This window comes from Pseudomonas sp. KH_027 (genome assembly GCF_057838565.1).
The window spans coordinates 4,141,245-4,195,047 of record NZ_CM174470.1 but is presented as its reverse complement, the minus strand read 5'-3'; the positions used below and the strand labels follow the sequence as shown (position 1 = coordinate 4,195,047).

The following is a 53,803-nucleotide window of genomic DNA, read 5'->3' as shown; positions in this document are numbered from 1 at the left end:
CTCGCCGTTTTCCAGGCGCTCGACCAGATTTTGCAGGTCGGCGAGGGATTGTTCGAAATCTAGGGCGGCTTTTTTGCGGGCCATGGGCAACTCGGCGGGGGTATGCGAATGCCCGCGACACTAGCAGAGCCATGGCCGCTCGGGCAAATTACAGGTATAAAAAAGCCGGCTTGTGGTTGGCCTTTTAAGAGAACTAACCATCTGCTTTATAAGTGCTTCCTATTTTATGCATGGCTTGTTCACCATTCCCCCGTATGGGTCGTACGCGATGCTTTCCGAACAATCTGATGAAGAACCGCAAACGGACACAGGGCCCCGGATGATCCTGCAGGTTCTGCCCCACGCCCGGAAGCTTGCGCTGCACGCTGATGCCCTGTGGTTTCAACTCCGCTTCGGCGCCGATGCCGGAAAGCATCAGCAAGTGAATGCGCATTCCACCTCGCCGAGCCCGTCCACCTTGAAGCTCACATGGTCGCCGCGGGCGATATCGAGGAGCGGTGCCAGCGCACCGGTCAGCAGTACATCCCCGGCGCGCAGCGGTTGCCCGAGCTGGGCCATTTTGCGCACCAGCCACAGGGCCGTAGCCAAAATATCGTCCAGTGCGATGGCACTGCCGGCCACTACCGGCAGCGCATTCTTGTGCAGATTGGCGGTCAGACACCGCCCCTCCAGCTGCGCCAGCGGAACCGGCTGGTTGCCCAGCACGTAGAGCCCTGAAGACAGGTTGTCGGCTACCGCGTCGAGCAGGGTGATCTGCCAGCCGGCGATGGCCGAGTCGTTGATCTCCAGCGCCGGCACGACCCCGGCGATGCTGGCTCGCAGTTGATCCAGGCTGATATCGGCTGCTGGCACATCGCACGCCATCACCAATGCGAGTTCGATTTCGACCTTCGGCTGCAGCAGCCGCTCCCAGGCGATGTCCTCTCCCGAGCGGCATGCCGTGTCGGCGAACAACCAGCCATACAGTGGCTCCGCGACCTTGAGCGCCGTCCGCAAGGCCGCCGAGGTAAGCCCGGCCTTGGCACCGGCCAGGCTCCGCCCCCGGCCAAGCGCGAGCTGCAGGCCGGCGGCCTGAACTTGATAGGCCTCGTCCAGGCTGGCGAGCGAAAACGTCTCGCTGACCCGTGGCCCGGCTTGGCGCTGGGCGCGCGCAGTCGCCAGGCTGGCGGCAGCCGCCTGCAGGCGTAGCTCAGTGATCGGTAACGGCTTCAGTGGCATGCTCGGGCTCATCGGCTCGGCACCTCGCCGACAACCGTGGTGCGATACATCTCGCGGCGCATGCCGTGATAGTCGGCCACCGGCAAATGCCAGGTGCTGCGGTTATCCCAGATGGCCAGGGTGCCTTTGCTCCAGCGCATGCGGCAGGTAAATGCCGGCGCAACCGGCAGGCTGAACAGGTAGTCGAGCAACGGCCGTGCCTCCTCCGGGCGCAGGCCCTTGATGCCGGAGGTGTACGCCGGGTTGATGAACAACACCTTCAGTCCGGTTTCCGGATGACGGATCACCAGCGGGTGCGAGCGCACCTCCAGCGCGACATCGCCATAATGAACCGCCATGTTTTCCAGCAAGTCGTTGTGCTTGGCGTTGGCGCCATAGGCCTGCTCGGGGCTGTGCACGGCATCGAGCCCTTCGAGCAGCGACTTCATCTTCGGCGACAACCAGTCGTAGGCCAATGCCAGGTTGGCATAGCAGGTATCGCCGCCGTAGGCCGGGATGTCATGCCCGTAGAGCAAGGTGAATGCCGGCGGGCGCTCCTGGAACGTCCAGTCGGAATGCCAGGCACCGCCGAACACAAAGGGCGTCTTTTCATCGGCCTCCTTGATCACCTGGACCACATGCGGATGATCCGCCATGCCATTCACATAGGGCTCCCGGCCAAACTCACCGAACTGCTGGGTGACCATTTCGAGGTCGCTGATGCTCAGCGACTGGTTGCGGATGAACAGCACCTTGTGGGCGAGCAATGCTTGGCGTAACTCGTTGAAGCCCTCGCCACTCAGGCGGGTCAGGTCGACGTCCTCGACATCCGCGCCCAAGGCGCCACCCGCCGGCGTGATGCGAAAGTTGCGATAGCTGGCGGCTCGGTTGTGGCTTGGCAGCGCGTAGAAAAACTCGATCATGGCTCGCACTCTTATGGCGGTTGGAGTGCTCACAGCATGCCGCGCAGATGCTAGGCTCATCCATGATGATAACTGCCAAAAAATGATAATCACTGCCATGAGATTGTCTGATGGACTGGCGTCAAAGCCGCGAGCTCACCGGAATACATTACCTGCTGGAAACCGCGCAGTCGGTGGGCGTGGATGCTGCGACCTGTCTGATCGGCAGCGCCATTACCGCCGATGCGCTGCACCAGCGCAATGCACAGATCGAGGCCTGGCAAGAGCTGGCCGTGATTCGCAACCTGATCGAGCATGCCGGCCGGCCGGGTCTGGGCTTCGCCACCGGCCAGCGCTACCACCTGACTTCGTTGGGGTTGCTGGGCTTCACCATGCTGGCCAGCCGCACGCTCAACGAGGCGTTTGAAACCTTTAGCCGTTTCCAGCTGTTGGCCCTGACGCTCTGCCCGGCGCGCATCGAGTCGGATCGCCGTGGCCTCTGGTTGCTGTTCGATGCCAGCGTGTTACCCCAGGATGCCCGCGCCTTTGTCATCGAGCGCGGCCTGTCCGCCTGCCTGTGCGTCGCCTCTGAACTGCTGCAACGGCCGATCGCGCCTCTGGCGATCGAGATGGCGGTTAGCGCGCCGGCGGATCTGGATACTCTGCAGCAGGAGTTTCCCTACCCGATTCGCTTTGACGCCGAGCGCAACGGCATTCTGTTTGCCCATGCCGACCTCCAGCTCACGCTGCCGCAGGCGCATATCTCCGCCCGCCACGATGGCGAGCAGCTCTGCGAGCGCTTGTGTGTCGAGCTATCCCATAGTTTGGTCAAAGCCCCCACCGCGCGCCTGGTGCAGCAGGCGCTGATCCGCGACTCGGGCTCGCTGCTTAGCGGCCGCACGGTCGCCCAACGCCTGGGGCTTTCCGAGCGCACCTTGCACCGTCGCCTGGCGGCCGAAGGCCATGCCTTTCTACAGCTCAACGAACAGATCAAACAGCGCTTGGCCGAACGCCTGCTCACCGACTCCCGCCTGGATCTCAACAGCATCGCGCAACGCCTGGGCTACGCCGAGGCGGCCAGCTTTTCCCGGGCATTCAGCCGCTGGACTGGTTGTTCGCCTGGCCACTGGAAACGCCAGCGTTTCGCATGACAGCCTGGAGCCACGCTGCGCTGCAGGCTGTCGAATAGCGGATAGAACGCTCGTGACCCGGATGCAATCCGGAGAAACAGACCGCTCGGGAAAATGCCCCGGCGAGCCGAGATTTGCACCTGTGCAATCCTGAGCCGCTTTCATTCCAGTGCTCAAAATCTGAGTTTTGGGTGCCAACTGAATCGCCCTGGGTTTACTAGACACTCGCGATGCCTGTGACATAGCGGGATTCGGCCAGGCGAAACGGGCGCTCACTGCGTCGGCAATTTTCCTGCTGCAGCGCTCACTGGGGAAAATCCGGGTGGCACCTTGAACCACGGGAAACCCTTCAGCGCCATGTCATAACCGGTGTCGTACAAGCTAGTCGCAAAGACATATGCGGGGCGGGGGTGGGTGCGGGTGATTAATGCACGCAGAGGATCTCAGGGGCGCGCGCAAGGATACATTCGCGCCGGGTCACCGAGATTGCGACTGCTGGCGGGCGCGTGCTCTACAACAGCCTCCGGAGCTCCTTGTTCGGTAAGCAGGAGGCCGTCAACAAGGCGTTCCACGAGGCGGTTCGGGCAAGCCTGGAGAGCAGGGAGTGATTTGTTCTTGCACGGCTACACGGGAATTCCGGGGTTTCCGCCGTGGCAGGTAGCTGCGACACATGTAGCCGGGTGGGGGAGGCTCTACGAACAGCCCCCGCTCCGCACAGCTGATCGTCTTGGTACCTCCGACCACGAAGTGGTCGAGCACCTTGCAATCCACTCGCATGAGCGCCTGCTTCAGGGCCGCCGTGGGCATCTCATCAGCCCGGCTCGGCTCCGTCGGCCCTGAAGGGTGGTTGTGGGCGAAGATGACCGCCGCAGCGTTGTGCTTCAGCGCGGCCTTCATCGTCTCCCTCGGGTAGACACTGGTCTGCGCGAGCGTTCCCCTGCACAACGCCTCCACCGCAATCAGCCGATGCTGCGCATTGAGGAACAATTCGATGAAGACCTCATGCTCCAAGTCGCCGACCCGCAGCCTTAGGCAGTCGCGCACGACCCCGGGGGCTCATCAACACTGGCCCGGCGTTCCGCATCCGGCGCTCCAGCACCCGGAGAACCTTGGCGATCGCAGCGTCGTCGGCTGAATGGTCGATCGACGCTATGGCGTTCACGGCTGCATTTGCGCCGGCATGACCCCGGACGAGCGGGTCGAGGAACTCGACCGCGTCGTCAGGGTGCCGGGGCTTTCCAACGTCTGGGTGCCGCCGATCCGCAACCGCATCGACATCTCGCGACGGGCATCAAGAGCCCGGTGGGCATCAAGGTGGCCGGCTCCGACCCCGTCAGCATCGACAAGTTGATCACGCGCCTCGAATCGGCCGTCAAGGCGGTGCCGGGCGTCTCGTCGGCATTGGGCCGAGCGATTGACCGGTGGGCGCTACATCCGCCCGCACCGTCCTGGCGACGCTGACCCGTTACGGCAGCGTGAGCCATATGAGTGCCGACTCGAAGTTTCCGCTGTAGGCCGTGCTGCCGGCCGGTTCGGACGTCCCGTGTTGCGGAATCGAAACCGTGCCTTCCGGATCCACGAGCACTCCCGCAGGGGTCGCGACGGTGAATTTCGGCGCGGACAGTTTCAGCGACGCCGCCAGCAGCGAATACGGCGGGCCCTGGCTCGTCGTCGCCGCAAGCCGCACCGAGTTGTCGGCCGCCGCCGCGACCCCGCCGCCGGTCTCGAAGCCAGTGCTACCCCAGGTTGCCGCGGCCGTCACCTTCTTGCCCGTCGATTCCAGGCGCGCGACGAATGCATCCTGGAAGCCGACGCCCAACACCGTCGTCGTTCCGGCGAGAAGAACCGAGCCGTCGGGCGCCACCGCGATGCCTTCACCGGTGTCGCCGCCCTTGGTGCAGCATTCCTTGCCGAACAACAAGCTGCCATCGGGCCCGATCTTCAGGACCAGCGCGGCGATGCCGACGATGCCGCCCTTCGCCGCCTGGATGGCGCCAGCCGTGTATATGGACCCATCTGCGGCGGCGGCCATTCCGCCGCGCGCATCCACGACCTCGCCGGCCCCGTACGTCCGTGCCCAGACCAGGTCGCCCGCTGGCGTCAGCTTCAGCACCATCACGTCGAATTGGGAGAGATCGTTTCCCCGCAGTTTCGAACTGGCCGCGTAGATGCTGCCGTCCGGCGAGACGGCCATCGCGTCGAAGCCGGCGGCATTGTCCCAGAGCCGTTGCCAGACAAGATTGCCGTCCGGATCGAACTTCAGGACGAACACCCCGGCGGAACTCGGGCCGAAGCTGGTTGTACGGCCCGCGACGTAGACGGAGCCGTCGCTGTGCGTCGCCACAGCGCCGACGCTATCGGACTCGGTACCGCCCCAGGCCCGCTCCCAGAGCAGGTCGCCGTTCGGAGCGAATTTCAGCAACACGGCGTCTCCGCCACCGTCTGCGGTGATGCCGGCCACGTAAACTGAACCGTCGGCAGCGACCGCCACTGACGTATCCGTCACCCCGACGATGGTCGGGCCGTTCCAGATCCGCTGCCAGACGACCGCTCCATTCAAGAACTTGACGATGGACATCCGTGTCGCGGGCTGGCCGAACTGGTCGAAGGCAAAGCTATCCGTCGAGCCGACAAGGTACGCGCTGCCGTCGGCGGCCGTGGCGACGCCGGTTGCGACTTCGGCTCCAGTACCACCCCATGTCGTCTCGGTGAGTAAGGCCCCGTGAGCCGGTCTTTCTGTAAGTGCCAACAGGACCAAAACCAAGCTTGCAAACAGTGCCTTCCCGACCGCGATTCCGTTCCGTCGTGCTGGCGATGGACTATAGGTATGCGTCATGGCGGTTCTCCTGTTTGGAGCGAACAAGGACCCGGACGGCGCTGATGGGATATAGCCGAACCGCTCGCAGCGTGTCGTCGGCCACCAGCTGCCCGCCGTGACAGCGCAGTGCGAGCAGCACGAAAATTACTAGGCTGTCAACCTTCAATTATAAAACAACGTGCAAAACTTTCCAGATATCCGGGGTAAACAGCGTCCAATAGTGTCCACCCCGGGGTGTGCAACCATCCGGCCTTTTGGCCGGAGAATCTGGGGTGTTATCGATGGACATCATTGCCGAAATCCGGCGGCGGCATCTGGTCAGTGGCGAAACCATTAGCGCCATTGCCTGCAGCCTTAAGCCCTCTCGGCCTACCGTGCGCAAGCATCTGCGCATCTGCGCATCGCTGCTGAGCCGCTGTATTCACGCCAGCAACAGCCCTCGCCCAAGCTGAGGGAGTTTCAAGTCATGCTCCAAGCCTGGCTCAACACCGAGCAGCACTTACCCAAGGCGCAGCGGCGCACGGCGCGCCGGCTTTATGAAGGCTTGCAGGTCGAGGGGTATCGCGGCGCCTACGACAGCGTGCAACGCTTCGTAAAGCAGTGGAGGTCGCTCAAGAGCAGACCCACTGCTACCCAGGCCTTTGTGCCGCTGCTGTTTGCGCCAGGCGATGCCTGCCAGTTCGGCTGGAGCCACGAGCGCGTCGAGATTGATGGCGTGCCGCAGACCATTAAGGTCGCGCATTTTTGCCTGGCCTACAGCCGCCAGATGTTCGTGGCGGCCTACCCGCGAGAAACCCGGGAGATGGTGCTGGATGTGCACAACCGCGCCTTTGCGTTCTTTGGCGGGGTGCCGCAGCGGCTGATCTACGACAACCTCAAGGCCGTGGTTGAAGCGATTCTGGTGGGCAAGGGCGGGTGCTCAATCGGCGTTTTATGGCCATGGCCAATCACTACCTGTTCGAACCGGTGGCGTGCACGCCGGCCTCAGGCTGGGAGAAGGGCCAGGCGGAAAATCAGGTCGGCAATGTGCGCGAGTGGCTGTTCACGCCGATGGCGCGCTTCGCCAGCTTTGCGGCTTTGAATGACTGGCTGGCAAGCCGTTGCCGGGAACTGGCCCAAGCGCCCATATCCGACTGCAACCAGCCAGCGCATAGCCGAGTGTTTCGCCCGTGAGCAGCCGCAGTTACGGGCGATCAGCGCGACCTTCGACGGCTATGTCGAACAGTTGCTGCGCGCCTTGCTAGGCTCACTCGGGGCGAGATAAAGCGTCTTAAGGGGCGCTCTGGGCCCGTCAGGAGACTCGCGGACCGCGCCGTTTGAGGTATGGGTTGTAGATGTCTTGCTTGCCAAAGGCCTGTGGCACTAGGTCGTTGGGCATAAAAAAGCCGGCTTGTGGCCGGCTTCTCGGGGGTGGGTTTGGCTTATTTTTGGTAAGCCGCAACCGCCTTAAGGATTTCGGCGCGGGCTGCGTCTGCATTGCCCCAGCCTTCGACTTTGACCCATTTGCCTTTCTCGAGATCCTTGTAGTTCTCGAAGAAGTGCTTGATCTGTTCCAGCAGCAGGGCCGGCAGGTCGGTGTATTCCTTGACGTCGTTATACAGCTGCGACAGTTTTTCGTGCGGTACGGCGAGCAGCTTGGCGTCGCCGCCGGCTTCGTCGGTCATGTGCAGTACGCCAACCGGGCGCGCGCGGATCACCGAGCCCGGGGCTACCGGATACGGGGTCACGACGAGCACGTCGAGGGCGTCGCCATCATCGGCCAGGGTGTTGGGGATGTAGCCGTAGTTGGCCGGGTAGAACATCGGCGTGGCCATGAAACGGTCGACGAACAGGCAGTCGCTGTCCTTGTCGATTTCATACTTGATCGGCGCGTGGTTGGCCGGAATCTCGATGGCGACGTAGATGTCGTTCGGCAGGTCTTTGCCGGCCGGGATCTTGCTGTAGCTCATGGGTGATGTTCCCTGGGTTGGCCAAACAGGCTTTGACCTTTGTGGCACAGGTCAAAAAGTGGGCGGGATTATAGGCATATTCCCCGGCGGTTACCATGCTTGAGCGCTTAGCCATTGGTCGCGTGGGGGTAGCCGGGGTGGCTGGCCTGCAACAGCCGCAGTCGCGCCAGCGGGTCTTGCCGGTAGAAGGCTTTGAGTTGTGCGTATACCGCCGGGTAGGCATGTTCCAGCAGGTCCGGGGCGCTGAAGAAGTATTCGCTGGTCACGGCGAAGAACTCGGCGGGGTTTTCCGCGGCGTAGGGGTCGATCGGCGTATGCCCGTCCGGCTGCCGGTCGAGACGCGCGTTCAGGTCGTCATAGGCGCTTTGCATGGCGCCGGCCCAGTCCTCGAGGCGCATGTCGCTGTGCAGCGGCGGCAGGCCGTTGGCGTCGCCGTTGAGCATATCCAGCTTGTGCGCCAGTTCGTGGATCACCAGGTTGTAAGCCTCCCAGCGCCCGCTGCCGAGTACGCCGGGCCAGGCCAGTATCACCGGGCCATGCTGCCAGGCTTCGCCGCTGTGTTCGCCCTGCCACTCGTGTTCCACACCGTTGGAATCGCGATGGCGCTGCGGGCTGAGGAAGTCGTCCGGGTAGAGCACCAGTTCGTGAAAGCCCTGGTACCAGTCCAGGTCGGCCAGGTGCAGCAACGGCAGTTGGGCCTGGGCGGCCAGCAGCAGACGGCCCTCGGTATCCAGTTCGACGCCGGGCAGTGCGCTCAAGTGCTTGGCATGCAGGAACAGCACGGCGCGTTGGCGTAGGCGCTGATCTTCGGCGGCGCTCAGGCCATCGAGGATCGGCAGCTTATGGCGCACGCTGGCCCACAGAGCGGGGTCGACCGGGTGTCTGGCAAGGATGCGGCGATGGCGCCAGGAGCGAAGAAACCACATGGGCGCGTCGTCAGTTCGGTTGCTTGGCGGCGCCATCTGGCGTTGGACGCAGGCGATGGTGCAGCCAGCCGATCAGCATCGGCAGCAGCGACAGGCCGATGATGGCGATGATCAGCAGCGAGAGGTTCTGCTTGATAAAGGGCACGTTGCCGAAGAAGTAGCCGAGCGCGACCAGGCCGCCGACCCAGGCCAGGGTGCCGGCCGCGCTGAAGGCGAAGAAACGTGGGTAGGGCATTTTGCCGACGCCGGCGACGAAGGGCGCGAAGGTGCGCACTATGGGCAGGAAGCGCGCCAGGGTGACGGTTTTGCCACCGTGGCGATCGTAGAAGTCGTGGGTGCGCTGCAGGTAGTCGCGGCGGAAGATTTTCGAGTCCGGGTTGCTGAACAGGCGCTCGCCGACGGTGCGGCCGATCACGTAGTTGGTGCTGTCGCCGCTGATCGCCGCGAGCATCAGCAGCCCGGCCAGTAGCACCGGGTCCATGCTGCCGCTGGCGCAGAGGGCGCCGGCGATGAACAGCAAAGAGTCGCCGGGCAGGAAGGGCATCACCACCAGGCCGGTTTCGCAGAAGATCACCAGAAACAGAATGGCGTAGATCCAGACACCGTAATTCGCGACCAGCAGGTCCAGGTAGACGTCGAGGTGCAGGATGAGGTCAAGCGGGTTGAAATCCATATAACGCCGGGTTCGCTGCGTGGGGAAGTCGATGCGCGGGCGTAGTGGGTGCCGGCGCGAAAGTCGGCATTATAAGAGCAAGGCGAGGGGGAGGCGGTTCAGTTTGTTGCAGCGCTTTGCAGCACTTGCGATTAAGGGTGGGCGTGGCGTGTGCAGATAAAGCATGGTTTGCACCTGATTGGTGCGCGTTCGAGGGCTGTCCGGCGACAGCCCAGGCGCCTGGGGGAATGGTCAGTCGCTGTTGATCGGCAGTACGTAGTTCTTGAATTGGGTGTCCTCGCGGAAACCGATCGACTCGTAGACCTTCTGCGCCACTTCGTTGTTGCTGCTGGTGGAAACGCGCATGCGCACGGCCTGGGTCTCTTTGGCCATCTTCTTGGCGGATTGCAGCAGGCGGTCGGCGACCAGTTGGCGACGGGCGTCTTCGGCAACGTAGATGTCGTTGAGAATCCACACGCGCTTGAGCGACAGCGATGAGTAGCTCGGGTAGAGCTGACAGAAGCCGAGCAGTTTGTCTTCATCGTCGGCCAGCGCCAGGTAGATCACCGACTCTTTGCGGCGCAGGCGTTTTTCGAGGAACTTTTTCGACGAATCGGGAAACGGCAGCTCGCCATAGAACTCTCGGTATCTGACGAACAGCGGTGTCAGCAGGTCCAGATGCTCCAGGGTGGCTTGGACGATGCGCATGGTAGGCCTCGGCTGCAATGGAAGGGGCAAGGCTGGCAAGCAGGAGCTATGCCAGCGGTCGAACTGATGCTGCCTAAAGCTTATAGAAAGCGCAATCCAAGCAAGCGTTTGATTTTTTGATTGATCGACAACTGTTCGCTAGGCAGCGCCCGGCTCGCTTGCGGCTGTTACGGCTGGGCGAGCAGGAAGTTGCTGCGCATGCCTTGAGGCTCTGTGGCTTCCAGGGTCTGCATCTCAGCCTCGTCCTTCAGGTTGACCCCGGACAGCTGGCGCCGGCAGGCCTCGCGCATCAGGTACAGCAGGCGGTGCGCGGCCATGCCGTAGCTCAAGCCTTCCAGGCGCACGTTGGAGATGCAGTTACGGTAGGCATCGGTCAGGCCGACCTTTGGCCCATAGGTGAAATACAGGCCAAGGCTGTCCGGCGAACTCAGCCCAGGGCGTTCGCCGATCAGAATCACCACCATCTTTGCGCCCAGCAGTTCGCCGATTTCGTCGGCCACCGCGACCCGGCCCTGTTCCACCAGCACCACCGGTGAAAGCGACCAGCCGTCGATCTGCGCCTGCTCCTCTACGCGTGCGAGAAACGGCAGGCTATGGCGGTGTACCGCGAGAGCCGAGAGGCCATCGGCAACGACGATCGCCAGGTCGACGCCGCCGGGATTGGCCTGGGCATGCTCGCGCAACAGCTGTGCCGAGGCGGCATTCAGGCGGCGCCCCAAGTCGGGCCGCTGCAGGTAGCTGTGGCGATCGCTGGCGGCGCTGTGCAGCAGGAGGCTGGCGCGCCCGCGCTCGGCCAGTTGAGCACTGAGACCGGAGTGATCGAAAGGCAGGTGCACGGCGTCGCGCGCCTGGGCGTGAGCGTATTGGAAGTCCAACTGGGCGCTGGTCGGCAGGCTGGTGCCGGCGCGGCCGAGGGCGATCCGCGCCGGAGTCAGGCGGCGCAGTTCCTGCCAAGGGTTTTCAATCGCCCCGACAGCCGAGGGAGAGAAGCTTTCATCGAGATCGTCAGGTTGCATGCGATGTCTCTTAAGCCAGCTGTGCCAGCGCCTGGCGAAATGCCGGCGGCAGGTTGTCGCCGAAGCGCACGCGGCCATCGGCCTGGGTGAAGATGCCCATGCGTTGCAGCCAGGCTTCGAATTCCGGCGCCGGTTTCAAGCCGAGGGTCTGGCGCGCATAGAGGGCGTCGTGGAACGAAGTGGTCTGGTAGTTGAGCATAATGTCGTCGGAACCGGGGATGCCCATGATGAAGTTGATACCGGCGACCCCCAACAGGGTCAGCAGTGTGTCCATGTCGTCCTGATCGGCTTCGGCGTGGTTGGTGTAGCAGATGTCACAGCCCATCGGCACACCGAGCAATTTGCCGCAGAAGTGATCTTCCAGTCCGGCGCGGATGATCTGCTTGCCGTTGTACAGGTACTCCGGGCCGATGAAACCGACCACGGTATTGACCAGGAATGGCTTGAAGTGCCTGGCCACCGCGTAGGCGCGGGTCTCGCAGGTTTGCTGGTCGACGCCATGGTGGGCGTTGGCCGACAGCGCGCTGCCCTGGCCGGTCTCGAAGTACATCAGGTTGTTGCCGAGGGTGCCGCGCTTGAGGCTCAGCCCGGCTTCGTAGCCTTCCTGCAGCAGGTTCAGGTTGATGCCGAAACTGGCGTTCGCCGCCTCGCTGCCGGCGATCGACTGGAACACCAGGTCCAGCGGCACGCCGCGTTCGATGGCGGCGATCGAGGTGGTGACGTGGGTCAGCACGCAGGCTTGGGTGGGGATTTCATAGCGCTGGATGATTGCATCGAGCATTTCCAGCATGGCGCAGATCGAGGCGATGCTGTCGGTAGCCGGGTTGATGCCGATCATGGCGTCGCCGTTGCCGTACAGCAGGCCGTCGAGGATGCTGGCGGCGATCCCTGCCGGCTCGTCGGTCGGGTGGTTCGGTTGCAGGCGGGTCGACAGACGTCCGCGCAAACCGAGCGTACCGCGAAAACGTGAGACCACGCGGATCTTCTGCGCCACCAGAACCAGATCCTGCACGCGCATGATCTTCGACACCGCAGCGGCCATCTCCGGCGTCAGGCCGGGTGCGAGCGCCCGCAGGCTGGCTTCGTCGGCGTGATCGCTGAGCAGCCAGTCGCGCAGGCCGCCGACGGTCAGGTGGCTGACGGCGGCGAAGGCCCGGGTATCGTGGCTGTCGATGATCAGGCGAGTGACTTCATCTTCTTCGTAGGGAATCAGCGCTTCGTCGAGGAAGTGCGTGAGCGCAATGTTGGCCAGCGCCATCTGCGCGGCCACACGTTCGCCGTCGTTGCTCGCGGCCACGCCGGCGAGAAAGTCACCGGAACGGGCCGGGCTGGCCTTGGCCATGACGTCTTTGAGGCTGTCGAAGCGGTAAGTTTCCACGCCGACGGAATGAGAAAAACGGGCCATGTGCGGGACTCCTGGAACGGCTCGTTATCGCTACAAAAAGGCAAACCGCACAGCGGTTGTCGCGTGGGCGGTTGCCTGCACCTTAATGAAGCCTCTGCCGGGCCTGGGCGCGGCAGAGGTGCAGCTTACAACCTGTTGTTAAGCGCCTGTCAGCATGGCGTCAGCCGGGGCGCTGGAGCGTTGATGAGCGGTCAGTTGGAAGTAAATGAAACCCGCGGCCATGAAACCGAGGAAGATCAGGCCGATCAGCGTGTTGAACCAGGCCATCGCCACCAGGCAGACCACCGCCAGCAGCAGCGCGATGCCCGGCACGATCGGGTAGCCCGGCGCGCGGAAAGTGCGCACCAGGTTCGGCTCGGTTTTGCGCAGTTTGAACAGGCTGAGCATGCTGATGATGTACATGACGATGGCGCCGAACACCGACATGGTGATCATCGCCGCGGTCAGGGTCATGCCTTGCAGATTGATCAAACCGTCGCTGTAGATGGCTGCGATGCCGATTACGCCGCCGGCGATGATGGCCCGGTGTGGGGTCTGGAAGCGGTTCAGCTTGGCCAGGCCGACCGGCAGGTAACCGGCGCGGGCAAGGGCGAAGAACTGCCGCGAGTAGCCAAGGATGATGCCATGGAAGCTTGCCACCAGGCCGAACAGACCAATCCACACCAGCATGTGCATCCAGGTGGAGTTGTCACCGACCACGGCTTTCATCGCTTGTGGCAGCGGGTCGTTGATATTCGACAGTTGGCGCCAGTCGCCTACACCCCCGGCCATCACCATTACGCCGACCGCCAGGAATACCAGGGTCAGAATGCCGCTGACGTAGGCTCGGGGGATGGTGCGCTTCGGGTCTTTGGCTTCTTCGGCGGCCATTGCGGCGCCTTCGATGGCCAGGAAGAACCAGATGGCGAACGGAATCGCCGCGAACATACCGGGAATCGACGCGATGCTGAAAGAGTCGGAGCCGGCCCAGCCGTTCAGTGCGAAGTTGCTGAAGCTGAAGCCCGGCGCGACCACGCCCATGAACACCAGCAGTTCGGCGACCGCCAGCACGGTGACCACCAGCTCAAAGGTGGCGGCAATGCTGACGCCGAGGATGTTCAGGGTCATGAACACGAAGTAGGCGCCAACCGCCGCATGCTTCGGGTCGAGCTCCGGAAACTGCACGTTCAGATAGGCGCCGATGGCCATGGCAATCGCCGGTGGCGCGAAGACGAACTCGATCAACGTGGCGATCCCGGCGATCAATCCGCCTTTTTCGCCAAAGGCGCGCCGGCTGTAGGCGAACGGCCCCCCTGCGTGAGGAATGGCGGTGGTCAGTTCGGTGAAACTGAAGATGAAACAGGTGTACATCGCCGCCACCATCAGCGCGGTGACCAGAAAGCCCATGGTGCCTGCCGAGCCCCAGCCGTAACTCCAGCCGAAGTATTCGCCGGAAATCACCAGGCCGACGGCGATACCCCATAAATGCAGGGTGCCGAGTGTAGGTTTGAGTGTCGTTGTTGTAGTCATTGCTTACCCGCCCTGAGAGTTGAACAGACCAAAAGACCCACGGATGCACGCAACGCCCATGCCAGCCGCAACAAGTTGTTACGACTGGCAGGGCAGGTTGCGTTTTTAGCTATGTGGAAGGCGTTTCCAGACTTTTTCTGCGTATGAACAGAGAGTTCAAGTCTTAGAAAAAGCCGAGCGGATTGATGTCATAGCTGACCAGCAGGTTCTTGGTCTGCTGGTAGTGGTCGAGCATCATTTTGTGGGTCTCGCGGCCGACGCCGGACTTCTTGTAGCCGCCGAACGCGGCATGGGCGGGGTACAGGTGGTAGCAGTTGGTCCACACGCGACCGGCTTTGATCGCCCGGCCCATGCGATAGGCGCGGTTGATATCGCGGGTCCAGAGGCCGGCGCCGAGGCCGAACTCGGTGTCGTTGGCAATCGCCAGGGCTTCGGCTTCGTCCTTGAAGGTGGTGATGCTGACCACCGGGCCGAAGATTTCCTCCTGGAACACGCGCATCTTGTTGTTGCCCTTGAGCAGGGTCGGCTGGATGTAATAGCCACTCGCCAGGCTGCCGCTGAGTTTTTCCACCTTGCCGCCGGTGAGCAGTTCGGCGCCCTCATTCTTGGCAATTTCCAGGTAGGAGAGAATCTTGTCGAACTGTTGCTCGGAGGCTTGGGCGCCGACCATGGTGTCGGTGTCCAGCGGGTCGCCGCGCTTGATCTGCTCGACCTTCTTCATCACCTCTTTCATGAATGCCGGGTAGATCGACTCCTGCACCAGCGCGCGGGAGGGGCAGGTGCACACCTCGCCTTGGTTGAAGAACGCCAGCACCAGCCCCTCGGCGGCCTTTTCGATGAAGCTCTGCTCAGCCTGCATGATGTCTTCGAAGAAGATGTTCGGCGACTTGCCGCCCAACTCGACGGTGGATGGAATGATGTTCTCTGCCGCGCATTTCATGATGTGCGAGCCGACCGGGGTTGAGCCGGTGAAGGCGATCTTGGCGATGCGTTTGCTGGTGGCCAGCGCTTCGCCGGCTTCCCGGCCGAAACCCTGCACCACATTGAGTACGCCGGCCGGCAGCAGGTCGCCGATCAGCTCCATCAGCACGGTGATGCCCAGCGGCGTCTGCTCGGCGGGTTTCAATACCACGCAGTTGCCAGCGGCCAGGGCCGGGGCCAGCTTCCAGGCGGCCATCAGCAGCGGAAAGTTCCACGGGATGATCTGCCCGACCACGCCCAGCGGTTCATGGATGTGATAGGCCACGGTGTTGCCGTCGATCTCGGCGGCGCTGCCTTCCTGGGCGCGGATGCAGCCGGCGAAGTAGCGGAAGTGGTCGGCGGCCAGCGGGATGTCGGCGTTGAGGGTTTCGCGGATGGCTTTGCCGTTGTCCCAGGTTTCGGTCACGGCCAGCAGTTCGAGGTTGGCTTCGATGCGGTCGGCAATCTTCAGCAGCACCAGCGAGCGTTCCTGGGCCGATGTCTTGCCCCAGGTATCGGCGGCGGCATGGGCCGCGTCAAGGGCCTTGTCAATGTCTTCGGCGGTCGAGCGCGGAAACTCGGCGATCGGCTGGCCGTTCACCGGCGAGAGGTTGGTGAAGTACTGGCCTTTGACCGGTGCGACGAACTCGCCGCCGATGTAGTTGCCGTAACGGGTCTTGAAGGAAACGATGGCGCCTTCGGTGCCGGGGTGAGCGTAAAGCATGGTGAGGTTCTCCTGGCTTTTGTGCTTATTGGGGAGGACGCGCTGCTGCGCTTGTCAAAGCCTAGAGCAAGGGCTGGGCCAGGGTGGCCGAAGTTGCTGTCTAGAGCGGTTGCGCCCCTGGGCTGGAGCGTGGCCAGGGCGGGCTTGTACTGCGGTTGCAACAGGCGCAGTGACAAACTGTCACGCAGGCGGTACAGCCCGTGACTTGCCGGCCAGCGGGGCGTTGCAAAGCCGCGGAGGCTGGGCGATGCTGGGGCAAAGTGGGCGCGCTGAATGCGCGCGGGGCCGTCGCCCAACACTACGCGGAGAACAATAATAATGTCTGCGAATCATCTGAGCCGTCACATGCAGCAGGTGCTGACCGTGGCGCAGGGCAAGGTCCAATCGGCGGGGCCGGCGGCGGATCCGTCGATCGCGCGCTCGTGGCGGCGCTGCCTGGAGGACTATCACCTCGACCCGGCACTGACCATGGCGCCGACGGTGCTGGAGCACGGTCGCGTACTCGAGTGCCGCGAGCGCTTGCAGCAGGTGCTGGAAATCGCCAGTGGCGAGATGAGCAACCTGCATCAGCAGCTGTCCGGTTCCGGTCACGCGGTGTTGCTGACCGATGCCCGCGGGGTGATCCTCAACAGCGTCACCGCCGCCGCCGAGCGCAAGACCTTCGAGCGCGCCGGGCTCTGGCTCGGTGCCGATTGGAGCGAGGCCTGCGAAGGCACCAATGGCATCGGCACCTGCCTGGTCGAGCGGCAGGCGCTGACCATTCATCAGGATGAGCATTTCCGTGGCCGCCATACCGGGCTGACCTGTTCGGCGAGCCCGGTATTCGACTCCCAGGGCGATCTGCTGGCGGTGCTGGATGTGTCCTCGGCGCGCCGTGATGCTTCACGGCAGAGCCAATTTCACACCATGGCGCTGGTCAACCTGTCGGCGAAGATGATCGAGAGCTGCTATTTCCTCCGCCGTTTCGAAGGGCAGTGGCTGCTGCGCTTTCACTTGCAGGCCGAGTATGTCGGGCTGTTCAGCGAAGGTTTGCTGGCGTTCGATGGCGATGGGCGGGTGACTGCGGTGAACCAGAGCGCGATAAACCTGTTGGGCCGTAACCGTGCGGATTTGCTTGGCCAGCCGCTCGAGGCACTGTTCGATTGCCGGCTGGATGAACTGCTCGGTCGTGCCAGCCCGCAGCCGAGCGCCAGCTGGCCGCTGCGTGCGCACAATGGGCGGGCGTTGTTCGCCATGCTCCGGGGCGTGCCGCGCAGTGTGCCGATGCCGCTCGCGCGGCCGGCTCTGGCACTGCCGGTGCAGGCCGCCACTGGGCTGTGCCTGGGCGATGCGGCGCTGCAAAACGATTTTCGCCGGGCCTTGCGGGTGTTCGAGCGCGATGTGCCATTGCTGATCAATGGCGAGACCGGCTCCGGCAAGGAGGCCTTCGCCAAGGCCGTGCACCAGGCCAGCTCGCGGGCCGACAAGGCCTTCGTCGCGCTGAACTGTGCGGCGATTCCCGAAACGCTGATCGAGAGCGAGCTGTTCGGCTATCGCGGCGGCAGTTTCACCGGCGCGCGCAAGGACGGCATGCGCGGCAAGCTGCAGCAGGCCGATGGTGGCACCCTGTTCCTCGATGAAATCGGCGATATGCCGCTGGCGCTGCAGACCCGCTTGCTGCGGGTGCTGGAAGATCGCCTGGTGGTGCCGATCGGCGGCGAGCCGCAAGAAGTGAATGTGCGCATCATCAGCGCGACACACCGCGAGCTGGCTGAGCGGGTGCAGACCGGCACCTTCCGCGAAGACCTGTACTACCGGCTCAACGGGTTGGTGCTCGACCTGCCGCCGTTGCGCGCCCGCAGCGATCGTGCGCAGTTGCTCGAACACCTGCTGGCACAGGAGGCGCACGGGCAGAACATCCGGCTTGATGCCGACGCCCGCCAGGCCCTGCTTGACTATGCCTGGCCCGGCAACGTGCGGCAGTTGCGCAATGTGCTGCGCACCCTGGCGGCGCTCTGTGACGATGAGTGCGTGGGGCTGGCGGAGCTGCCACTGGAAATCCGCCAGGCCCTGAAGGTGACGGCCGAGCGGCCGGCGAGCCCGACCAACCCGCTGGAGGATGCCGAGCGCGCCGCCTTGCTCGCGGCACTGGAAGATCAGCGCTGGCACATGACCCGCGTAGCGGAGCAGCTGGGGATCAGCCGCAATACCCTGTACCGCAAGCTGCACAGGCATTCCATCACCCGCGCGCGCCAGGTCTGACGAGTGTTATGCGCAGGAGCGGGCCATGCCCGTGAAGAGCCGATCGCGGGCATGGCCCGCTCCTGCGGCTTTGCGTTTCGCCATCTTCCTGTTGTCTAACCGTCGGCTCATCAGCAAGCGCCTATCTGCGCCCTCTCCCCTGCCGTCCTGTGACAGCGCTATGGCCCCCTCATGGCCGCGTGCGGTAACCTGCCGGGCAGTTTCTTCGGGCCGCGCAGCCCGTTTTTGAGGTCGCCTTCAAGGTAAATCATGCACATCCATATTTTGGGCATTTGCGGTACGTTCATGGGCTCGCTGGCCGTGCTGGCGAAAGAGCTGGGTCACCGTGTCACCGGCTCCGATGCCAATGTTTACCCGCCGATGAGCACGCAGTTGCAGGCCCAGGGCATCGAGCTGACGCAGGGCTACGATCCCGTCCAGTTGCAGCCCGCGCCGGATCTGGTGGTGATTGGCAACGCCCTGTCGCGTGGCAACCCCGCGGTCGAGTATGTATTGAACCAGGGCTTGCCCTATGTCAGCGGTCCGCAGTGGCTGGCCGATCATGTGTTGCAAGGGCGCTGGGTGCTGGCTGTGGCCGGCACCCACGGCAAGACCAGTAGCAGCAGCATGCTCGCCTGGGTGCTGGAACACGCCGGCATGAGCCCGGGCTTTTTGATTGGCGGCGTGCCGCAGAACTTTGGTATTTCCGCGCGCTTGGGCGGTACGCCGTTCTTCGTGGTCGAGGCCGATGAGTACGACAGCGCCTTTTTCGACAAGCGCAGCAAGTTCGTCCACTACCGCCCGCGCACCGCCATCCTGAATAACCTGGAATTCGATCATGCGGATATTTTCCCCGATCTGGCGGCGATCGAGCGGCAGTTCCACCATCTGGTGCGCACCATTCCCGGTGACGGTCTGATCATCCACCCGACCTCGGAAGCCGCGCTCAAACGCGTGCTCGAGATGGGCTGCTGGACCCCGGTACAGACCACCGGTGCCGATGGCCAGTGGCAGGCGCGCCTGCTCAGCGCCGATGCTTCGCGCTTCGAAGTGAGTTTCGCCGGCAAGGTCGAAGGCGTGGTCGACTGGCCGTTGACCGGCCAGCACAACGTCGCCAACGCCCTGGCCGTGCTGGCCGCGGCGCGGCATGTCGGTGTCGTACCGGCACAGGGCATCGCCGCCCTGTGCCTGTTCAAGAATGCCAAGCGGCGCATGGAGAAAGTCGCCGAGATCAACGGCATCACCATCTATGACGACTTCGCCCACCACCCGACGGCGATTGCCACCACCCTCGATGGTTTGCGCAAACGCATTGGCGCCAGCAAATTGATCGCCATCGTCGAGCCGCGCTCCAACTCTATGAAGCTCGGTGCCCATCGCGCCGGCCTGCCGGAATCGGTCGTGCAGGCTGACTCGGTGTACTGGTACGCGCCGGCTAACCTCGGCTGGGACCTGGCCGCGACCGTGGCGTCATCCAAGGTGCCGACCCGGGTCTGCGATTCGCTGGAGGCGATCATTGCCGGGGTCAAGGCCGAGGCCGCGCCGGGTACCCAGGTGGTGATCATGAGCAATGGCGGGTTCGGCGGCTTGCACGGCAAGCTGGCGGCGGCCCTGGAGAGCTGAGATGAGTGGTCCTGAGCGCATTACCCTGGCCATGACCGGTGCCTCCGGCGCCCAGTACGGCCTGCGCCTGCTCGACTGCCTGGTGCAGGAAGAGCGCGAGGTGCACTTCCTGATTTCCAAGGCCGCGCAATTGGTGATGGCCACCGAAACCGACGTGACCCTGCCGGCTAAGCCGCAGGCGATGCAGGCGTTTCTCAGCGAATACACCGGCGCGGCGGCTGGGCAGATTCGCGTGTACGGCAAGGAAGACTGGATGGCACCGGCGGCCTCCGGCTCCAGTGCGCCCGGTGCGATGGTGGTGGTGCCGTGTTCGACCGGCACGCTCTCGGCCATTGCCACCGGCGCCTGTAACAACCTGATCGAGCGGGCGGCGGACGTGGCCTTGAAGGAGCGCCGGCAACTGATCCTGGTGCCGCGCGAGGCGCCGCTCTCCAGCATCCATCTGGAGAACATGCTCAAGCTGTCGAACCTCGGCGCGGTGATCCTGCCGGCGGCGCCGGGTTTCTACCATCAGCCGCAGACCATCGATGACCTGATCGACTTCGTCGTGGCGCGCATTCTCAACGTCCTCAATATTCCGCAGGACATGCTGCCGCGTTGGGGCGAGCACCATTTGAGCAGCGATGATTAGACTTCTGCTGATCGTGCTGCTGGCGGGCAACCTGTTCGGTTGCGCGACCACCCGCACCTTGAATGCGGCCAAGCCCGGTGCGCCGGTGGTGTATGCCGGTACGCGCCTGGATTGGTATGCGCTGAATGGCGGCTGTTGCCCGCTGGATCGGTTTGGCGCCGAGGCGCCGACCTATGCCGGTCTCGACCTGCCGGCCAGCGCCTTGCTGGATACGCTGTTGCTGCCGTTGTCGCTGGCCGCGGCGCTGGGCTTCAGCCTTGGCGTCAGTGGCGGGCTGTGACCGGCGGTGCTCAATCGGCCCAGCCGGAATAGACGTAGGTCATCGGTTTGGGGCCTTTCAGGTAACGACGGTCCAGCGCGCCGATATGAAAGCCGCCGGCACTGAGCAGTGCCGGTATATCGCGGTTCAAGTGACAGCCACCGGCCAGCGGTTTCCATAGCGGTGTCAGTCGCTGCTGCCAGCGCACCACGGGCGGATCCGGTGCCAGGCCGTGCTCACAGAACAGCAGACGGCCGCCGGGCTTGAGTACGCGGCGCATCTCCTGCAGCGCCGTCACCGGGTCTGGAATCGTGCACAGGGTAAAGGTACAGACGATGCTGTCGAAACTGGCCGCGGGCGCCTGGATCTGCCCCAGTTCCAGCGCGATCATCTCCACCGCGATGGTGATCCGCGTCACGCGCTCGCGGGCCAGCGCCTGCATTTCCGCCGCCGGGTCGACACCAATGATCCGGGTTACCTTCGCCGGGTCATAAAATTCGAGGTTCAGGCCGCTGCCGATGCCGATCTCCAGCACCCGGCCGTGGGCTTGGGGGACAATTGTCGAGCGCGCCTTCATCACTTCGCCCATGCCGCAGGCGAAGTCGATCAGGTGCGGCAGGATGTGACGGCTGTACAGGCCCATGGGCAACTCCGCGAGTCGAGGCGAGCTATGACCATAGCAAACGCGGTCGTGGGCGGCTGCCGGCTATTCGGTCAAAGTGGCGGACGCAGGGCTTGTCCGCCGTGGACGCGTGCGGTTGCTGTGCTCAAGCCTGTTCAGGGTCTTCAGCCGCGTCGGGCTGGTCACTGTTGTCGGCCGTCACCCCGTCCAGGCACTTGAGCTCGTGCATGCCGCCGCTGTCGGTCAGGCTCCAGCTCTGGGTCGTCGGCGAGTAGGTGGCGGCCAGCAGTTCGGCGCGGGAGAACTGCCATTTGCGCAGGGTGCGGCCGTCCATGCATTCGATCAACAACGCCGGCTCGGCGTCCGCGGCCAGTACGAACTGCCAGGCATGGAGGCCATCGATTTCGAGCATGTCGGCGGTTTCGAGTGCGGCGGGGAGGTTGGTGGCAAGCGTGCTCATGGCGCGGACTCTCATTTGATCGTTAAGGTGCGCCGCGCACAGCGCTAGGGCATGGCGGCGGCGCGAAGGTGTGGGCGGTGCTGACGGCGGTGTTCAACGGCCGAGTTTTCTCAGCTCATCGGACTCGACGACGCGCACGCCGTCCTGTTCTTCCAGTGCCAGGCGCCAGAGCGCACGGGCCAGGGTGCAGGCCTGGATACCACGGTATTTACCCGGCGCCCAGCGCATCAGGGGGGCAGCCAGGCGCTCGCCCAGGCGGAACTCGTTGCGGGTGCCGAGCAGCAGGGATGGCCGGGCGATCGTCAGTTGCGGCCAATCCTGCGCTTTCAGGGCCGCTTCCAGTTCACCTTTGACCCGGTTGTAAAACACCGAGGAGCTGGCGTCGGCCCCCAGTGCGCTGATCACCAGGAAGTGCCGGGCACCGAGGGCGCGGGCCTGCTGGCCGACGGCCAGCACCAGATCAAAGTCGATGGCGCGGAAGGCCTCCTGCGAACCGGCCTGTTTCAGCGTCGTGCCGAGGCAGCAGAAGGCGATATCCACTGGCCCTGTCAGGGTCGACAGCACAGCCTGCAGCTCACCCTGCGGATTATCCAGACGCGGGTGCCCGGCCAGCGGTCGCCGGGTCGGCGCCAGCACACGCTTCACCGTCGGCTCGTTGAGCAGGCGGTCGAGCAGGTGCTCACCGGTCAGGCCGGTGGCTCCTGCGAGCAGAATATGCTGGGGCGTCAGGTACATAAATGGTGTCTCTGGGCTGTTACAGGGGCAGTTTAGTTGCTGGCGTCGGTTTTGTCGGCGGTGAGTGCACGTTCGGCCTGGCTTTCACGCAGCTTGCGCCAGTGCGCGAGTACCGCTTTCGGCGCCCAGATCTGTGGCTCGGAGGGCTCGAAGCCGTCGGCTTTCTCACGCTCGGCGACCTTGTGCTTGGCCAGGTCGAAGGCCCGTTGCAGGTCATCGGTCTGGCTCAAGGCTTCGGCGAACAGGGCGCGGCCGAAATAAGTGAAGTCATTTTCTTCCGAGCAACCAAAGGACACCCGATCGCTGCGCGCCGCGGTGATCACCAGGGTCTTGTCATCCTTCAGCTGTGGGATGAAGCCGCCGGAGAAACACGCGGAAATCACCACGACCTTGTGCCGTTCCTTGAGTGGTTGCAGCAGCGCGGCCAGCTCGCTGGCTGGCAGGTCGGCCAGTTGCAGGCGCGGCTGGTCGAGGTTCAGCTCATGGTTGCGCGAACCGTGGCTGGTCAGGTAGATGAAGATCAGGTCTTCCGCGCCGCTGCGTTCGGCGAGCGCACGCACGGCGCGGGTCAGACTCTCGCGGGTGGCCAGCGGGCGGTCGGCGAAATGGTCGCGGTGGTTGGCCAGGCTGATCTGGCCGCGCGCACCGAAGCGCTCGCCGAGCAACTGGTTGACGTAGTCGGCCTCGCGCAGGAACACGCTTTGCTTGCCGTCACCGGCCAGCGTCAGGCTGTAGAGCTCGACTGTCGGGGTCGATGCGGGAAGCGCGGCGATGGCCTGTTCGAGCAGGCGCCCTTGCTCGAGCAGAGCGATTTCCAGTGGGTCGGGCAGGGCTTGGCCCTGGCTGTCGCGCACGCGCTGGCCGTGCTGCCAGATGCCGGCCCGCACCGTGCCGTCGGCCAAGGTCAGGCTGCCTTGGCCATCGTAACTGTCGTCGGCGAAATGGCCCTGATAGATGCTGCCGTCGGCGAGTGTCAGGCGGCCTTCGCCGTGATAGCGCCAGTTGCTGAACGTGCCTTGGTAGTGGCTGTCGTCGGCGCCGTGGTATTCGCCCTTGCCATTCAGCGAACCCGCAACGAACTGGCCGAGCCAGACGTCGCCGTCGGCGCTTTCGTAGCGGCCCTTGCCGTGGAACTGGTCATCGCGAAAGCCACCGCTGTAGAGGTCGCCGTCGCTGCTTTTGTAGCTGCCGGTGCCGTTCAGTTGGCCGTGCTTGAAGCGCCCGCTGTACTGGTTGCCGCTGTCGTCGATGCGCAGGCCTTCGCCATCGGGCTGGCCCTCGGCGAAGCTGCCTTGGAAGCTGCTGCCGTCGGGCCGTTCGAGTTTGCCGAGGCCGTGGTAGCGATCCTGCTTGAACTCGCCGCGGTAGCTCAGGCCACCTTGCTTGAGGCTGCCTTCGCCGTCCATGCGCGCCAGTTTGAAGCCGCCTTCGTAAGTGCTGCCGTCGCTGTAGGTGAGTTTGCCCTGGCCGTCGAACAGGCCTTGATGAAAGCCGCCGACGTAGCTCTCGCCACTCGGCCCCTGCCATTTGCCGAGGCCTTCCGGTTGGCCGTCCTTGAACGGCCCCTGGAACCAGCTGCCATTGGCGTAGTCGATCCGCCCGGGGCCCTGCAACAGGCCGTCGACCACTTCACCACGGTAGCGGCCGCCATCCGGCAGTACGGCGTTCGCCGGGGTCAGCGGTTCGCCCTCGCCACAGGCGGTGAGCAGCAGTGCGAGGGTCAGGAGAGCCAGGGAGGCTGGAAATAGGCGACGCATGCGAGGCATCCGGATCAAGACGTTCGCGGAAGTATGCCGCAAAGGCGCTGACGCGCGTGCGCGACGATCACAACCTGGAAATGAAAACGGGGCGCTCGAGGCGCCCCGTGGTGACCGACCTGATTCAGACGAAGCAGAGGGTCAGCGGCTCGGCGATATAGGCCGGCTTTTCCTGGCCTTCGATCTCCAGCACGACCTTGGCCTTGAGCAGCCATTGGCCGGGGTTTTTCTCGTTGGCGTCGGTCAGGTTGACGACCAGCCGCACCTTGGAGTTGACCTTGACCGGCTGGATGAAGCGCACGCTGTCGAGGCCATAGTTGACTGCCATTTTCAGGCCCTGCGGCATGATCATGATCTTTTCCATCAGCATCGGCACCAGCGACAGCGAGAGGAAGCCATGGGCGATGGTGGTGCCGAACGGGGTCAGCTTGGCTTTTTCCGGGTCGACATGGATGAACTGGTGGTCGCCCGTGCATTCGGCGAATTGATTGATGCGTTCCTGATCGATGGTCAGCCACTCGGAACGGCCCAGCTCCTTGCCAATATAGTTTTTCAATTCTGCAACGGGTACGAACGACATAGATCCTCCTCGAGGAGACAGGTTTGTTGTTTTTTAATTAAATCCTCGTGGGGCGTAGATCATCATGTGCCGCGCATGGGGTCAAGCCTGGATCGCTCGGGCGAATGGCGGGTTATAGCGGTTTGCTTAGCGTGCTTATAATGGCCGTGCTTGCGCGCTGCAGCGTAATGCCGTGGTGCAAACCGCTGCCGGTTATTCTCGCCAGGGATGTCGGTTGCGCCGCTGCTCGCCGTGACCTGAATCGGAGACTCCCATGCTGCTACGCGGCCTGACCTGGCTGGTGCTGTTCCAATTGCTCGGCACCACCATCAACGTGTTGTTCCTGCCCATGTTGCCCGGGCCGATCATCGGCCTGTTGCTGCTGCTGGTGTTTCTGGTGTGGCGCGGCGAGGTGAGCGAGCCGTTGACGCTGGCGGCCACCAGTCTGCTGCGCTACCTGCCGCTGCTGTTGGTACCCGCCGCGGTCGGCGTGATGGTCTACGCCAAGGCGATTGCCGCGGACTTCTGGGCGGTGGCCGGGGCTTTGAGTCTGTCGCTGGTGCTGTCGCTGGTTTTTGCCGGTTGGCTGATGCAGAAGCTGATCGAGCGGCAAGCGCATCGACGGGAGGACGTATGAGCCCCGACTGGCATGGCGCCTGGCAGGCGCTGATTCACCATCCGTTGTTTGGGGTCGGGGTGACCCTCGGCGCCTATCAGCTGGCGCTGAGCGCTTACGAAAAAACCCGCTGGGTATTCCTGCAGCCGGTGCTGGTGTCGATGCTGGCAGTGATCGGCGTGTTGCTGGCCTGCGGCCTGAGCTATGTCGAGTACCGCAAAAGCGCCGAGGTGCTGACGGTCTTCCTCGGCCCCGCGACCGTGGCGCTTGCGGTGCCGCTGTTTCTGAACCTGCGGCGAATTCGCCAGCTGCTCTGGCCGACCGTGCTGACCCTGGTGGTCGGCGGGGTGCTGGCGACCGTATTGGGCGTGGCGCTGGCCTGGCTGTTTGGCGCCGAGCATATGATGTTGATGAGCATGGCACCCAAATCGGTGACCTCGCCGATTGCCATGCTGGTGGCGGAGCAGATTGGCGGCATCGCCGCCCTGGCCGCGGTGTTCGTGCTGATCACCGGGGTGATTGGCGCGATCCTCGGTCCCGAGCTGCTGCGCCGCTTTGGCGTGCACCATCACGCCGCGCAAGGCATAGCCCTCGGCCTTACCGCGCATGCGGTCGGCACGGCGCGGGCACTGCAGGAAAGCGAGGAGTGTGGTGCCTTCGCGGCGCTGGCGATGAGTTTGATGGGGGTCGCCACGGCGGTGTTGCTACCCTTGGTTGTAGCGTTGATGGTGTGATATCCGGGCCACTGGCGCAGACGCCCGGCCGTGGAAAAGGAGCGTTGGATGATGGTGCCGTTGTTTCCCCTGAATGCAGTGTTATTCCCCGGCAGCGTGCTCGATTTGCAGATTTTCGAGGCGCGCTACCTGGACATGATCAGCGCCTGCATGAAGCGCGACGAAGGCTTTGGCGTGGTCTGCATCCTCGAAGGCGAGGAGGTCGGCGAGGCTGCCGGGCGCTTCGCCGCCGTCGGCTGTGAAGCAGTGATCCGCGACTGGCAGCAGCGCCCGAATGGTTTGCTGGGGATCCGGGTCGAAGGTACGCGGCGGTTCAAGGTCACGCGTGCCGAAGTGCAGCGCGATCAACTGACCACGGCCGATGTCGACTGGCTGGCGGAAGCCGACGAGTGCCCGTTGCTACCCGAGCAAGCCGATTTGGCCGCTTTATTGAGCGCCCTGGCCGAACACCCGATGGTCGCCGAATTGGGCATGGGCGGGGCGGTGACCGGGCAGCAGGCCCTGGCCTACCAACTCGCCTATCTGCTGCCCTTCAGCGTGCCGCAGAAGCTGGAGCTGCTGGTGCTGGATGACCCGCTCCAGCGCCTGGAACATATCCAGCGCCTGCTGGACCAGCTGCAGGGCGAGATGATTGCGTAGGTTGTGAGACGCGCAGCGACGAAGCCCAGCATCCACGCTCTGCGGATTGCACCCCGCCACTGTCATTCCCGCGAAGGCGGGGGCCCGGAAGCAACGACGGCGAGGATCCTAAACTCGCCTCAGTAGCGGTATTGCAGCAGCGCCTGCGGCAACGCCCAAGTGGCGAAGGCGCCGAGCAGGCCGAGGCAGGCCGGCAGAATCAGCCACCAGATGCGTGGCGACAGTGAGGCCAGCGGCGCTTGCCACTGCGTCAGGGTCAGGCTCAGCGCACAGAGGCTGGTGGCCAGCAGCGCGCCGGCGATGATGTCGGTCGGCCAATGCACGCCCAGGTACACCCGTGACAGCGCAATCGCCAGTGCCGGCAAGCAAGCCAACAGCAGCCAGGTGAGCCGCAGCCGTGCCGGCTGGCCGCGCCCGGCCAGAACCCCGAGGGTCAGGAAAAACGCAAAAGCGGCGGAGCTGTGCCCGCTCGGCAGGCTGAAGGTGTGCAGGGGTTCGAGCAGGATCTCGGGACGGGCGCGGGCGACCAGTTGCTTCAGGCCCTGATTGGCCAGGGCGGTGCCGAGCAGGGTGCCGCCGGCGAACAGCAGTGCGCGCCATTGCCGGGTCAGGAGCAGGAGCAGGCCCAGCAGGAGGCCGACGCTGAGCTGGGTGTTGAAGTCGCCGAGGCGGGTAATCAACACCATCAGGCTATCCAGACCGGGTTGGCGCTGTTCCTGCACCAGTGCCATCAGGCCCTGATCGAGTTGCTGCAGATGCTGCCAGCCGATGAACAGCGCCAGCAGCAGCGGCAGGCTCAAGCCGGCCGCCAGCACGCTGGTCCAGCGTTGATTGCGCAGGCTGCTCTGGATGCTCAACCCCAGCAGCGCGGCCAGACCGAGCGCGACCACGGCGGCCTGGCCCCAGAAACCCTCCGGCAGCGGCAGGCGCATGGCGGCGCCGGTGGCCCAGCCCGGCAGCAGGTAGGCCACCGACCAGCCGGCGGCGGCGATCAGGCTGACCAGGATGAAGCGCCCGAGCGGCATGTCGAGCATGCCGGCGACCATCGGCAGCATCGGCCGTAGCGGGCCGATATAGCGGCCGACCAACAGGCTGGCGACGCCATAGCGCTGGAAGTACTGCTCGGCCCCCGCGAGCCATTCCGGATGATGGCGCAGTCCAGGCAGGCGGCGGATGTTTTGATGGAAGCGTCGCCCCAGGGCATAGGACAGCGCATCGCCGAGCAACCCGCCGGTGTAGGCCAGCAGCAGGGTTTCACCCAGGCTGAGGGCGCCGCTGCCGGCCAGTACGGCGATGGCGAACAGCAATACGGTGCCGGGTACGATGATGCCGGCGATAGCCAGGCACTCGATGCAGGCCACCAGGAAAATACTCAGGCCGAGCCACTCCGGGTGTGCGCTTAGCCAGCCGGTCAGGCCGTTGAGCCACTCGGTCATAGGGTTGACTCCTGCTTGGGCGGGTGTTGTTCGATGAGATAAAAGTCGCGTTGCTCGACCTGGCCGCGCCGCAGCGGGTTGCGCGTGCAGTGGCTGGCGTAGGCGGCGTCGACGAACCGGTAGAACAGGTGCTCGTCGCGCCCGCTCGGTATGCCCAGGCGGGTGGTCTGGATGATCTGGGCGGGTGTCTCGCCGACGTCTTCGACGAACAGCCGCTGCCAATCGAAGCGCTGTGCGTCCCAAGTCGATACCTTGAGGCCAAGGGCTTTGCACAGCAGCGTCTGGCCGGCGCAGAGCCTGTCTGGCGGGCGTGCCCGGCCCTGCGCATCGGGATTGTTACGCTGCATCTGCGCCAGGCACTCGGGACCGCTGCGGGTATCGAGAAAGGGGTAGGCCGATTTGATCAACACCGCATTGCCGGCACCCTGGGCGCTGAAGTTCAACGAATCACCGCCGCGGGCGTAATACATATAGATGTGCCCGCCGTCGAGAAACAGCGCGCGACGTTTCATCGTGTAGCCGAGCGAGGCATGGCTGCCTTTTTCCGCGCAGTAATAGGCCTCGGTCTCGATGATCCGCGCCGACAGCCAGTGTTCGCCCACGCGGTGGCGGATCACTTTGCCGAGCAGGGCGCGGGCGAGGGTTTGCGCATCGCGGTCGAAAAAGCTGTCGGGCAGGGGCTGGGCCCGCGGCCAGGGCAGGCTGTTCGAGCGCGGCAAACTAAGGATGGGATCGCTAAGCATTGGCTGTCATCGCAGGGTGGCAGGGCATAGGCTGCGGCGATGATAACAATAAGAGTCTTAAGCATGTCTGAACGAACCCGTGCCGACAGCGCCCATATCAGCCCCAGTGCGCATTACACCGGTTATGTCTGGTATCGCCACCAGTTGGCCGAGCCGGCGTTCGCCACCCCCTTCGGACGCTGGGTGCATGGCCTGCTAAAGCCGGTCACCTGGGGCGCGCGGGTGGTTTTCGGTCTGGATATCGAGACGTTCCTGCTGCAGCGCCATTTGCTCATCGACGCGCGGTTGACCGCGGCCATCGAGCAGGGCGGCGTGCGCCAGGTGGTGGAGATCGCCTGCGGGCTGTCGCCACGGGGGCGGCGTTTCTGCCAGCGCTACCCGGAGCTGCGCTACTTGGAGGCGGATCTGCCGACCATGGCCGTGCGCAAGCGCCTGCTGCTGCATGCCGAGGGCTGGCTGAATGGCCGGAATCAGGTGCGCTCGGTGAATATCCTCGCCGAGCAGGGCGCGCAGAGCCTGGCGACCTTGTTCGCCGGGCTCGATCACAACGAGCCGGTGCTGGTGATTACCGAAGGCCTGGTCAATTACTTCGAACGACCGGTGATCGAGGGTTTCTGGACGCGCCTGGCCGAGCAGCTCAAACCATTCCCGCAGGCGACCTACCTCACCGAGCTCTATCCGGACCTGCGCGAACACCCGCGTTACCGGCAGCTGCGTTGGGGCGTTGAGCTGGTCGGGCGGCTGACGCGCGGTAACTACCCACTGCATTACCGCAATAGCGAGGAAATAGTCGCGGCTTTCGGCGACTGCGGCTTTCGTGCCACTCAGGTGCTCGACCCCGATGCACACGGCGCTGCCCTCGGCCTGCCGCCGATGGCTATGCCGAGCCTGGTGCGGGTGATCGAGGCGCGGGTGTGACGAGCGCGCGGGCTCTAGGCGCAGGCCATCGCGGGTAGCGTCGGCGGGCCGACCAGTTCGGCCAGCGCCGCGCTGGCTTGCGCGTCGGTGTGCGGGAAGATTAGCGCCAGGCCGTTCGCGTCAAGGCGCAGGGGCAGTAGCGCCAACGCCGGCAACCCGGGTAATTGCAGTTGCCAGCCACGCAGTGGCGGTGCGCTCGGCAGGTCGCCCTGCAACAGGCCGCCGAAAAAGCCCAGTTCGGCGACCTCGACGGTCCACTCGCCGGTCTCGGCGTGACTCAGGCGGGCCCGGCGATTCAGTGGCGGGCGACGGGCCTCATGGCGTTTCTCCAGGTTCAATAGCTGGCTGCGGGCCAGGCGGGTGGTGCCCGGGCTGACCGGCGGCAACGCCTGACCCTGCAGGAATGGGCCATACAGGCTGGCGCAGGCGCTGCGCCGCTCGAACTGGGCGAGGTGGTCGGCACCGTGGATCAGCGCGCAATCGGCGTCGCCGCAGGCCGCCGCGAAACTGGCGTGCTCCCACGGTTGGGTGAAATGGTCGTGCTCGCCAGCGAGCACCAGGGTCGGGCATGTCGGGTGTTGGCTAAAGCCGCGGAAGCCGAGCAGGCGCTGGCTGTTTTGCCGGTAGCGCTCGGCCTCGGTCGGCGACAGGCGCTGCAGCTGTCGCAACAGGGCTTTGCGAAATGCCGGAGCAATCCCGGTCTCATTCAGGCGCAGGGGGTTCAGCAAGCCGGTCAGCGCGCCTTGGGCAAAGGCCGCTGTCCGGCCTTCGGCCAGCAATGCCAGGCCTTCCTCCAGCAGGCGTCGTGCGCCGGGGCGGGCAAAGGCGGTGATACCGGCCAGTAGCAGGCGTGCGCAGCGCTGCGGATGGCGCGCGGCAAACAGCGCCGCCAGTGCCGAGCCATAGGACAGGCCGATCGGCATCAGCGCGGGCAGCTGCAGTTCTTCGGCAAAAGCGGCGATCAGGTCGGCCAAGGCTTCCAGGCCGAGCTCCGGCGCCAGTTGCAGGTTGCAGCCCTGGCTTGGCAGGTCGAGAAGGATCACCGGGTGTTCGGCGAGCAGTTCGCTGACTTCGCTGCCGAAGGAGCGGAAGCTTTGGAAGGCGCCACCGAGCAGCAGCACTGGCGCGCGCGGGTCGTCGGCGCGCGCTGCGTAGGCCTGGTAGTGCAGGCGCCAGCCACCCAGCTCGAGTGTTTGGGTGGCGCTGCTGAGTAGCGTGGCGCTGTAATCGGTGCGGTAACGCATGGCGAGCACTCCGGCGTCTTGTGTGCATGCAGCGAGCGCGGCCCGGTTGAGGGGCGCTGAGCTGAAGGTAAACATCGGCAGGGCTTTTGTTTACCTAACCTTCGGGCGGCGCTGAGCAGCGGGTGTAACCGTCTCGCCGCTGGGGCCTGGCGACGGCGGCGAAGGGCGTTACCGCAGGCCATATTGGAACGCGCTGTTTACCACCCGCCCGACGCCGCTGGGCGTGGGGCGGCTGCGCCGCTATAATCAGCCGCTTTCCTCATTGCCAGACCACCGAGACCATGACTGAGTCCGTGCTCGACTATATGACCCGCCTGGGCCGCGCCGCGCGCCAGGCCTCACGCGTAGTGGCGCGCGCCAGTACCGCGCAGAAGAATCGCGCCCTGCTCGCCGCTGCCGATGCCCTGGATGCCGCACGCGTCGAATTGGCCGCGGCCAACGAACAGGACCTGGTCGCCGGGCGTGCCAATGGCCTCGAGCCCGCGCTGCTCGACCGCCTGGCCCTGACGCCGGCGCGCGTCGACGAGATGATCGAGGGCCTGCGTCAGGTCGCCAAGCTGCCGGACCCGATCGGTGAGATTCGCGACATGCGCTACCTGCCGTCCGGTATCCAGGTCGGCAAGATGCGCGTACCGCTGGGGGTGATCGGCATCATTTACGAGTCACGGCCGAACGTGACCATCGATGCCGCGAGCCTGTGCCTGAAGTCCGGCAATGCGACCATCCTGCGCGGCGGCTCGGAAGCCATTCACTCCAACCAGGCGATTGCCGTCTGCATCCAGCGCGGCCTGGCCGAAGCCGGCTTGCCGGCGGACGCGGTGCAGGTGGTGGAAACCACTGATCGCGCCGCCGTAGGCGCGCTGATCAGCATGCCGGAATTCGTCGATGTGATCGTCCCGCGTGGTGGCAAGGGCCTGATCGAGCGCGTCAGCCGCGATGCCAAAGTACCGGTGATCAAGCACCTGGACGGCATTTGTCACGTCTATATCGACGTCGCCGCCGACCTCGACAAGGCCATCCGCATTGCCGACAACGCCAAGACCCAGCGCTACGCGCCATGCAACACCATGGAAACCCTGCTGGTGCACGCCGCCATCGCGGGCCGTGTGCTGCCGCCGTTGGCGACTATCTACCGTGACAAGGGCGTGGAGCTGCGCGGTTGTCCGCGCACCCGCGAGCTGCTCGGCAGCGATGTGCTGGAAGCGACCGAAGAAGACTGGCGCACCGAGTACACCGCGCCGATCCTGTCGATCCGCATCGTCGACGACCTGGCGCAGGCCATCGAGCACATCAATCACTACGGTTCGCACCACACCGACGCCATCGTCAGCGAGAATTTCAGCGATGCCCGGCGCTTCCTCACCGAAGTGGATTCGGCCTCGGTGATGATCAACGCCTCGACGCGCTTCGCCGATGGCTTCGAATACGGCCTGGGCGCGGAAATCGGCATTTCCACCGACAAGCTGCACGCGCGCGGCCCGGTCGGCCTGGAAGGCCTGACCAGTGAGAAATACGTGGTGTTCGGCGACGGTCACGTGCGTACTTGATGATGAGGGCACACCCTAAGCGCATCGGCGTATTCGGTGGCACCTTCGATCCGATCCATATCGGCCACCTGCGTGGCGCGCTTGAGGTGGCGGAGCAGCTCGGTCTGGCGGAGCTGCGGCTGATCCCCAGCGCCCGCCCGCCGCATCGCGATCTGCCGCAGGTATCGGCTGCCGATCGTTTGGCGATGGTCGAGCAGGCGGTAGCCGGCGTGGCGTTGTTGACGGTGGATGACCGCGAGCTCAAGCGCGACAAGCCGTCTTACAGCATCGACACCCTGGAGTCGTTGCGCGCCGAGCTGGCGGTTGATGACCAATTGTTTTTACTGCTGGGTTGGGATGCCTTTTGTGGGCTGCCGACCTGGCATCGCTGGGAAGAACTGCTGGAGCACTGCCACATCCTGGTGTTGCAACGCCCGGATGCCGACAGCGAAGCGCCGCAAGCGCCGCAAGCGCTGCGCGACGTGCTGGCAGCCCGCAGTGTCAGCGACCCGCAGGCCCTGATTGGGCCGAGCGGACAAATTGCTTTTGTCTGGCAGACGCCGCTCGCGGTATCTGCCACCCAGATCCGGAATCTGCTGGCCAGCGGAAAGTCGGTGCGTTTTCTGGTGCCCGACGCGGTGCTGGCCTATATCAATGCGCGCGGGCTGTACCGCACGCCGAACTGAACACGAGATAAACGAGTCACCTATGAAAAAGTCCGTAATGAAAAGCGAAGAGCTGGTTAAGTTGGCTGTCGCTGCCCTTGAAGATATCAAGGCCCAAGACATCACCACCATCGATGTGCGCGAAAAAACCAGCATCACCGATTTCATGGTGATCGCCACCGGTACCTCCAACCGCCACGTCAAATCGCTGGTCGATAACGTGCTGGAGAAGGTCAAGGAAAAAGGCGTGCGTCCGTTGGGCAGCGAAGGCCTGGACACCGGCGAGTGGGCGTTGCTCGACTTGGGCGATATCGTCGTTCACGTGATGCTGCCGACCGCGCGCCAGTTCTACGACCTGGAGCGTCTGTGGCAGGGCGCCGAGCAAAATCGGGCACAGAACAGTGCCGAGCAGTTCAGCTCCGACACCGAGTAAGGTCGGCCATTGCGCCTGCGCCTGATCGCCGTTGGTTCACGCATGCCGCGCTGGGTGGAGGATGGTTGGCAGGAATATGCCAAGCGTCTGCCCGCCGAGCTGCCGCTGGAACTGGTGGAAATCCCCCTCAACACCCGTGGCAAGAATGCCGACGTGGTCCGCCTGATCCGTCAGGAGGGTGAAGCCATGCTGGCGAAAGTGCAGCCGGGCGAGAAGATCGTCACGCTGGAGGTCGAGGGGCGGCCGTGGAGTACCGAGCAATTGGCGGTCGAGCTGGATCGTTGGCGCCTGGATGCGCGCACCGTCAATCTGATGGTCGGTGGCCCCGAGGGCCTGGCACCCGAGGTGCAGGCCAGAAGTGAGCAACGCTGGTCGTTGTCGCCGCTGACCTTGCCGCATCCGCTGGTGCGGATATTGATCGGCGAACAGATTTATCGCGCCTGGACAGTATTGTCCGGGCACCCTTATCACAAGTAAGAGGCTCTAGAGCCTAGTTATGCCGCAGCCGATCCGCCTGAAGGACCACGAAAAGGACGCCCGCCAAGTGCGCAAGCGCGTACTGGTGGGCGCTGGCGCCATCCTTTTCTTGATCAGTGTGCTGGTCGCCCGGTTGTATTACCTGCAGGTGGTGCAGTACGAGTACCACTCGACGCTGTCGGAGAATAACCGCGTTCACGTCCAGCCGATTCCGCCGACTCGCGGGCTGATCTTCGACCGCAATGGGGTGATCATCGCCGACAACCGCCCGAGCTTCAGCCTGAGCATGACCCGCGAGCGGGCCGGCGACTGGCGGCAGGTGCTGGATGTGATCGCCGAAGTGCTGGAGCTGAGCCAGGAAGATCGGGCGCTGTTCGAGCGGCGGATGAAGCAGGGCCGGCGGCCGTTCGAGCCGGTGCCGATCCTGTTCGAACTGAGCGAAGAGCAGATCGCCCGTATCGCGGTGAATCAGTTCCGCCTGCCGGGCGTCGAGGTGGTCGCGCAACTGGTGCGGCATTACCCACAGGGCGAGCATTTCGCCCATTCGGTGGGCTATGTCGGGCGGATCAACGAAGCCGAGCTGAAGGTGCTCGACCCGGTCAACTACAGCGGCACCCACCATATCGGCAAGACCGGCATCGAGCGCTTCTACGAAAGTCAGCTGCATGGCCAGGTCGGCTACGAAGAGGTCGAGACCAACGCCCGTGGCCGTGTGCTGCGGGTGCTCAAACGCACCGACCCGACACCCGGCGCGGACGTGATCCTGACCCTCGATATCCGCTTGCAGGAGGCCGCCGAGGCGGCGTTGGGCGGGCGGCGCGGCTCGGTGGTGGCGCTCGACCCGAATACCGGCGAGGTGCTGGCGATGGTCAGTCAACCGAGCTTCGACCCCAATCTGTTCGTGACCGGTATCGGCTTCAAGGCCTATTCGGAGCTGCGCGACTCGATCGATCGGCCGCTGTTCAACCGCGTGCTGCGCGGCTTGTATCCGCCTGGCTCGACCATCAAGCCGATGGTCGCGGTCGCCGGGCTGGACAGTGGCGTAGTAACGCCGGCCTCGCGGGTATACGACCCGGGCTTCTACCAGTTACCCAATTACGACCATAAATACCGCAACTGGAACCGCACCGGTGACGGCTCGGTGAACATGGAGATGGCCATCATGCGCTCCAATGACACCTACTTTTACGACCTGGCGCATAAGCTCGGGATCGACCGGCTGCACAGCTATATGACCCGCTTCGGCATCGGTCAGCGGGTTTCCCTGGACATGTTCGAGGAGTCCGGCGGGCTGATGCCGTCGCGCGAATGGAAACGTGCGCGCTACCGTCAGGCCTGGTACCCGGGTGAAACTCTGATCCTTGGGATCGGCCAGGGCTATATGCAGGCCACTCCGCTGCAATTGGCCCAGGCCACGGCGCTGGTGGCCAACCATGGCAAATGGATTCGCCCGCATCTGGCGAAAACCATCGAGGGCCTGCCGCCGGTCGACCCCAATCCGTTGCCGGACATCGTGCTGCGTGATCCGGGTATCTGGCAGCAGGTCAGCAACGGCATGCAGATGGTGATGCACGGCCCGCGCGGCACCGCGCGCAAGGTCGGCGACGCGGCGGCGTACCGGATTGCCGGTAAAAGCGGCACGGCGCAGGTGGTGGCGATCAAGCAGGGCGAGAAGTACGACCGCTCCAAGGTGCAGGAACGGCATCGCGACCATGCGCTGTTCATCGGTTTCGCCCCGGCGCAAAGCCCGAAGATCGCGGTGGCGGTGATGGTCGAGAACGGCGAGTCCGGTTCCGGCGTCGCCGCGCCGGTGGTCAAGCAGGTGATGGATGCCTGGCTGCTCGGCGAGAACGGTCAGTTGAAACCTGAGTTCGCGCCACCTTTGAGTGTCGAGGCGCCCCAACTATGAACAGTAATTTCGACCGTACCCTGTCCAACGAAGACGTGATGCGCCGCCGCGCCAGCCTGCTGCAGCGCCTGCATATCGACGGTCTGTTGCTCTTGCTGCTGCTGGTGTTGGCCACCGGCAGCCTGTTCGTACTGTATTCCGCCAGCGGCAAGAACTGGGACCTGCTGATCAAGCAGGCCAGTTCGTTCGGCTTGGGGCTGCTGGGGATGTTCGTGATCGCCCAGTTCGAGCCGCGCTTCCTGGCGCGCTGGGTGCCACTCGGTTACGTGATCGGTGTCGGCTTGCTGGTGGTGGTCGATGTAATGGGCCACAACGCCATGGGCGCCACGCGCTGGATCAACATCCCCGGGGTGATTCGCTTCCAGCCGGCGGAGTTCATGAAAATATTGATGCCGGCGACCATCGCCTGGTACCTGGCCAAGCGCAGCTTGCCGCCGCGCCTGAAGCACCTGTTGATCAGCTTGGCGATGATCGGGGTACCGTTCGTGTTGGTGGTCCGCCAGCCGGACCTGGGCACCTCGCTGCTGATCCTCGCCTCGGGGGCCTTCGTGCTGTTCATGGGCGGGCTGCAGTGGCGCTGGATTCTCGGTGCGGTGGCGGCGGTGGTGCCGGTCGCCGTGGGCATGTGGTACTTCGTCATGCATGAGTATCAGAAGCAGCGGGTACTGACTTTCCTCGACCCGGAGAGCGATCCGCTGGGCACCGGTTGGAACATCATCCAGTCGAAAGCCGCGATCGGTTCGGGTGGGGTGTTCGGCAAAGGCTGGCTGCTCGGCACCCAGTCGCACCTGGATTTTTTGCCGGAAAGCCATACTGACTTTATCATTGCGGTGCTGGGGGAAGAGTTCGGCCTGGTCGGCATCTGCCTGTTGCTGCTTGTTTACGCACTGTTGATCGCGCGCGGGCTGGTTATTACTGTCCAGGCGCAGACGCTGTTCGGTAAGCTGATGGCCGGCAGCCTGACGATGACCTTCTTCGTTTATGTATTCGTCAATATCGGCATGGTCAGTGGCCTGCTGCCGGTAGTAGGGGTGCCGCTGCCTTTCATTAGTTACGGCGGAACTTCGCTGGTGACGCTGATGTCAGGTTTTGGGGTCTTAATGGCAATCCACACGCATCGTAAGTGGATTGCCCAGGTTTGATTGGGGTGAGGGATTTAATGCTAGGTTTGCGTCGCTGGGCTTCTCGCACGGCACCTTGGGTCGGCCTCGCTGGCATTTGTGGTTTCGCCCAGCAGGCGCTTGCCGCTGATTATGAGGGCTCGCCGCAAGTCGCCGAGTTCGTCGCGGAGATGACCCGCGATTATGGCTTTGCCGGTGAGCAGCTGTTCAGCCTGTTTCGTGACGTCGAGCGCAAGCAGACGATTCTCGATGCCATTTCCCGCCCGGCGGAGAAGGTCAAGCCCTGGAAAGACTACCGGCCGATCTTCATCACCGATTCGCGGATTTCCCGTGGGGTGGATTTCTGGCGCCAGCACGAAGCCGCGTTGACCCGTGCCGAGCAGGAATATGGCGTGCCGGCCCAGGTGATAGTCGCGATCATCGGCGTGGAAACCTTCTACGGCGGTAATACCGGCAGTTACCGGGTGATCGATGCGCTCTCGACACTGGGCTTCGATTATCCGCCGCGGGCCGAGTTCTTCCGCAAGGAACTCAAACAGTTCCTCCTGCTGTCGCGCGAGCAACAAGTCGATCCGCTGACCCTCAAAGGCTCCTACGCCGGCGCCATGGGCCTGCCGCAATTCATGCCGAGCAGCTTTCGCGCTTATGCGGTGGACTTCGACGGCGATGGCCATATCAACATCTGGAGCGATCCGGATGATGCGATCGGCAGCGTTGCCAGCTACTTTAAACGGCACGGCTGGGTGACCGGCGAGCCGGTGGTGAGCACCGCACAGGTCAATGGCGAGCAGGCTGACCAGGGCTTGACCCAGGGTCTGGACCCGGTGAAGACGGTTGGCGAGTTGCGGGCGCTGGGCTGGGCCAGCCACGAGGCCCTGCGTGACGATCTGGCGGTTACCGCGTTCCGGCTCGAAGGCGAGGCCGGTCCCGAGTATTGGCTGGGGCTGCCGAACTTTTATGTGATCACCCGCTATAACCGCAGCGCGATGTACGCCATGGCCGTGCATCAGCTGTCCGATCTACTGGTCCAGGCACGGGGCACCAAGTGATGCAGGCACTGCCGACCAAGCTGGTCGCCTATGGCGCGTTGGCGCTGTTGCTGGCCAGTTGTTCCACCCGTCAGGCTCCGCAGCCCAAGCCCTCGCCGGCGCTTTCCGGGCCGGGTGACTTCGCGCGCCCGCACCGCGATGGCGCGCCCTGGTGGGATGTCGATGTGTCGCGGATTCCCGACGCGGTGCCGATGCCGCATTACGGCGCCTACAAGGCCAACCCTTATACGGTGCTGGGCAAGACCTATTACCCGATGCCCGATGCGCGGCGCTACCAGGCTACCGGCACGGCGTCCTGGTATGGCACCAAGTTTCACGGCCAGGCCACGGCCAATGGCGAGAAATACGACCTCTACGGCATGAGCGCGGCGCACAAGACCCTGCCGCTGCCCAGCTATGTGCGGGTCACCAACCTGGACAACGGCAAGAACGTGATCCTGCGGGTCAACGACCGAGGCCCGTTCTACTCCGACCGGATCATCGACCTGTCCTTCGCCGCGGCGAAGAAGCTCGGCTATGCCGAAAGCGGCACCGCACGGGTCAAGGTCGAGGGCATTGATCCGCACGAGTGGTGGGCGCAGCAAGGGCGTCCGGTGCCGCTGGTGCTGGCTCAGCCGCAAATGGCCCAGAGCCAGCCGCAGCCGGCAGTACAAACCATCGCCCAGGCCGTCGCCCAGCCGGTCGAGCAGTACACGCCGCCGCCTCAGCAGCATGCCGCGGCCGTCCTGCCGGTGCAGATCGACGCAAAAAAAAACGCTTCAGTCGGAGCCTCTGGCCTGTTTCTCCAAGTGGGCGCCTTCGCCAATCCGGACGCTGCCGATCTGCTCAGAGCCAAGCTGAGCGAGACGGTGAGTGCGCCGGTGTTTATCAGCTCGGTGGTGCGCAACCAGCAGACGCTCCATCGCGTGCGCCTGGGGCCGGTAAACACGCCGGGTGAAGCCCAGCAACTGCAAGACAGCGTGCGGCTGGCCAATCTGGGTCAGCCCACCCTGGTGAAGCCGGAATAACGACTTCGCCCGATTTTTTGCCCGCAAGGGCCTGTATGCCATTAGCTACTTCGAGAGACGGATGAATATCACCACCTTTACGCAACGCTTGAGTCTTGCTGTTCTGTTGATTGCAGCCCCCGCTGCCTGGGCGGCTGAGCAGGTTATTCCGGCACCGCCGCAACTGGCGGCCAAGGCTTACGTGCTGATGGATGCCGCGAGCGGGAACGTGCTGGTCGAGAACAATGGCGATCAGCGCCTACCGCCGGCCAGCCTGACCAAGTTGATGACCGCCTATATGGCGACGCTGGAAATTCGTCGCGGCCAGATTGGCGAGAGCGACCTGGTGACGGTCAGCGAAAATGCCTGGCGCACCGGCGGCTCGCGGATGTTCATCCAGGTCGGTACCCAGGTATCGGTCAGCGACCTGCTGCACGGCATCATCATCCAGTCCGGTAACGACGCCAGCGTGGCGATCGCCGAGCATATCGCCGGCAGCGAAGATGCGTTCGCCGACATGATGAACACCGCGGCGCAAAAGCTCGAGATGAGCGGCAGCCACTTCATGAACGCCACCGGTCTGCCCAACCCCGAGCACTACTCCACGGCCCACGACATGGCCCGCCTGGCTCGCGCGATCATCTACGAAGACCCGGCGCACTACGCCATCTACTCGCAGAAAGAGTTCTTCTGGAACAACATCAAGCAGCCCAACCGCAACCTGCTGCTGTGGCGCGACAAGACGGTCGACGGTCTGAAAACCGGCCACACCGAAGAAGCCGGCTACTGCCTGGTGTCCTCGGCCGTGCGTGATGGCATGCGCCTGATCTCCGTGGTGTTCGGCACCAACAGCGAGCAGGCCCGGGCGGCGGAAACCCAGAAGTTGCTGACGTACGGTTTCCGTTTCTTCGAAACCCAGACCTTCTATCAGAAGGGTGCCGAGTTGGCGCAATCGCCGGTGTGGAAAGGTGCCGTTCGTCAGGTCAAGGCCGGCCTGGCCCAGGATCTGACCCTGACCCTGCCCAAGGGCCAACTGAAGAAGCTGGCAGCCAGCATGAGCATGACGCCGCAGTTGGTCGCACCGATCAAGCAAGGCGATGTGATCGGCAAGGTTGAGGTCAAACTGGGCGATACCGTGGTGCACAGCGCCGACCTGATTGCCCTCGAAGCGGTCGACGAAGGTGGCTTCTTCCGCCGCGTGTGGGATAGCATTCGGCTGTTCTTCTACGGTTTGTTTAACTGACCTTGGCAGCAGCATGCCTGGTTGCCATAAGCGCCGGGCGTGCCGCTGCTCTTGCGAATCACGAGTTCGCTGAGACTATTTAGTTGAAACCATGACTGACGCCAAATCCGTAACCATCGAATTTCCCTGCGAGCGTTACCCGATCAAAGTGATCGGCGATGCGGGCGCGGGCTTTGCCGATCTGGTCATCGAAATCCTCGGCCGCCACGCGCCCGATCTCGATGTCGGCACCCTGGTGCTGCGTGATAGCCGCAATGGCCGTTATCAGACCGTGCAACTGCTGATCACCGCCACCAGTATCGAACAACTGCAAGGCATCAATAGCGACCTGCGTGCCACCGGGCGCGTACACATGGTGCTCTGATGCCGTCGAGCCTGGGCGTTCGCGAGCTCGGCCAGGTGCCCTATGAGCCGACCTGGCACGCCATGCAACGCTTCACCGACACCCGTGGGCCGCTGACGCCGGACGAAATCTGGCTGTTGCAGCATCCGCCGGTGTTCACCCAGGGCCAGGCCGGCAAGGCCGAGCACGTGTTGTTTCCCGGCGACATCCCGGTGGTCAAGGTCGACCGTGGCGGTCAGGTCACCTACCACGGCCCTGGCCAGTTGGTCGCTTACCTGCTGTTGGACGTGCGCCGCCTGGATATCGGCGTGCGCGAGCTGGTCAGCCGCATCGAGTTGAGCTTGATCGATCTGCTCGCCAGTTACGGGGTGACCGCCGTAGCCAAGGCCGATGCGCCGGGGGTCTATGTCGACGGGGCGAAAATCGCCTCGCTGGGTCTGCGGATTCGCAATGGCCGCTCCTTTCATGGCCTGGCGTTGAATGTGGACATGGATTTGCAGCCGTTCGGGCGGATCAACCCCTGCGGCTATGCCGGGCTGGCCATGACCCAGCTGCGTGATTTGGTTGGCCCAATAGAATTTGCCGAGGTAAGTGCCCGGCTGCGTGCGCAGCTCGTCAAACACCTCGACTACGCTGAACAGACGACCCTGACGGGCGGAATTGAATCGCTATGAGCACTCTGGAAGTAACGGGCAAAGGCCCGGCAAAAGTGGAAATGGGCGTCAAGTTGCGTGGCGCGGAAAAGCTTGCGCGGATTCCGGTGAAGATCATTCCGACCGATGAGCTGCCCCGCAAGCCCGACTGGATTCGCGTGCGCATGCCGATCTCCCCCGAGGTCGACCGCATCAAGCAGTTGCTGCGCAAGCACAAGCTGCACAGCGTGTGCGAGGAAGCGTCCTGCCCGAACCTCGGCGAATGCTTCTCCGGCGGCACCGCGACCTTCATGATCATGGGCGACATCTGTACCCGTCGCTGCCCGTTCTGCGATGTAGGCCACGGCCGGCCGAAACCGTTGGATGTCGACGAGCCGATGAACCTGGCGGTGGCCATCGCCGATCTCAAGCTCAAATACGTGGTGATCACCTCGGTGGACCGCGACGACTTGCGCGACGGTGGCGCCCAGCACTTCGTCGATTGCCTGCGCGAGATCCGCAAGCTGTCGCCGGGCGTGCAGCTGGAAACCCTGGTGCCGGATTACCGCGGGCGCATGGATGTGGCCCTGGCGATCACCGCCAACGAGCCGCCGGATGTGTTCAACCACAACCTGGAAACCGTGCCGCGCCTCTACAAGGCCGCGCGTCCGGGCTCGGACTTCGAGTGGTCGCTGGACCTGTTGCAGAACTTCAAGAAGATGGTGCCGCATGTACCGACCAAGTCCGGCCTGATGCTCGGCCTGGGCGAGACCGACGAGGAGGTGATCGAAGTCATGCAGCGCATGCGCGAACACGATATCGACATGCTCACCCTCGGCCAGTACCTGCAACCCTCGCGCAGTCACCTGGCGGTGCAGCGTTTCGTGCATCCAGACGTGTTCGCCTGGTTCGCCGAAGAAGGCACCAAGATGGGCTTCAAGAATGTCGCCTCCGGCCCGTTGGTGCGTTCCTCGTACCATGCCGACCAGCAGGCGCACAGCGCGAAGAACGGCTAAGCGCGGCCGCGCTCAAGCAAAAAGGGCGACCCAGTGGGTCGCCCTTTTTGTTTATGTTCGCTCGACTCGTTCTATCGGTTGTTCCCGTGCTGGCGGGAGCCCATTAAGCCGCTAGCGGTTCGAGCGCAACCCATCCAGCAGCTCATGGCTCGGGTAGCCATCGGCCGGCAGCTTCAAGGTCTGCTGGTAGTCCCGCACCGCTTTACGCGTGTTGGCACCGATGATGCCGTCGGCGGCACCGGGGTTGAAGCCGCGGGTGGCGAGCAGTTCCTGCAGTTCGATGCGTTCGCTGCGGCCCAGTTGCCGGTCGCTGCGCGGCCAGTCTGCGACGACCTTGCTGCTCGCGCCGCGGATGCCGTCGGACAGCAGGCCCACGGCCAGGGCGTAGGACGAGGAGTTGTTGTACCTGAGGATGCTGCGAAAGTTGCTCATCAACAGGAAGGCCGGACCCCGATGGCCGGCCGGCAGCAGCAAGGTGGCCGACTCGCCGGCCAGTGCCGGGTTGGTCGCGGCATTGATCGGTTGTACGCCAAGGGTGGCCCATTCGGCCAGGCTCTTGCGCTGTTCCGGGTCGGCCAGGGCATAGTCGAAGCCACTCGGCAGCCGTACTTCAAAGCCCCAGGGCTGCCCGTGTTTCCAGCCGGAAGCTTGCAGGTAGTGGGCGGCGGACGCTAGGGCGTCGGCTGGCGAGTTCCACAGGTCGCGGCGGCCGTCGCCGTCGAAATCCACCGCGTGCTGGTTGTAGGTGGTCGGCATGAATTGCGTTTGGCCCATGGCGCCCGCCCAGGAGCCGATCAGGCGTTCCGGGCTGATATCGCCGTGTTGCAGAATCTGCAGGGCGGCCAGCAGTTGCTCGCGCCAGAACCCCTGGCGCCGGCCTTCGTAAGCCAGGGTGGCGAGCGAGCGGATTACGCTGTTGCTGCCGATATTGCTGCCGTAAGCGCTTTCCATGCCCCAAATGGCCACCAGGGTTTCGCTCTGTACCCCGTAGCGTTGTTCGATGCTGTTGAGCGTCGCGCTGTGCTGCGCCTGTTGTGCTTGGCCGCGAGCGATACGGCTGGCGGTTACGGCACCGTCCAGGTATTCCCAGATCGGTCGGGTGAATTCCGGCTGGCTGCTGTCGGCGGCGAGTACCGCCGGGTCCAGGGCGATGCCGGCAAAGGCGCGGTCGAACAGGCTTGGGCTGATACCGGCGGCCAGCGCATCGACGCGCAACTGGTTGCGCCAGTCGGCAAAGCTCAAGGCGGGTGTTGGCAGGCTCGGCTGCACGTTGGCGCTGGGCTTGCTGCTGACACTGGCGGTTGTGGGCTTGGTGCTCGTCGCTGCCTGGGTGGGCGCTTCGGCGCAGGCGGTCAGCAGGCTCAGGTTGAGGCTCAGGGCGGCGCAGGCAAGGGCGCGCGGGGATAGGTTCAGCATCGGTGCTCTCACAGCTTTTTTGCGAGCGGCAACCTTAACATGCTGAGGCCGGTGTGGGTTTTCAGGCCGCCAGAAAGACCGAAGCCTCCCAGTTGTTAGACGGGGAGGCTTCGCGGCGGTAGCTGCCTTTGCCCTTGCCGGGTTTTTCCTGGCGGCAGCGGAACAGCGGTTGGGCGATCAGGGATTTGGCCTTGTTCGGGCCGTGCTTGTGGTGTTTGGCCATGGGCCGATGCTCCTGTGGGGCTGCACGGTGCAGTCGCGCGGATCATCGGCCAGCTGTGCGGGAAAGTCCAGATGCGCCAGGCGCCCGTTACTCGTGCGGCAATGCCAGGCGTTGGCCGGCGAGCAGCAGGGTCAGGCGGCTCAGGTCGATCCATGGGTCGCCTGCGGCCTGGCCTTTGATCTGCGCGTCGATACGCTGCGCGTCCATCAGCATGTTCGCCCAGCGTGCCGCGGAGTGCCGCTGCAGGGCCTTGCTGACCAGCGGCCGGCGCTTGTCCCAGACCGGCGGGCGGGCTTGGCTGAAGGCTTTGTCCAGCGGCACGCCCTGGCTGTATTGCTGCGCCAGGTTGGCCAGCAGGCGCAGTTCGCGGGCCAGCGCCCAGAGAATCACGGCGGTCTCCACGCCTTCGCCACGCAGGCCTTCGAGGGTACGCAGGGCATGCGCGGCCTCGCCATTGAGTGCGGCGTCGATCAGGCCGAAAACATCGAAGCGCGCGCTGTCGGCCACCGCCGCCTGGACGGTGCTGACCTCGACCTGGCCGCCTTCGGCGAGCAGTTTGAGTTTCTCGATTTCCTGGGCCGCCGCCAGCAGGTTGCCTTCGACGCGCGCGGCAATCAGTTCCACGGCCGCCTGGCTGGCGGCCAGCCCGGCTTGGGCCAGGCGCTGGCGAATCCACTGCGGCAGCTGATGGGCGTCGACCGGCCAGATCTGGATGAATTGCGCCTGTTGGCCATCGATCAGCGCCTTGGCCCACTTGGTCTTCTGCGCGCTGCCATCCAGCTTCGGCAGGCTGATCAGCAGCAGGGTATCTTCCGGTGGTCGGGCAAGGTATTCCAGCAGGGCGGCAGTGCCTTTGTCTCCGGGCTTACCGGATGGGATGCGCAGTTCCAGCAGGCGCTTGTCGGCGAACAGCGACATGCTGGCGCCGGCTTGCAGCAGCGTGCCCCAGTCGAAGCTGGCTTCGGCGTTGAACACCTGACGCTCGGAAAAACCCTGGCTGCGCGTCGCAGCGCGGATGGCGTCGGCGGCTTCCTGGCAGAGCAGTGGGTCGTCGCCACTGACCACATACACCGGCGCAAGGGTGCCTTGGAGGTGTTTGCTGAGTTGGGCGGGGTTGAGTTTCATCGGCGGAAAACGACGGGGGCCACAGCGGCGGCCCCGCGTGGCTTACTGAACCTTGATCGGCAGCTGCAGCGGCGATTGCTGCGGCTGGCTTTGCTCGGACTGGCGTGCGGCTTCCAGCGCATCGGCTTCGGCCTTGGCCTTGGCTTCAGCGGTTTGCTGCAGTTGGTCGAGCTGGCTTGGGCTGATCTGCTGCAGGCGTTGCGTCAGTTGCTGGATCAGCTCGCGGCGCATTTCCAGGCGCAGCTCGCCGGCTTCCTGGTCGGAGCCGATCAGGTTGTTTTCGTCCTGGATGTAGACGCTTTGCACTTCCAGCTGGTTGCTCATCAGCAGCAGGTCTTTGGCGCCACGCAGCTCATAGTCGAGGCTCATGGTCAGCTCATATTCCGCGCTGCGGGCACTGCTGGTGTAGCTGGCGGTGCGCCGCTCTTCGCCTTCCTTGGCCAGAACCAGGGTGTACGGGGCGCCGGGATAGATTTTGACGTCGTTGCTTTCCAGAACCTGACGCATTTCTTTGACGGTCGAGCCATAGGCGTCGCGGGCGGTGATGTTGAGCTCCTTGAGCGCGAACTGCATATCGCCAGTGCCGCGCAACTGGAAGCCACAGGCGCTCAGCAACGCTGCCAGGCCGACTACCATCAGATTCCGTTTGATCATCTTGTTATCCCCTTAAACCATTTGCATCGTTGCAGCCCAAGGCTCAGCGATACCTCGATAGGCTCTCTGCAGCAGTCTGCCCGACTGCTGCAGAGCTTGAATCAGCTTGCGACGATATTGACCAGCTTACCCGGCACCACGATGACCTTGCGAATCGTCAGGCCATCGGTAAAGCGCAGCACGTTCTCGTTGACCCGGGCCGCGGCCTCGACCTCTTCGCGCGAAGCGCTGGCGGCGACGTCGATGTGCCCGCGCAGCTTGCCGTTGACCTGTACCACCAGTTGCAGGTTGTCCTGCACCAGTGCGGCCTGGTCCAGTACGGGCCAGGTGGCGTCGATGATCGCCCCGGCATGGCCGAGTTCCCGCCACAGGTCATGGCTGATATGCGGCGTGATCGGTGCCAGCAGCAGGGCCACGGTTTCCAGGCCTTCGTGCAGCAGCGCGCGATCCTGTGCGCTGGCTTGCGGCGCTTTTTCCAGCACGTTCATCAGGGTCATCACGGCGGCGATGGCGGTGTTGAATTTGTGGTGCTGGCCAATGTCCTGGCTGGCTTGCTTGATCGCCAGGTGGATGGCGCGGCGCACGTCCTTCTGTCCGTCGTCCAGGCTGGCGAGGTCCAGTGCGGCCGGCAGCCCCTGGCTGACGTGTGCCTGGGCCAGACGCCAGACACGGCGCAGGAAACGGTGCGAGCCTTCGACGCCGGAGTCCGACCACTCCAGGCTCATGTCGGGCGGTGAGGCGAACATCATGAACAGGCGGCAGGTGTCGGCGCCGAACTGGTCGATCATCGACTGTGGGTCGACGCCGTTGTTCTTCGATTTGGCCATCTTCTCGGTGCCGCCGATTTCCACCGGCAGGCCGTCGCTTTTCAGCTTGGCGCCGATGATCTTGGCCTTGGCATCGCGTTCGATTTCCACGTCGGCAGGGTTGAACCAGGTCTTGCCGCCGTTGGCTTCCAGGCGGTAGTAGGTTTCGGCGATGACCATGCCTTGGGTCAGCAGGTTCTTGAACGGCTCGTTGGAGCTGACCAGGCCTTCATCGCGCATCAGCTTGTGGAAGAAGCGCGCGTAGAGCAGGTGCAGGATGGCGTGTTCGATGCCGCCGATGTACTGGTCCACCGGCAGCCAGTGGTTGGCCGCTACCGGGTCGACCATGCCGTCGGTGTACTGCGGCGAGGCGTAGCGGGCGTAGTACCAGGAGGACTCGACGAAGGTGTCCATGGTGTCGGTTTCGCGCTTGGCCGGCGCGCCGCACTTCGGGCAACTGCAGGTGTAGAACTCAGGCATACGTGCCAACGGCGAGCCGGCGCCATCCGGCACTACATCTTCAGGCAATACCACCGGCAGTTGGTCTTCCGGCACCGGTACGTCGCCACAGCCGTCGCAGTGAATGATCGGGATCGGGCAGCCCCAGTAGCGCTGACGGCTGATGCCCCAGTCGCGCAGGCGGAACTGAGTGCGCGCCTGGCCGAGGTCTTTCTTCAGCAGGGCGACTTCGATGGCGTCGAACGCGCCGTCGAAGTCGAGGCCGTCGAAGGCGCCCGAGTTGATCAGTTGGCCGTGCTCGCCATAGGCGGCCTGCCACGGCGCCGGGGTTTCATCGCCAGCGCTGGTGCGAACCACGGTCTTGATCGGCAAGGCGTATTTGCCGGCGAACTCGAAATCGCGTTCATCGTGAGCCGGAACGGCCATGACCGCGCCGTCGCCGTAGTGCATCAGCACATAGTTGGCGACCCACACCGGCAGTTTTTCACCGGTCAGTGGATGCTCGACGAACAGCGAGGTCGGTAGGCCTTTTTTCTCTTGGGTGGCGACGTCGGCTTCCGCCACGCTGCCGCTCTTGCATTCGTGGATGAAGGCTTGCAGCTCGGGGTTGCCTTGCGCGGCCAAGGTCGCCAGCGGGTGTTCGGCGGCAACGGCGACGTAGGTCGCGCCCATCAGGGTGTCCGGACGGGTGGTGAAGACTTTCAGTGCGCCCGCTTCGCCGATGGAGGCCTGGTCGTAGGGGAACTGCACTTCCATGCCGCGGGATTTGCCAATCCAGTTGCGCTGCATGGTCTTGACCTGTTCCGGCCAGCCATCCAGTTCGTCCAGGCTGCTCAAGAGTTCATCCGCGTAGGCGGTAATCTTGAAGTAGTACATCGGGATTTCGCGCTTTTCGATGAGCGCGCCGGAGCGCCAGCCACGGCCGTCGATGACCTGTTCGTTGGCCAGCACGGTCTGGTCGACCGGGTCCCAGTTGACGGTGCCGTTCTTGCGGTAGATCACGCCCTTTTCGAACAGCTTGGTGAACAGCCATTGTTCCCAGCGGTAGTAGTCCGGTTTGCAGGTGGTGACTTCGCGCGACCAGTCCACCGCCAGCCCCAGGCTTTTCAGCTGGTTCTTCATGTAGGCGATGTTTTCGTAGGTCCACTTGGCCGGCGCGACGTTGTTCTTCATCGCGGCGTTTTCCGCCGGCATGCCGAACGCGTCCCAGCCCATCGGCTGCAGCACGTTCTTGCCCTGCATGCGCTGGTAGCGGGCGATCACGTCACCGATGGTGTAGTTGCGCACATGCCCCATGTGCAGTTTGCCGCTCGGGTAGGGGAACATCGACAGGCAATAGAAAGTCTCCTTGCCTGGTTGTTCACTGACTACGAAGGACTGTTGCTCGTCCCAGTAGGTTTGCGCGGCGGCTTCGATTTCACGGGGCTGATAGAGTTCGTGCATGGCTACTTAGGCTGGTAAATAAGGGCTTACAGGAAACGTCGTAGCATACATGAGCGCCCTTGGCCGTGGGAAACCTTGATTGCGCCGGGTGCCTGGCGGGACTGGCTGCGGTCGCCGTTGGTCGCGGCGCGTAACCGGTTGGAGGGCTGGCGCTAAGCTTCGAATAAGGGGAGAAGTGGGGCGAGCCTTGCGCGAGGTGAGTGGATGGCTGAGTTGCGGCAAGTAGATGCGCGAGGCGGGCTGTATGAGCGGCTGCTGCAGCGTCTTGCCTTAGCCCTGGATGAGGCCGACAGTGTCACTCGCTTGCACGATGAAGCACCGCTTGAGTTGGAGTTGCGTGGGCTGAGCCAGGCGGAGATGGAGTTGATTCGGGCCTATCTGGATCACGACCTGCATTGGTTGCGCGGCTGGCATGCAGCGGCAGAGGAGTTGGCGCTGCTCGAGCGAATGCCCCTGCAGCAGACGAAGGCGATTCGGCCCGGCAGCAAACCGTTGAGCAAACCGAACGTGCTGTCCAAGCATAGGCAAAAACTGCTCTGCGCACTTTGCGGCGCGCCGGCGCACTGGCAGCCCGGGGAGGGGGTGCAGGCCTGCCTCACCTGTGGCTCGCAGCTTTTCCGCGCCGGCAATCCCCGTTAGACCGCGGGCACCTTGAGCGGTGCTCGATGGCTCTGCGCTATCTTCCTGCCGCCGTGCGGTTGGCTTGAGTGCTTATCCGCGGTTTTACCGTTGACCGCCCAGCGCTCGCTGGTCATACCCACGATCCAGAAGGGCGCAACCGCTTTACCCGCAAGCAGCCCCTGTCGGTTGCCGTTGTTCTTCGCGTACCAGCATCGGTCGGTGCGCCGTGCCCTTTACAAGGTTTTCGCCATCCGGCTGGCCAGCAGGGCCCAGCCAAGCAGCAGGCCGCAGAGTATCGTCAGCGGCCAGGCGCGCCAGAGCAGGTAGGGCGTCAGGTTCTGCATCGGTAGCACTTCGCCGTACAGCACGCCGCGTTCGAACTGCGGAATCTGCACCGCCAGCTTGCCGAACGGGTCGATCAGCGCGGTCACCCCATTATTGGTGGCGCGGATCATCCAGCGGCCGGCCTCGAGGGCGCGCATCTGTGCCATCTGCAGGTGCTGCAGCGGGCCGATGGACGTGCCGAACCAGGTGTCGTTGCTGACGGTCAGCAGCAACTGGCTTTGCGCGGCGAGGCTGGCGGCGAACTCCGGGTAGACCACTTCGTAGCAGATATAGGGCGCGATCCGGTAACCCTTGGCTTCGAGCAGTGGTTGAGTGGTCGGGCCGCGGGCGAAGTCGGACATCGGCAGGTCGAAAAAGGCGATCAGCCCGCGCAGCAGATCCTGCAGGGGCACGTACTCGCCAAACGGCACCAGCTTCTGTTTCAGATAAGTGCCGTGGCCTTGGCCGATCACGGTGATGCCGTTGTAGTAGCGTTTCTCGCCTTGCGCGCTGGCCTGGCGGATCGGCACGCCGGTGATCAGTGCGACCTGCCGCTCGTTGGCAAAGCGGGCCATGACGCTCAGATAGCCTTCGGCGAACTCCTTGAGCACCGGCACGGCGGTTTCCGGCCAGACGATCAGGTCGACCGGCTGGGCGCTGAAGCTCATGTCGCGGTACAGGGCCAGTTGCGCATTCAACTGCTCCGGGTCCCATTTCATTTGCTGTGCGATATTGCCCTGCATCGCGGCCACTTTCAGCGGCGCGCCGGCGGGTTCGGTCCAGGCGTGGCCTTTCAAGCCCAGGCCGATGCCCCAGGGCGCGACCAGCAGCACCAGGCCGAGACCGAGAAACAGCCTGCGGTTGCGCAGCCGTGGCAGATTGATCAAGAGCGCCGCGGTCAGTGCCAGGACGAACGACAGCAGCCACATGCCGCCCACCGGCGCGAGCCCGGCAAGGGGGCCGTTCAGTTGGCTGTAGCCGGCGTAGAGCCAGGGGAAGCCAGTGAGGAACCAGCCGCGGAAGGCCTCCTGAGCCAGCCACAACGCGGCGAACGCCAGGGCGTCGGCCAGCGGCGCTTCGTTGCGCCGTAGCCAGCGCGCCCACAGCCAGCCGGGTAAGGCGAAGAACAGCGCCACGCCGGCACAGAACGCCAGGGTCAGGCACAGTGCCAGCGGTACCGAGGCCGCACCGTAGTCGTGGATACTGACGTAGATCCAGCTGGTGCCGGCGATGAACAGGCCGAAGCCGTAGCACCAGCCGCGCCACAGCGCCTGACGCGGGCTGAGGTCGCGCAAGCCGAGGTAGAACAGGGCGATGGACAGCAGCGCCAGCGGCCAGATATCGAACGGCGCGAGTGCCAGGGTGGTCAGGGCGCCGGCCAGTGTCGCCAGCAGATTGCCGGGCCAGCCCGGGCGTACGATCCAATTCATGCTCAGTCCTTGAAACCTGCTTGATATCTGCTGCGCGCGCGACGGGCTTAAGCAGGTTTTCCTGTTTTGGGTTGCTTCAGGCGTGATCGGCTCAACGCGACATCGGCGTCAGGCGCAGCAGGTGGATGCGGCGGCTGTCGGCGCTCAGTACGCGGAAGCGGAAATCCCCGATTTCGGTCACTTCGTTGCGCTTGGGCAGATGGCCGAATGCGTTCATTACCAGGCCGCCGACGGTGTGGAACTCATCGTCGGTGAATTCGCTGGCGAATGATTCGTTGAAACTCTCGATCGGCGTCAGTGCCTTGATCAGGAAGTCGCCGCTGGGCAGCGGCTTGATATAGCTGTCTTCCTCGACGTCGTGCTCGTCCTCGATATCGCCAACGATCTGCTCCAGCACGTCCTCGATAGTCACCAGGCCGGCCACGCCGCCGTATTCGTCGATGACGATGGCCATGTGGTTATGGTTGGCGCGGAACTCGCGCAGCAGCACATTGAGGCGCTTGGACTCCGGCACGAAGGTGGCCGGGCGCAGCAGATCCTTGATGTTGAAGGTCTGGTTGTCGTCGTGCAGCACCAGCGGCAGAAGGTCCTTGGCCAGCAGCACGCCGATGACGTCGTCCAGGCCTTCACCGATTACCGGGTAGCGCGAGTGGGCCGACTCGATGATCGCCGGCAGGAACTCCCTGGGCGTCAGGCTGGCCTTGATGCTGATCATCTGCGAACGCGGAACCATGATGTCGCGAACTTGCAGGTCGGCGACCTGGATCGCGCCTTCGACAATGGCCAGGGCCTCGCTGTCGAGCAGTTTGTTCTGATGGGCTTCGCGCAGTAGCGACAGCAGTTCTTGGCGGTTTTTCGGCTCATGGGCAAAGGCCTGGGTGATTTTCCCCAACCAGGATTTTTGCCCGTTGCTCGATCGGTCTTCGCTCATGCTGGTTACTCAGTGTTCCTTTCTGGTGCCTGACGGAGGTCAGGCTATTCGTCGCCGGCGTAAGGGTCGGGGTGACCCAGTTCGGCGAGCAATTGTTGTTCCAGGCTTTCCATTTCGACGGCTTCTTCATCCTCGATATGGTCGTAGCCAAGCAGGTGCAGGCAGCCGTGAATCACCAAGTGCGCCCAGTGCGCCGTCAGTGTCTTGCCTTGCTCGGCCGCTTCGCGGGCGACCACCGGCACGCAAATCACCAAGTCGCCCAATAGCGGGATATCGAGCAGTTCGTCGGGCACGTCGGCGGGGAAGGACAGTACGTTGGTGGCGTAATCCTTGTGCCGATAGGTGTTGTTCAGTTCGCGGGCTTCCGGCTCGTCGACCAGGCGGATGGTCAACTCGGAGTCGGCCGTACGCTGGCGCAGGGCCAGTTCGCACCATTGGCGGAACTCGGCTTCGCTGGGGCTGCTGGTGACGCTGGCGTTTTGCAGATCGAGTTCAAGCATTGCTGCGATCCGCATCCAGTTCGTCGTCGAGCTTGCCGTGCATGCGGTTCTCATGGCGCTCGTAGGCTTCGACGATGCGCTGCACCAATGGGTGGCGGACCACGTCCTTGGACTTGAAATGGGTGAAGGAGATGCCGGGCACGTCGCGCAGCACATCGATCACATGGGTCAGTCCGGACTTGGTGCCGCGCGGCAGGTCGACCTGGGTGATGTCGCCGGTGATCACCGCGGTGGAGCCGAAACCGATGCGGGTGAGGAACATCTTCATCTGTTCCAGCGTGGTGTTCTGGCTCTCGTCGAGGATGATGAAGCTGTTGTTCAGTGTGCGGCCGCGCATATAAGCCAGCGGCGCGACTTCGATCACCTGCTTCTCGATCAGCTTGGCCACTTGCTCGAAGCCGAGCATCTCGTACAGCGCGTCGTACAGCGGGCGCAGGTAGGGGTCGATTTTTTGCGCCAGGTCGCCGGGCAGGAAGCCAAGCTTCTCGCCCGCTTCCACCGCCGGGCGTACCAGCAGGATGCGCCGAACCTGTTCGCGCTCCAGCGCATCCACTGCGCAAGCTACCGCGAGGTAAGTCTTGCCGGTGCCGGCCGGGCCGACGCCAAAGTTGATGTCGTGGTTGAGGATCGATTTGACGTAGCGCTGCTGATTGGCGCCGCGCGGGCGAATCATGCCCTTGCGGGTGCGCAGGGCGACGCTGGCTTCGGCGGCCGGGTTGTTCAGTTCTTCGATGCCGGACTCCTGTAAAAACAGATGCACCAGATCCGGTGACAGCTGGGTCGCGTTGGTCTCGCGGTACAGCCGGCGCAGCAGTTGTTCGGCGGACTGGGTCTGGCCGGTGGGGCCAATCAATTCGAATTGATTGCCGCGGTTGCGGATTTCGATGGCCAGGCGTTGCTCGATCAAGCGCAGGTGCTCGTCGAACTGCCCGCACAGATTGGCGAAACGACGAGCCTCAAAGGGTTCGAGGATGAAACGATGCGGTTCTATGGGTGCGTTCAAGGTCGTGTTGTAGCCGCCACTCGGCAAGGGATATACGTCGAAGGATAACCCCGCAGGCCCGAGGGTGAAAGCTCGGGCATCTGCGGCTTTAGTGTTGGGTCGCTTTGTCGGCCTGTTCGCTCAGCAGGCTGCCGCGCAGGGAATGAGGCATGGCCTCGTCGATCCGCACGTCGGCGAACTGGCCGATCAGGCTTGGATTGTCACAGCGGAAGTTGACGATCCGATTGTTCTCGGTGCGTCCGGTGAGCCAGCCCGGGTCTTTTTTCGAGTAATCGCTGACCAGGATGCGCTGGGTGCTGCCGACCATTTGTCGGCTGATTTCGTAGCCTTGCTGGTTCAGCAGGTGTTGCAGCCGCGCCAGGCGCTCGCGGTTGGT

General features: G+C 63.9%; 56 protein-coding genes and 1 pseudogene (2 of these 57 only partly in view). 25 read left to right on the top strand and 32 right to left on the bottom strand.

All coding sequences use genetic code 11. From position 1 onward, the window contains the following. The 4 genes from AC3IYG_RS19610 to AC3IYG_RS19595 form a co-directional block, all read right to left on the bottom strand. Positions 1-84, bottom strand: the 5' end (the start) of a protein-coding gene (locus AC3IYG_RS19610) for an exodeoxyribonuclease VII small subunit (RefSeq protein WP_489311177.1). 159 nt of this gene lie to the left of the window's left edge; 84 of the gene's 243 nt are visible here — the first part of the coding sequence; its start codon is at positions 82-84; its stop codon lies beyond the left edge, outside the window. 109 nt (positions 85-193) lie between these two features. Further along, positions 194-433 carry a hypothetical protein gene (locus tag AC3IYG_RS19605; protein ID WP_489314002.1) on the bottom strand — a complete coding sequence of 80 codons (240 nt, stop codon included), beginning with the start codon at positions 431-433 and terminating at the stop codon, positions 194-196. Further along, the gene (locus AC3IYG_RS19600; RefSeq protein WP_489311176.1) at positions 415-1,230 is read right to left on the bottom strand and encodes a 2-keto-4-pentenoate hydratase; all 816 of its coding nucleotides are present in this window, start codon (positions 1,228-1,230) and stop codon (positions 415-417) included. Before AC3IYG_RS19600 ends, AC3IYG_RS19605 begins: the two co-directional genes overlap by 19 nt. Continuing rightward, complete coding sequence (locus AC3IYG_RS19595; protein ID WP_489311175.1) at positions 1,227-2,120, bottom strand: TauD/TfdA dioxygenase family protein; 894 nt, start codon at positions 2,118-2,120, stop codon at positions 1,227-1,229. The genes AC3IYG_RS19600 and AC3IYG_RS19595 overlap by 4 nt, the downstream gene beginning before the upstream one ends. 110 nt (positions 2,121-2,230) lie before the next feature. Here AC3IYG_RS19595 and AC3IYG_RS19590 point away from each other — a divergent pair, with 110 nt between their 5' ends. Continuing rightward, a complete protein-coding gene (locus tag AC3IYG_RS19590; protein ID WP_489311174.1) occupies positions 2,231-3,250 on the top strand; it encodes an AraC family transcriptional regulator in 1,020 nt (339 codons plus the stop codon). Between the two features lie 534 nt (positions 3,251-3,784). On the opposite strand, the gene AC3IYG_RS19585 is transcribed toward AC3IYG_RS19590, so the two are convergent. After that, on the bottom strand, positions 3,785-4,273 hold the full coding sequence (locus AC3IYG_RS19585; RefSeq protein ID WP_489311173.1) for a JAB domain-containing protein: 489 nt from the start codon (positions 4,271-4,273) through the stop codon (positions 3,785-3,787). Between the two features lie 130 nt (positions 4,274-4,403). On the opposite strand from AC3IYG_RS19585, the pseudogene AC3IYG_RS19580 reads away from it, so the two are divergent. Then, positions 4,404-4,664, top strand: a pseudogene (locus AC3IYG_RS19580) (hypothetical protein); the annotation flags it as partial. A 30-nt stretch (positions 4,665-4,694) separates the two neighbouring features. Here the strand turns inward: AC3IYG_RS19580 and AC3IYG_RS19575 are convergent. Further along, the gene (locus AC3IYG_RS19575) at positions 4,695-6,065 is read right to left on the bottom strand and encodes an NHL repeat-containing protein (RefSeq protein WP_489311172.1); all 1,371 of its coding nucleotides are present in this window, start codon (positions 6,063-6,065) and stop codon (positions 4,695-4,697) included. A gap of 376 nt (positions 6,066-6,441) precedes the next feature. Between AC3IYG_RS19575 and istA the strand changes: the two genes are divergently transcribed. Together istA and AC3IYG_RS19565 are read left to right on the top strand one after the other, a co-directional pair. Beyond that, positions 6,442-7,128: an IS21 family transposase gene (gene istA, locus AC3IYG_RS19570; RefSeq protein WP_489313968.1), complete on the top strand. Its 687-nt coding sequence runs from the start codon at positions 6,442-6,444 to the stop codon at positions 7,126-7,128. Then, positions 7,129-7,311 carry a hypothetical protein gene (locus tag AC3IYG_RS19565; protein ID WP_489311171.1) on the top strand — a complete coding sequence of 61 codons (183 nt, stop codon included), beginning with the start codon at positions 7,129-7,131 and terminating at the stop codon, positions 7,309-7,311. A 157-nt stretch (positions 7,312-7,468) separates the two neighbouring features. Here the strand turns inward: AC3IYG_RS19565 and ppa are convergent, their stop codons facing one another. The 8 genes from ppa to exaC all read right to left on the bottom strand — a co-directional run bounded on the left by ppa (position 7,469) and on the right by exaC (position 15,896). Further along, complete coding sequence (gene ppa, locus AC3IYG_RS19560; RefSeq protein WP_489311170.1) at positions 7,469-7,996, bottom strand: inorganic diphosphatase; 528 nt, start codon at positions 7,994-7,996, stop codon at positions 7,469-7,471. Positions 7,997-8,103: 107 nt separating this feature from the next. Next, a complete protein-coding gene (locus AC3IYG_RS19555) occupies positions 8,104-8,922 on the bottom strand; it encodes a M90 family metallopeptidase (RefSeq protein WP_489311169.1) in 819 nt (272 codons plus the stop codon). 10 nt (positions 8,923-8,932) lie between these two features. Then, on the bottom strand, positions 8,933-9,595 hold the full coding sequence (locus AC3IYG_RS19550; RefSeq protein WP_489311168.1) for a DedA family protein: 663 nt from the start codon (positions 9,593-9,595) through the stop codon (positions 8,933-8,935). A gap of 231 nt (positions 9,596-9,826) precedes the next feature. Beyond that, the gene (locus AC3IYG_RS19545) at positions 9,827-10,282 is read right to left on the bottom strand and encodes a GNAT family N-acetyltransferase (RefSeq protein ID WP_489311167.1); all 456 of its coding nucleotides are present in this window, start codon (positions 10,280-10,282) and stop codon (positions 9,827-9,829) included. 167 nt (positions 10,283-10,449) lie between these two features. Further along, the gene (eutC, locus tag AC3IYG_RS19540; protein WP_489311166.1) at positions 10,450-11,298 is read right to left on the bottom strand and encodes an ethanolamine ammonia-lyase subunit EutC; all 849 of its coding nucleotides are present in this window, start codon (positions 11,296-11,298) and stop codon (positions 10,450-10,452) included. Positions 11,299-11,308: 10 nt separating this feature from the next. Then, complete coding sequence (locus AC3IYG_RS19535) at positions 11,309-12,703, bottom strand: ethanolamine ammonia-lyase subunit EutB (protein WP_489311165.1); 1,395 nt, start codon at positions 12,701-12,703, stop codon at positions 11,309-11,311. A gap of 138 nt (positions 12,704-12,841) precedes the next feature. Next, complete coding sequence (gene eat, locus AC3IYG_RS19530) at positions 12,842-14,212, bottom strand: ethanolamine permease (protein WP_489311164.1); 1,371 nt, start codon at positions 14,210-14,212, stop codon at positions 12,842-12,844. A gap of 163 nt (positions 14,213-14,375) precedes the next feature. Next, a complete protein-coding gene (gene exaC / locus AC3IYG_RS19525; protein WP_489311163.1) occupies positions 14,376-15,896 on the bottom strand; it encodes an acetaldehyde dehydrogenase ExaC in 1,521 nt (506 codons plus the stop codon). A gap of 318 nt (positions 15,897-16,214) precedes the next feature. Between exaC and AC3IYG_RS19520 the strand changes: the two genes are divergently transcribed. From AC3IYG_RS19520 to AC3IYG_RS19505, 4 genes are all read left to right on the top strand, one after another. Continuing rightward, positions 16,215-18,137: a sigma-54-dependent Fis family transcriptional regulator gene (locus AC3IYG_RS19520; RefSeq protein WP_489311162.1), complete on the top strand. Its 1,923-nt coding sequence runs from the start codon at positions 16,215-16,217 to the stop codon at positions 18,135-18,137. Between the two features lie 249 nt (positions 18,138-18,386). After that, positions 18,387-19,739 carry a UDP-N-acetylmuramate:L-alanyl-gamma-D-glutamyl-meso-diaminopimelate ligase gene (gene mpl, locus AC3IYG_RS19515; protein WP_489311161.1) on the top strand — a complete coding sequence of 451 codons (1,353 nt, stop codon included), beginning with the start codon at positions 18,387-18,389 and terminating at the stop codon, positions 19,737-19,739. Between the two features lies 1 nt (position 19,740). Beyond that, positions 19,741-20,370 (top strand): flavin prenyltransferase UbiX, encoded by a 630-nt coding sequence (ubiX, locus tag AC3IYG_RS19510; protein WP_489311160.1) that lies wholly within the window; start codon positions 19,741-19,743, stop codon positions 20,368-20,370. Next, complete coding sequence (locus tag AC3IYG_RS19505; protein WP_489311159.1) at positions 20,363-20,650, top strand: YceK/YidQ family lipoprotein; 288 nt, start codon at positions 20,363-20,365, stop codon at positions 20,648-20,650. The genes ubiX and AC3IYG_RS19505 overlap by 8 nt, the downstream gene beginning before the upstream one ends. 10 nt (positions 20,651-20,660) lie before the next feature. On the opposite strand, the gene AC3IYG_RS19500 is transcribed toward AC3IYG_RS19505, so the two are convergent. The 5 genes from AC3IYG_RS19500 to AC3IYG_RS19480 all read right to left on the bottom strand — a co-directional run bounded on the left by AC3IYG_RS19500 (position 20,661) and on the right by AC3IYG_RS19480 (position 24,783). Beyond that, positions 20,661-21,272, bottom strand: coding sequence for a class I SAM-dependent methyltransferase (locus AC3IYG_RS19500; RefSeq protein WP_489311158.1), 612 nt, complete (start codon positions 21,270-21,272; stop codon positions 20,661-20,663). Positions 21,273-21,396: 124 nt separating this feature from the next. Further along, positions 21,397-21,711 carry a DUF5629 family protein gene (locus AC3IYG_RS19495; protein WP_489311157.1) on the bottom strand — a complete coding sequence of 105 codons (315 nt, stop codon included), beginning with the start codon at positions 21,709-21,711 and terminating at the stop codon, positions 21,397-21,399. 93 nt (positions 21,712-21,804) lie between these two features. Continuing rightward, the gene (locus AC3IYG_RS19490) at positions 21,805-22,446 is read right to left on the bottom strand and encodes an oxidoreductase (protein ID WP_489311156.1); all 642 of its coding nucleotides are present in this window, start codon (positions 22,444-22,446) and stop codon (positions 21,805-21,807) included. 32 nt (positions 22,447-22,478) lie between these two features. Then, the gene (locus AC3IYG_RS19485) at positions 22,479-24,203 is read right to left on the bottom strand and encodes a C13 family peptidase (RefSeq protein ID WP_489311155.1); all 1,725 of its coding nucleotides are present in this window, start codon (positions 24,201-24,203) and stop codon (positions 22,479-22,481) included. A gap of 124 nt (positions 24,204-24,327) precedes the next feature. Then, positions 24,328-24,783, bottom strand: coding sequence for a MaoC family dehydratase (locus AC3IYG_RS19480; RefSeq protein WP_489311154.1), 456 nt, complete (start codon positions 24,781-24,783; stop codon positions 24,328-24,330). A gap of 253 nt (positions 24,784-25,036) precedes the next feature. Here AC3IYG_RS19480 and AC3IYG_RS19475 point away from each other — a divergent pair, with 253 nt between their 5' ends. From AC3IYG_RS19475 to AC3IYG_RS19465, 3 genes are read left to right on the top strand one after another with little or no spacing between them, the layout of a single operon-like run. After that, a complete protein-coding gene (locus AC3IYG_RS19475) occupies positions 25,037-25,399 on the top strand; it encodes a CidA/LrgA family protein (RefSeq protein WP_489311153.1) in 363 nt (120 codons plus the stop codon). Next, positions 25,396-26,112, top strand: a complete 717-nt coding sequence (locus AC3IYG_RS19470; protein ID WP_489311152.1) for an LrgB family protein — start codon at positions 25,396-25,398, stop codon at positions 26,110-26,112. The genes AC3IYG_RS19475 and AC3IYG_RS19470 overlap by 4 nt, the downstream gene beginning before the upstream one ends. 48 nt (positions 26,113-26,160) lie before the next feature. Further along, positions 26,161-26,751, top strand: coding sequence for an LON peptidase substrate-binding domain-containing protein (locus AC3IYG_RS19465; protein WP_489311151.1), 591 nt, complete (start codon positions 26,161-26,163; stop codon positions 26,749-26,751). 119 nt (positions 26,752-26,870) lie between these two features. On the opposite strand, the gene AC3IYG_RS19460 is transcribed toward AC3IYG_RS19465, so the two are convergent. Together AC3IYG_RS19460 and AC3IYG_RS19455 are read right to left on the bottom strand one after the other, a co-directional pair. Further along, a complete protein-coding gene (locus tag AC3IYG_RS19460) occupies positions 26,871-28,187 on the bottom strand; it encodes a bifunctional DedA family/phosphatase PAP2 family protein (RefSeq protein ID WP_489311150.1) in 1,317 nt (438 codons plus the stop codon). Continuing rightward, the gene (locus AC3IYG_RS19455; protein WP_489311149.1) at positions 28,184-28,930 is read right to left on the bottom strand and encodes a DNA-3-methyladenine glycosylase; all 747 of its coding nucleotides are present in this window, start codon (positions 28,928-28,930) and stop codon (positions 28,184-28,186) included. Before AC3IYG_RS19455 ends, AC3IYG_RS19460 begins: the two co-directional genes overlap by 4 nt. A 63-nt stretch (positions 28,931-28,993) precedes the next feature. Here AC3IYG_RS19455 and AC3IYG_RS19450 point away from each other — a divergent pair, with 63 nt between their 5' ends. Then, positions 28,994-29,848 (top strand): class I SAM-dependent methyltransferase, encoded by an 855-nt coding sequence (locus AC3IYG_RS19450; protein WP_489311148.1) that lies wholly within the window; start codon positions 28,994-28,996, stop codon positions 29,846-29,848. A gap of 14 nt (positions 29,849-29,862) precedes the next feature. Here AC3IYG_RS19450 and AC3IYG_RS19445 read toward each other — a convergent pair whose 3' ends face one another. Next, complete coding sequence (locus AC3IYG_RS19445) at positions 29,863-31,092, bottom strand: alpha/beta fold hydrolase (RefSeq protein WP_489311147.1); 1,230 nt, start codon at positions 31,090-31,092, stop codon at positions 29,863-29,865. Positions 31,093-31,373: 281 nt separating this feature from the next. Between AC3IYG_RS19445 and AC3IYG_RS19440 the strand changes: the two genes are divergently transcribed. The 12 genes from AC3IYG_RS19440 (at position 31,374) to lipA (ending at position 42,492) form a co-directional block, all read left to right on the top strand. Then, positions 31,374-32,639, top strand: a complete 1,266-nt coding sequence (locus tag AC3IYG_RS19440; RefSeq protein WP_489311146.1) for a glutamate-5-semialdehyde dehydrogenase — start codon at positions 31,374-31,376, stop codon at positions 32,637-32,639. Between the two features lie 2 nt (positions 32,640-32,641). Then, positions 32,642-33,304 carry a nicotinate-nucleotide adenylyltransferase gene (gene nadD / locus AC3IYG_RS19435; protein WP_489313967.1) on the top strand — a complete coding sequence of 221 codons (663 nt, stop codon included), beginning with the start codon at positions 32,642-32,644 and terminating at the stop codon, positions 33,302-33,304. Between the two features lie 37 nt (positions 33,305-33,341). Then, positions 33,342-33,716, top strand: coding sequence for a ribosome silencing factor (gene rsfS, locus AC3IYG_RS19430; RefSeq protein ID WP_489313966.1), 375 nt, complete (start codon positions 33,342-33,344; stop codon positions 33,714-33,716). Between the two features lie 9 nt (positions 33,717-33,725). After that, the gene (gene rlmH, locus AC3IYG_RS19425) at positions 33,726-34,193 is read left to right on the top strand and encodes a 23S rRNA (pseudouridine(1915)-N(3))-methyltransferase RlmH (protein ID WP_489311145.1); all 468 of its coding nucleotides are present in this window, start codon (positions 33,726-33,728) and stop codon (positions 34,191-34,193) included. 19 nt (positions 34,194-34,212) lie between these two features. After that, entirely contained in the window at positions 34,213-36,102 is a 1,890-nt protein-coding gene (gene mrdA, locus AC3IYG_RS19420) for a penicillin-binding protein 2 (RefSeq protein ID WP_489311144.1), read from the top strand. A 38-nt stretch (positions 36,103-36,140) separates the two neighbouring features. Continuing rightward, entirely contained in the window at positions 36,141-37,244 is a 1,104-nt protein-coding gene (gene rodA / locus AC3IYG_RS19415; RefSeq protein WP_489313965.1) for a rod shape-determining protein RodA, read from the top strand. 17 nt (positions 37,245-37,261) lie between these two features. Beyond that, positions 37,262-38,272 (top strand): lytic murein transglycosylase B, encoded by a 1,011-nt coding sequence (gene mltB, locus AC3IYG_RS19410; protein ID WP_489311143.1) that lies wholly within the window; start codon positions 37,262-37,264, stop codon positions 38,270-38,272. After that, the gene (locus AC3IYG_RS19405) at positions 38,272-39,279 is read left to right on the top strand and encodes a septal ring lytic transglycosylase RlpA family protein (RefSeq protein ID WP_489313964.1); all 1,008 of its coding nucleotides are present in this window, start codon (positions 38,272-38,274) and stop codon (positions 39,277-39,279) included. The genes mltB and AC3IYG_RS19405 overlap by 1 nt, the downstream gene beginning before the upstream one ends. Positions 39,280-39,340: 61 nt before the next feature. Then, positions 39,341-40,501, top strand: coding sequence for a D-alanyl-D-alanine carboxypeptidase family protein (locus AC3IYG_RS19400; RefSeq protein ID WP_489311142.1), 1,161 nt, complete (start codon positions 39,341-39,343; stop codon positions 40,499-40,501). Between the two features lie 91 nt (positions 40,502-40,592). Further along, positions 40,593-40,865 (top strand): DUF493 domain-containing protein, encoded by a 273-nt coding sequence (locus AC3IYG_RS19395; RefSeq protein WP_489311141.1) that lies wholly within the window; start codon positions 40,593-40,595, stop codon positions 40,863-40,865. Continuing rightward, positions 40,865-41,518, top strand: coding sequence for a lipoyl(octanoyl) transferase LipB (gene lipB, locus AC3IYG_RS19390; protein ID WP_489311140.1), 654 nt, complete (start codon positions 40,865-40,867; stop codon positions 41,516-41,518). Before AC3IYG_RS19395 ends, lipB begins: the two co-directional genes overlap by 1 nt. Next, on the top strand, positions 41,515-42,492 hold the full coding sequence (gene lipA, locus AC3IYG_RS19385; RefSeq protein WP_489311139.1) for a lipoyl synthase: 978 nt from the start codon (positions 41,515-41,517) through the stop codon (positions 42,490-42,492). The genes lipB and lipA overlap by 4 nt, the downstream gene beginning before the upstream one ends. A gap of 111 nt (positions 42,493-42,603) precedes the next feature. Here lipA and AC3IYG_RS19380 read toward each other — a convergent pair whose 3' ends face one another. From AC3IYG_RS19380 to leuS, 5 genes are all read right to left on the bottom strand, one after another. Next, the gene (locus tag AC3IYG_RS19380) at positions 42,604-43,908 is read right to left on the bottom strand and encodes a lytic murein transglycosylase (RefSeq protein WP_489311138.1); all 1,305 of its coding nucleotides are present in this window, start codon (positions 43,906-43,908) and stop codon (positions 42,604-42,606) included. Positions 43,909-43,969: 61 nt separating this feature from the next. Beyond that, the gene (gene arfA, locus AC3IYG_RS19375; RefSeq protein ID WP_489311137.1) at positions 43,970-44,131 is read right to left on the bottom strand and encodes an alternative ribosome rescue factor ArfA; all 162 of its coding nucleotides are present in this window, start codon (positions 44,129-44,131) and stop codon (positions 43,970-43,972) included. Between the two features lie 87 nt (positions 44,132-44,218). Continuing rightward, a complete protein-coding gene (gene holA / locus AC3IYG_RS19370; RefSeq protein WP_489311136.1) occupies positions 44,219-45,256 on the bottom strand; it encodes a DNA polymerase III subunit delta in 1,038 nt (345 codons plus the stop codon). A gap of 42 nt (positions 45,257-45,298) precedes the next feature. Beyond that, complete coding sequence (locus tag AC3IYG_RS19365) at positions 45,299-45,910, bottom strand: LPS-assembly lipoprotein LptE (protein ID WP_489311135.1); 612 nt, start codon at positions 45,908-45,910, stop codon at positions 45,299-45,301. Positions 45,911-46,011: 101 nt separating this feature from the next. After that, positions 46,012-48,618: a leucine--tRNA ligase gene (gene leuS, locus AC3IYG_RS19360; protein ID WP_489311134.1), complete on the bottom strand. Its 2,607-nt coding sequence runs from the start codon at positions 48,616-48,618 to the stop codon at positions 46,012-46,014. 204 nt (positions 48,619-48,822) lie between these two features. Between leuS and AC3IYG_RS19355 the strand changes: the two genes are divergently transcribed. Next, positions 48,823-49,257, top strand: coding sequence for a hypothetical protein (locus AC3IYG_RS19355; RefSeq protein ID WP_489311133.1), 435 nt, complete (start codon positions 48,823-48,825; stop codon positions 49,255-49,257). Positions 49,258-49,472: 215 nt separating this feature from the next. On the opposite strand, the gene lnt is transcribed toward AC3IYG_RS19355, so the two are convergent. From lnt to miaB, 5 genes are all read right to left on the bottom strand, one after another. After that, on the bottom strand, positions 49,473-50,993 hold the full coding sequence (gene lnt / locus AC3IYG_RS19350) for an apolipoprotein N-acyltransferase (RefSeq protein WP_489311132.1): 1,521 nt from the start codon (positions 50,991-50,993) through the stop codon (positions 49,473-49,475). 91 nt (positions 50,994-51,084) lie between these two features. After that, complete coding sequence (locus AC3IYG_RS19345) at positions 51,085-51,924, bottom strand: CorC family transporter (RefSeq protein WP_489311131.1); 840 nt, start codon at positions 51,922-51,924, stop codon at positions 51,085-51,087. A 44-nt stretch (positions 51,925-51,968) separates the two neighbouring features. Then, positions 51,969-52,424, bottom strand: coding sequence for an rRNA maturation RNase YbeY (gene ybeY, locus AC3IYG_RS19340; protein ID WP_489311130.1), 456 nt, complete (start codon positions 52,422-52,424; stop codon positions 51,969-51,971). Continuing rightward, positions 52,417-53,427, bottom strand: a complete 1,011-nt coding sequence (locus tag AC3IYG_RS19335) for a PhoH family protein (RefSeq protein WP_489311129.1) — start codon at positions 53,425-53,427, stop codon at positions 52,417-52,419. The genes ybeY and AC3IYG_RS19335 overlap by 8 nt, the downstream gene beginning before the upstream one ends. Before the next feature lie 88 nt (positions 53,428-53,515). Further along, positions 53,516-53,803, bottom strand: partial view of a tRNA (N6-isopentenyl adenosine(37)-C2)-methylthiotransferase MiaB gene (gene miaB / locus AC3IYG_RS19330; protein WP_489311128.1) — the final stretch only. The gene runs 1,068 nt beyond the window's last position; only the last 288 of its 1,356 coding nucleotides appear in the window; its start codon lies beyond the right edge, outside the window — the gene reads right to left on this strand; its stop codon occupies positions 53,516-53,518.

What these genes read in the sequence shown, in the direction of transcription:
- AC3IYG_RS19400 (WP_489311142.1), top strand. Translation starts at nt 39,341, where the DNA reads ATGAATATCACCACCTTTACGCAACGCTTGAGTCTTGCTGTTCTGTTG.
- AC3IYG_RS19380 (WP_489311138.1), bottom strand. Translation starts at nt 43,908, where the DNA reads ATGCTGAACCTATCCCCGCGCGCCCTTGCCTGCGCCGCCCTGAGCCTC.
- eutC (WP_489311166.1), bottom strand. Translation starts at nt 11,298, where the DNA reads ATGCAACCTGACGATCTCGATGAAAGCTTCTCTCCCTCGGCTGTCGGG.
- AC3IYG_RS19455 (WP_489311149.1), bottom strand. Translation starts at nt 28,930, where the DNA reads ATGCTTAGCGATCCCATCCTTAGTTTGCCGCGCTCGAACAGCCTGCCC.
- exaC (WP_489311163.1), bottom strand. Translation starts at nt 15,896, where the DNA reads ATGCTTTACGCTCACCCCGGCACCGAAGGCGCCATCGTTTCCTTCAAG.
- holA (WP_489311136.1), bottom strand. Translation starts at nt 45,256, where the DNA reads ATGAAACTCAACCCCGCCCAACTCAGCAAACACCTCCAAGGCACCCTT.
- AC3IYG_RS19545 (WP_489311167.1), bottom strand. Translation starts at nt 10,282, where the DNA reads ATGCGCATCGTCCAAGCCACCCTGGAGCATCTGGACCTGCTGACACCG.
- ybeY (WP_489311130.1), bottom strand. Translation starts at nt 52,424, where the DNA reads ATGCTTGAACTCGATCTGCAAAACGCCAGCGTCACCAGCAGCCCCAGC.
- mpl (WP_489311161.1), top strand. Translation starts at nt 18,387, where the DNA reads ATGCACATCCATATTTTGGGCATTTGCGGTACGTTCATGGGCTCGCTG.
- AC3IYG_RS19505 (WP_489311159.1), top strand. Translation starts at nt 20,363, where the DNA reads ATGATTAGACTTCTGCTGATCGTGCTGCTGGCGGGCAACCTGTTCGGT.
- AC3IYG_RS19465 (WP_489311151.1), top strand. Translation starts at nt 26,161, where the DNA reads ATGATGGTGCCGTTGTTTCCCCTGAATGCAGTGTTATTCCCCGGCAGC.
- AC3IYG_RS19405 (WP_489313964.1), top strand. Translation starts at nt 38,272, where the DNA reads ATGCAGGCACTGCCGACCAAGCTGGTCGCCTATGGCGCGTTGGCGCTG.
- AC3IYG_RS19595 (WP_489311175.1), bottom strand. Translation starts at nt 2,120, where the DNA reads ATGATCGAGTTTTTCTACGCGCTGCCAAGCCACAACCGAGCCGCCAGC.
- rsfS (WP_489313966.1), top strand. Translation starts at nt 33,342, where the DNA reads ATGAAAAGCGAAGAGCTGGTTAAGTTGGCTGTCGCTGCCCTTGAAGAT.
- leuS (WP_489311134.1), bottom strand. Translation starts at nt 48,618, where the DNA reads ATGCACGAACTCTATCAGCCCCGTGAAATCGAAGCCGCCGCGCAAACC.
- AC3IYG_RS19565 (WP_489311171.1), top strand. Translation starts at nt 7,129, where the DNA reads ATGACTGGCTGGCAAGCCGTTGCCGGGAACTGGCCCAAGCGCCCATAT.
- AC3IYG_RS19480 (WP_489311154.1), bottom strand. Translation starts at nt 24,783, where the DNA reads ATGTCGTTCGTACCCGTTGCAGAATTGAAAAACTATATTGGCAAGGAG.
- AC3IYG_RS19575 (WP_489311172.1), bottom strand. Translation starts at nt 6,065, where the DNA reads ATGACGCATACCTATAGTCCATCGCCAGCACGACGGAACGGAATCGCG.
- AC3IYG_RS19345 (WP_489311131.1), bottom strand. Translation starts at nt 51,924, where the DNA reads ATGAGCGAAGACCGATCGAGCAACGGGCAAAAATCCTGGTTGGGGAAA.
- lipA (WP_489311139.1), top strand. Translation starts at nt 41,515, where the DNA reads ATGAGCACTCTGGAAGTAACGGGCAAAGGCCCGGCAAAAGTGGAAATG.
- AC3IYG_RS19555 (WP_489311169.1), bottom strand. Translation starts at nt 8,922, where the DNA reads ATGTGGTTTCTTCGCTCCTGGCGCCATCGCCGCATCCTTGCCAGACAC.
- AC3IYG_RS19520 (WP_489311162.1), top strand. Translation starts at nt 16,215, where the DNA reads ATGTCTGCGAATCATCTGAGCCGTCACATGCAGCAGGTGCTGACCGTG.
- AC3IYG_RS19500 (WP_489311158.1), bottom strand. Translation starts at nt 21,272, where the DNA reads ATGGGCCTGTACAGCCGTCACATCCTGCCGCACCTGATCGACTTCGCC.
- AC3IYG_RS19485 (WP_489311155.1), bottom strand. Translation starts at nt 24,203, where the DNA reads ATGCGTCGCCTATTTCCAGCCTCCCTGGCTCTCCTGACCCTCGCACTG.
- eat (WP_489311164.1), bottom strand. Translation starts at nt 14,212, where the DNA reads ATGACTACAACAACGACACTCAAACCTACACTCGGCACCCTGCATTTA.
- AC3IYG_RS19445 (WP_489311147.1), bottom strand. Translation starts at nt 31,092, where the DNA reads ATGCGTTACCGCACCGATTACAGCGCCACGCTACTCAGCAGCGCCACC.
- AC3IYG_RS19600 (WP_489311176.1), bottom strand. Translation starts at nt 1,230, where the DNA reads ATGAGCCCGAGCATGCCACTGAAGCCGTTACCGATCACTGAGCTACGC.
- AC3IYG_RS19550 (WP_489311168.1), bottom strand. Translation starts at nt 9,595, where the DNA reads ATGGATTTCAACCCGCTTGACCTCATCCTGCACCTCGACGTCTACCTG.
- mrdA (WP_489311144.1), top strand. Translation starts at nt 34,213, where the DNA reads ATGCCGCAGCCGATCCGCCTGAAGGACCACGAAAAGGACGCCCGCCAA.
- AC3IYG_RS19590 (WP_489311174.1), top strand. Translation starts at nt 2,231, where the DNA reads ATGGACTGGCGTCAAAGCCGCGAGCTCACCGGAATACATTACCTGCTG.
- AC3IYG_RS19355 (WP_489311133.1), top strand. Translation starts at nt 48,823, where the DNA reads ATGGCTGAGTTGCGGCAAGTAGATGCGCGAGGCGGGCTGTATGAGCGG.
- ubiX (WP_489311160.1), top strand. Translation starts at nt 19,741, where the DNA reads ATGAGTGGTCCTGAGCGCATTACCCTGGCCATGACCGGTGCCTCCGGC.
- arfA (WP_489311137.1), bottom strand. Translation starts at nt 44,131, where the DNA reads ATGGCCAAACACCACAAGCACGGCCCGAACAAGGCCAAATCCCTGATC.
- rodA (WP_489313965.1), top strand. Translation starts at nt 36,141, where the DNA reads ATGCGCCGCCGCGCCAGCCTGCTGCAGCGCCTGCATATCGACGGTCTG.
- AC3IYG_RS19460 (WP_489311150.1), bottom strand. Translation starts at nt 28,187, where the DNA reads ATGACCGAGTGGCTCAACGGCCTGACCGGCTGGCTAAGCGCACACCCG.
- ppa (WP_489311170.1), bottom strand. Translation starts at nt 7,996, where the DNA reads ATGAGCTACAGCAAGATCCCGGCCGGCAAAGACCTGCCGAACGACATC.
- AC3IYG_RS19495 (WP_489311157.1), bottom strand. Translation starts at nt 21,711, where the DNA reads ATGAGCACGCTTGCCACCAACCTCCCCGCCGCACTCGAAACCGCCGAC.
- mltB (WP_489311143.1), top strand. Translation starts at nt 37,262, where the DNA reads ATGCTAGGTTTGCGTCGCTGGGCTTCTCGCACGGCACCTTGGGTCGGC.
- AC3IYG_RS19605 (WP_489314002.1), bottom strand. Translation starts at nt 433, where the DNA reads ATGCGCATTCACTTGCTGATGCTTTCCGGCATCGGCGCCGAAGCGGAG.
- AC3IYG_RS19440 (WP_489311146.1), top strand. Translation starts at nt 31,374, where the DNA reads ATGACTGAGTCCGTGCTCGACTATATGACCCGCCTGGGCCGCGCCGCG.
- lipB (WP_489311140.1), top strand. Translation starts at nt 40,865, where the DNA reads ATGCCGTCGAGCCTGGGCGTTCGCGAGCTCGGCCAGGTGCCCTATGAG.
- AC3IYG_RS19470 (WP_489311152.1), top strand. Translation starts at nt 25,396, where the DNA reads ATGAGCCCCGACTGGCATGGCGCCTGGCAGGCGCTGATTCACCATCCG.
- AC3IYG_RS19490 (WP_489311156.1), bottom strand. Translation starts at nt 22,446, where the DNA reads ATGTACCTGACGCCCCAGCATATTCTGCTCGCAGGAGCCACCGGCCTG.
- nadD (WP_489313967.1), top strand. Translation starts at nt 32,642, where the DNA reads ATGAGGGCACACCCTAAGCGCATCGGCGTATTCGGTGGCACCTTCGAT.
- AC3IYG_RS19535 (WP_489311165.1), bottom strand. Translation starts at nt 12,703, where the DNA reads ATGGCCCGTTTTTCTCATTCCGTCGGCGTGGAAACTTACCGCTTCGAC.
- AC3IYG_RS19450 (WP_489311148.1), top strand. Translation starts at nt 28,994, where the DNA reads ATGTCTGAACGAACCCGTGCCGACAGCGCCCATATCAGCCCCAGTGCG.
- AC3IYG_RS19395 (WP_489311141.1), top strand. Translation starts at nt 40,593, where the DNA reads ATGACTGACGCCAAATCCGTAACCATCGAATTTCCCTGCGAGCGTTAC.
- lnt (WP_489311132.1), bottom strand. Translation starts at nt 50,993, where the DNA reads ATGAATTGGATCGTACGCCCGGGCTGGCCCGGCAATCTGCTGGCGACA.
- AC3IYG_RS19365 (WP_489311135.1), bottom strand. Translation starts at nt 45,910, where the DNA reads ATGATCAAACGGAATCTGATGGTAGTCGGCCTGGCAGCGTTGCTGAGC.
- AC3IYG_RS19475 (WP_489311153.1), top strand. Translation starts at nt 25,037, where the DNA reads ATGCTGCTACGCGGCCTGACCTGGCTGGTGCTGTTCCAATTGCTCGGC.